At 70.4% G+C, this 57,671-nt stretch carries 43 protein-coding genes, 1 pseudogene and 1 CRISPR repeat array (1 of these 45 running past the window's edge); of the genes and pseudogenes, 22 read left to right on the forward strand and 22 right to left on the reverse strand.

The window, feature by feature from the left end; translation table 11 throughout:
• Together D7X96_RS15135 and D7X96_RS15140 are read left to right on the forward strand one after the other, a co-directional pair.
• Positions 1-671: pseudogene (locus D7X96_RS15135) on the forward strand (serine/threonine protein kinase); the annotation flags it as partial.
• A gap of 10 nt (positions 672-681) precedes the next feature.
• Complete coding sequence (locus tag D7X96_RS15140) at positions 682-1,164, forward strand: hypothetical protein (RefSeq protein ID WP_121770044.1); 483 nt, start codon at positions 682-684, stop codon at positions 1,162-1,164.
• Positions 1,165-1,174: 10 nt separating this feature from the next.
• Here D7X96_RS15140 and D7X96_RS15145 read toward each other — a convergent pair whose 3' ends face one another.
• Positions 1,175-1,960 carry a transglycosylase domain-containing protein gene (locus D7X96_RS15145; protein WP_120548130.1) on the reverse strand — a complete coding sequence of 262 codons (786 nt, stop codon included), beginning with the start codon at positions 1,958-1,960 and terminating at the stop codon, positions 1,175-1,177.
• A 57-nt stretch (positions 1,961-2,017) separates the two neighbouring features.
• Between D7X96_RS15145 and D7X96_RS15150 the strand changes: the two genes are divergently transcribed.
• On the forward strand, positions 2,018-2,710 hold the full coding sequence (locus tag D7X96_RS15150) for a ferredoxin reductase domain-containing protein (RefSeq protein WP_120548129.1): 693 nt from the start codon (positions 2,018-2,020) through the stop codon (positions 2,708-2,710).
• On the opposite strand, the gene D7X96_RS15155 is transcribed toward D7X96_RS15150, so the two are convergent.
• Both D7X96_RS15155 and D7X96_RS15160 read right to left on the reverse strand, forming a co-directional pair.
• Complete coding sequence (locus D7X96_RS15155; protein ID WP_121770045.1) at positions 2,704-4,353, reverse strand: WD40 repeat domain-containing protein; 1,650 nt, start codon at positions 4,351-4,353, stop codon at positions 2,704-2,706. The two genes, D7X96_RS15150 and D7X96_RS15155, sit on opposite strands and share 7 nt — an antisense overlap.
• Positions 4,350-6,494: a penicillin-binding protein activator gene (locus D7X96_RS15160; protein WP_233610083.1), complete on the reverse strand. Its 2,145-nt coding sequence runs from the start codon at positions 6,492-6,494 to the stop codon at positions 4,350-4,352. The genes D7X96_RS15155 and D7X96_RS15160 overlap by 4 nt, the downstream gene beginning before the upstream one ends.
• Before the next feature lie 429 nt (positions 6,495-6,923).
• Between D7X96_RS15160 and D7X96_RS15165 the strand changes: the two genes are divergently transcribed.
• Positions 6,924-7,364, forward strand: coding sequence for a hypothetical protein (locus D7X96_RS15165; protein WP_233610082.1), 441 nt, complete (start codon positions 6,924-6,926; stop codon positions 7,362-7,364).
• A gap of 10 nt (positions 7,365-7,374) precedes the next feature.
• Positions 7,375-7,848 (forward strand): SMI1/KNR4 family protein, encoded by a 474-nt coding sequence (locus tag D7X96_RS15170; protein ID WP_120548125.1) that lies wholly within the window; start codon positions 7,375-7,377, stop codon positions 7,846-7,848.
• A gap of 49 nt (positions 7,849-7,897) precedes the next feature.
• On the opposite strand, the gene dnaJ is transcribed toward D7X96_RS15170, so the two are convergent.
• Complete coding sequence (gene dnaJ, locus D7X96_RS15175) at positions 7,898-9,019, reverse strand: molecular chaperone DnaJ (protein ID WP_121770046.1); 1,122 nt, start codon at positions 9,017-9,019, stop codon at positions 7,898-7,900.
• Between the two features lie 125 nt (positions 9,020-9,144).
• Positions 9,145-9,585 (reverse strand): hypothetical protein, encoded by a 441-nt coding sequence (locus tag D7X96_RS15180; RefSeq protein WP_120548123.1) that lies wholly within the window; start codon positions 9,583-9,585, stop codon positions 9,145-9,147.
• A 158-nt stretch (positions 9,586-9,743) separates the two neighbouring features.
• Between D7X96_RS15180 and D7X96_RS15185 the strand changes: the two genes are divergently transcribed.
• From D7X96_RS15185 to D7X96_RS15195, 3 genes are all read left to right on the forward strand, one after another.
• Positions 9,744-11,507 (forward strand): ABC transporter ATP-binding protein, encoded by a 1,764-nt coding sequence (locus D7X96_RS15185; protein WP_120548137.1) that lies wholly within the window; start codon positions 9,744-9,746, stop codon positions 11,505-11,507.
• A 127-nt stretch (positions 11,508-11,634) separates the two neighbouring features.
• Positions 11,635-12,027: a hypothetical protein gene (locus tag D7X96_RS15190; RefSeq protein WP_120548122.1), complete on the forward strand. Its 393-nt coding sequence runs from the start codon at positions 11,635-11,637 to the stop codon at positions 12,025-12,027.
• A gap of 82 nt (positions 12,028-12,109) precedes the next feature.
• Positions 12,110-13,045 (forward strand): hypothetical protein, encoded by a 936-nt coding sequence (locus tag D7X96_RS15195; protein WP_147442722.1) that lies wholly within the window; start codon positions 12,110-12,112, stop codon positions 13,043-13,045.
• Here the strand turns inward: D7X96_RS15195 and D7X96_RS15200 are convergent.
• Positions 13,014-13,739 carry a hypothetical protein gene (locus D7X96_RS15200; RefSeq protein WP_121770047.1) on the reverse strand — a complete coding sequence of 242 codons (726 nt, stop codon included), beginning with the start codon at positions 13,737-13,739 and terminating at the stop codon, positions 13,014-13,016. The genes D7X96_RS15195 and D7X96_RS15200 overlap by 32 nt on opposite strands.
• Before the next feature lie 106 nt (positions 13,740-13,845).
• Between D7X96_RS15200 and D7X96_RS15205 the strand changes: the two genes are divergently transcribed.
• The gene (locus D7X96_RS15205; RefSeq protein WP_120548119.1) at positions 13,846-14,607 is read left to right on the forward strand and encodes a hypothetical protein; all 762 of its coding nucleotides are present in this window, start codon (positions 13,846-13,848) and stop codon (positions 14,605-14,607) included.
• Between the two features lie 2 nt (positions 14,608-14,609).
• The gene (locus D7X96_RS15210; protein WP_171435580.1) at positions 14,610-15,164 is read left to right on the forward strand and encodes a hypothetical protein; all 555 of its coding nucleotides are present in this window, start codon (positions 14,610-14,612) and stop codon (positions 15,162-15,164) included.
• A 7-nt stretch (positions 15,165-15,171) separates the two neighbouring features.
• Here the strand turns inward: D7X96_RS15210 and D7X96_RS15215 are convergent, their stop codons facing one another.
• From D7X96_RS15215 to D7X96_RS15235, 5 genes are all read right to left on the reverse strand, one after another.
• Positions 15,172-15,885, reverse strand: coding sequence for a hypothetical protein (locus tag D7X96_RS15215; RefSeq protein WP_121770048.1), 714 nt, complete (start codon positions 15,883-15,885; stop codon positions 15,172-15,174).
• Positions 15,882-16,862 (reverse strand): TadE/TadG family type IV pilus assembly protein, encoded by a 981-nt coding sequence (locus D7X96_RS15220; RefSeq protein WP_120548117.1) that lies wholly within the window; start codon positions 16,860-16,862, stop codon positions 15,882-15,884. Before D7X96_RS15220 ends, D7X96_RS15215 begins: the two co-directional genes overlap by 4 nt.
• On the reverse strand, positions 16,862-18,403 hold the full coding sequence (locus tag D7X96_RS15225) for a pilus assembly protein (protein WP_120548116.1): 1,542 nt from the start codon (positions 18,401-18,403) through the stop codon (positions 16,862-16,864). The genes D7X96_RS15220 and D7X96_RS15225 overlap by 1 nt, the downstream gene beginning before the upstream one ends.
• Entirely contained in the window at positions 18,382-19,176 is a 795-nt protein-coding gene (locus tag D7X96_RS15230) for a TadE/TadG family type IV pilus assembly protein (RefSeq protein ID WP_120548115.1), read from the reverse strand. The genes D7X96_RS15225 and D7X96_RS15230 overlap by 22 nt, the downstream gene beginning before the upstream one ends.
• A 101-nt stretch (positions 19,177-19,277) precedes the next feature.
• A complete protein-coding gene (locus D7X96_RS15235) occupies positions 19,278-22,331 on the reverse strand; it encodes a helicase-related protein (RefSeq protein WP_121770049.1) in 3,054 nt (1,017 codons plus the stop codon).
• A gap of 341 nt (positions 22,332-22,672) precedes the next feature.
• Here D7X96_RS15235 and D7X96_RS15240 point away from each other — a divergent pair, with 341 nt between their 5' ends.
• From D7X96_RS15240 to D7X96_RS15280, 9 genes are all read left to right on the forward strand, one after another.
• Positions 22,673-24,529: a sensor histidine kinase gene (locus tag D7X96_RS15240; RefSeq protein WP_121770050.1), complete on the forward strand. Its 1,857-nt coding sequence runs from the start codon at positions 22,673-22,675 to the stop codon at positions 24,527-24,529.
• A 268-nt stretch (positions 24,530-24,797) separates the two neighbouring features.
• Positions 24,798-26,660: a cytochrome c3 family protein gene (locus D7X96_RS15245; protein ID WP_120548112.1), complete on the forward strand. Its 1,863-nt coding sequence runs from the start codon at positions 24,798-24,800 to the stop codon at positions 26,658-26,660.
• A gap of 28 nt (positions 26,661-26,688) precedes the next feature.
• A complete protein-coding gene (locus tag D7X96_RS15250) occupies positions 26,689-27,852 on the forward strand; it encodes an FIST signal transduction protein (RefSeq protein ID WP_120548111.1) in 1,164 nt (387 codons plus the stop codon).
• A gap of 12 nt (positions 27,853-27,864) precedes the next feature.
• Entirely contained in the window at positions 27,865-30,831 is a 2,967-nt protein-coding gene (locus D7X96_RS15255; protein WP_121723204.1) for a response regulator, read from the forward strand.
• The gene (locus D7X96_RS15260) at positions 30,824-31,243 is read left to right on the forward strand and encodes a response regulator (protein ID WP_120548109.1); all 420 of its coding nucleotides are present in this window, start codon (positions 30,824-30,826) and stop codon (positions 31,241-31,243) included. Before D7X96_RS15255 ends, D7X96_RS15260 begins: the two co-directional genes overlap by 8 nt.
• A 212-nt stretch (positions 31,244-31,455) precedes the next feature.
• A complete protein-coding gene (locus tag D7X96_RS40435) occupies positions 31,456-32,772 on the forward strand; it encodes a tryptophan 2,3-dioxygenase family protein (protein ID WP_208647319.1) in 1,317 nt (438 codons plus the stop codon).
• Positions 32,769-33,914, forward strand: coding sequence for an aminotransferase class V-fold PLP-dependent enzyme (locus D7X96_RS15270; RefSeq protein ID WP_120548108.1), 1,146 nt, complete (start codon positions 32,769-32,771; stop codon positions 33,912-33,914). Before D7X96_RS40435 ends, D7X96_RS15270 begins: the two co-directional genes overlap by 4 nt.
• Before the next feature lie 8 nt (positions 33,915-33,922).
• A complete protein-coding gene (locus D7X96_RS15275) occupies positions 33,923-34,957 on the forward strand; it encodes a methyltransferase (protein ID WP_121770051.1) in 1,035 nt (344 codons plus the stop codon).
• A 174-nt stretch (positions 34,958-35,131) separates the two neighbouring features.
• The gene (locus D7X96_RS15280; RefSeq protein ID WP_244219590.1) at positions 35,132-35,941 is read left to right on the forward strand and encodes a dienelactone hydrolase family protein; all 810 of its coding nucleotides are present in this window, start codon (positions 35,132-35,134) and stop codon (positions 35,939-35,941) included.
• Between the two features lie 16 nt (positions 35,942-35,957).
• Here the strand turns inward: D7X96_RS15280 and D7X96_RS15285 are convergent, their stop codons facing one another.
• The gene (locus D7X96_RS15285) at positions 35,958-36,647 is read right to left on the reverse strand and encodes a response regulator transcription factor (protein WP_120548106.1); all 690 of its coding nucleotides are present in this window, start codon (positions 36,645-36,647) and stop codon (positions 35,958-35,960) included.
• Positions 36,648-36,882: 235 nt separating this feature from the next.
• On the opposite strand from D7X96_RS15285, the gene D7X96_RS15290 reads away from it, so the two are divergent.
• Both D7X96_RS15290 and D7X96_RS15295 read left to right on the forward strand, forming a co-directional pair.
• Positions 36,883-38,817 (forward strand): CheR family methyltransferase, encoded by a 1,935-nt coding sequence (locus tag D7X96_RS15290; RefSeq protein WP_120548105.1) that lies wholly within the window; start codon positions 36,883-36,885, stop codon positions 38,815-38,817.
• A complete protein-coding gene (locus tag D7X96_RS15295; protein WP_120548104.1) occupies positions 38,814-40,070 on the forward strand; it encodes a sensor histidine kinase in 1,257 nt (418 codons plus the stop codon). Before D7X96_RS15290 ends, D7X96_RS15295 begins: the two co-directional genes overlap by 4 nt.
• Before the next feature lie 16 nt (positions 40,071-40,086).
• Here the strand turns inward: D7X96_RS15295 and D7X96_RS15300 are convergent, their stop codons facing one another.
• Positions 40,087-41,151, reverse strand: coding sequence for a chemotaxis protein CheB (locus tag D7X96_RS15300; protein WP_244219591.1), 1,065 nt, complete (start codon positions 41,149-41,151; stop codon positions 40,087-40,089).
• A gap of 388 nt (positions 41,152-41,539) precedes the next feature.
• Here D7X96_RS15300 and D7X96_RS15305 point away from each other — a divergent pair, with 388 nt between their 5' ends.
• Positions 41,540-41,935, forward strand: a complete 396-nt coding sequence (locus tag D7X96_RS15305; RefSeq protein ID WP_120548103.1) for a response regulator — start codon at positions 41,540-41,542, stop codon at positions 41,933-41,935.
• 20 nt (positions 41,936-41,955) lie between these two features.
• On the opposite strand, the gene D7X96_RS15310 is transcribed toward D7X96_RS15305, so the two are convergent.
• The 9 genes from D7X96_RS15310 to D7X96_RS15350 form a co-directional block, all read right to left on the reverse strand.
• A complete protein-coding gene (locus D7X96_RS15310) occupies positions 41,956-43,266 on the reverse strand; it encodes an ABC1 kinase family protein (RefSeq protein WP_120548102.1) in 1,311 nt (436 codons plus the stop codon).
• A 75-nt stretch (positions 43,267-43,341) separates the two neighbouring features.
• Positions 43,342-45,192, reverse strand: coding sequence for a serine/threonine-protein kinase (locus D7X96_RS15315; protein ID WP_233610197.1), 1,851 nt, complete (start codon positions 45,190-45,192; stop codon positions 43,342-43,344).
• Positions 45,193-45,852: 660 nt separating this feature from the next.
• Positions 45,853-46,332: an SMI1/KNR4 family protein gene (locus D7X96_RS15320; RefSeq protein WP_121770052.1), complete on the reverse strand. Its 480-nt coding sequence runs from the start codon at positions 46,330-46,332 to the stop codon at positions 45,853-45,855.
• Positions 46,333-48,991: 2,659 nt separating this feature from the next.
• Positions 48,992-51,532: direct repeats of the CRISPR family, unit length 37 nt; unit sequence GTTTCAACCCACGCTCCGCCCCGAAGAGCGGAGCGAC.
• 184 nt (positions 51,533-51,716) lie between these two features.
• Positions 51,717-52,007: a CRISPR-associated endonuclease Cas2 gene (cas2, locus tag D7X96_RS15325; RefSeq protein ID WP_121770053.1), complete on the reverse strand. Its 291-nt coding sequence runs from the start codon at positions 52,005-52,007 to the stop codon at positions 51,717-51,719.
• A gap of 9 nt (positions 52,008-52,016) precedes the next feature.
• On the reverse strand, positions 52,017-52,295 hold the full coding sequence (locus tag D7X96_RS40440; protein ID WP_208647320.1) for a hypothetical protein: 279 nt from the start codon (positions 52,293-52,295) through the stop codon (positions 52,017-52,019).
• Between the two features lie 28 nt (positions 52,296-52,323).
• Positions 52,324-53,262: a type I-C CRISPR-associated protein Cas7/Csd2 gene (gene cas7c, locus D7X96_RS15335; protein ID WP_121770054.1), complete on the reverse strand. Its 939-nt coding sequence runs from the start codon at positions 53,260-53,262 to the stop codon at positions 52,324-52,326.
• 41 nt (positions 53,263-53,303) lie between these two features.
• Complete coding sequence (gene cas8c / locus D7X96_RS15340) at positions 53,304-55,058, reverse strand: type I-C CRISPR-associated protein Cas8c/Csd1 (protein ID WP_121770055.1); 1,755 nt, start codon at positions 55,056-55,058, stop codon at positions 53,304-53,306.
• Positions 55,055-55,723, reverse strand: coding sequence for a type I-C CRISPR-associated protein Cas5c (gene cas5c / locus D7X96_RS15345; RefSeq protein WP_121770056.1), 669 nt, complete (start codon positions 55,721-55,723; stop codon positions 55,055-55,057). The genes cas8c and cas5c overlap by 4 nt, the downstream gene beginning before the upstream one ends.
• Before the next feature lie 28 nt (positions 55,724-55,751).
• Positions 55,752-57,671 carry the 3' portion of a CRISPR-associated endonuclease Cas3'' gene (locus tag D7X96_RS15350; RefSeq protein ID WP_244219592.1) on the reverse strand. The gene runs 297 nt beyond the window's last position, so 1,920 of the gene's 2,217 nt are visible here — the last part of the coding sequence; the start codon falls outside the window, past its right edge; the stop codon is at positions 55,752-55,754.

Genomic DNA, 57,671 nt, shown 5'->3' on the forward strand with positions numbered 1-57,671 from the left:
CCCCCGTCGACCCCGCGCCGCCCAAGGCCGCCGCGCCCGCCGCCGTCGTCAGCGACGCGGACGCGCGCCGCCCCACCACCCAGGTGCCGCCGCCCGTCCCGCAGGACGACCTGATGGTGCCCCAGGAGGAGACCTCCTCCCTGCGCCGCCTGGTGCCCGTCGCCGTGGGCGCGGCCGTGCTGCTCGCCGCCGTGGGCGTGGTCGTCGCCACGCGCGGCAACCCCCAGACGCCTCCGCCCGTCGTCGCCGCCGCGCCGACGCCGCCTCCCGCGCCGAAGGTCGAACCCACGCCCACGCCCGCGCCGGAGGTCGTCGCCGCGCCCGTGCAGGAGCCGGCGCCCGCGCCCGTCGCCGAACCGCCTCCGCCGGTGAAGCAGGAGCCGGTCGTCGCCAGGGCCGCCGTCGCGAAGCCCGTCCGTGAAGGCCCGCCGCCCACGCCCAGGCCGTCCTCCAGCGAAGCCGCCGTGAGGGATCAGATCATCGCCACCGTGAAGCAGGTGGAGAGCAGCCCCCTGTACGCCGACAACAAGGTCCACAAGGGGCTCACCCAGCAGGCCGCCCTCAACTACCTGGACAAGCAGATCAAGCGCCTGGAGAACGCGGACGACTCGGCGGGCCGCGCGGAGATCCTCGAGGACCTTCGCGGCTGGAAGCAGCGCTACCTCAAGTAGCCTTCGTGCCATGACCGCGCCCCCAGGCCCTGCGCTGCTCGCGGTGGACCTGGGCCTGCGCTGCGGCCTGGCGCGCTTCGGCGCGGACGGGCGGCTGCAGTGGTACCGCTCGCGGAACTTCGGCACGCACGCGCGGCTCAAGCGCGCGGTGCCCGCCGTGCTCCAGGACGCAGCCCCGCTCACGTGGCTGGTGCTGGAGGGCGGCGGCCCCATCGCGGACGTCTGGGAGCGCGAGGCCCTGCGCCGCGCCCTGCCGGTGCTGCGCGTGGCCGCCGAGGACTGGCGCCACCGGCTGCTCTACGCGCGCGAGCAGCGCAGCGGCTCACAGGCGAAGGACGCCGCGGACGGGCTCGCGCGGCGGGTCATCGACTGGTCGCTGGCGCCCCGCCCCACCTCGCTGCGCCACGACGCCGCGGAGGCCATCCTGCTGGGCCTGTGGGGCGCGCTGGAGGTGGGCTGGCTGTCGCAGGTGCCCGCGGAGGTGCGGCGCTGAAAACGGCCCGCTACTTCACCGACAGGCACGCCACCGGCTGGGCAATGGCGTTGCGCGCGCGCTCCTCGCTCACCAGCGCGTAGCCCGCCAGGTCCTGCAACAGCATGTCGCGGTTCTGCCGGATGAGGCTCGCGTTCTTGCACGCCTTGATGTCGCTGTAGAACCCGTACGGCGGCAGCGCCAGCTGCAGCTCCGCCAGCTCCGACAGCTGGAGCTCGCCCAGCTCCCGGCCGAAGAGCTTGCGGGCCGCGTCCTCCACGCCGATGACGCCGCGCTCGAAGCGGATGGTGGACAGGTCGTAGGCGACCAGCTGGTCCTTCTGGAAGAAGGCATGCAGCCGGTGCGCGGCCACGGACAGCGGCAGGTCCCCCTCAATGCCCATCTCCCGCGCGATGCGCATCGCCAGCCACCGCTCGCAGGAGCCATCCCCCGGCGGCGAGGCGCCCAGCGTCACGCCCGCGAACAGGCGCCACGCCCACGCGCGGCCGTCCTCGCGAGGCGTCTGGAAGTAGGTGGGGCACTCCATCTGCCGGATGTAGAGCGCCACCAGGTCCTTGGGCATCCGCGAGAAGTCCGGCCGCGTGAAGGTCACCGCCGCGCGCTCCCGGCCGCCCTGGTCCATCCGGCTGGCCAGCACGCTCATCCGGTCGCCTTCGATGCGATGGCGCAGCTGGCTTTCGACGTCGAATTCGCTCTCCAGCCGCGGCAGCTTGCTGGCCGTGTACAGGTAGGTGAGCGGAATCACGACGCCGGCCAGGCCGACGAGGAACATGAACAGCCAGAACACGGTCTTCACGGGGCCGACTCTAGCAGGGGCAGGCACGCGTCAGGAGGACGGGTTAGAAAGTCACCCATGAGCGACTGGCACACCGCCACCGTCACCGCCCGCACACCCTCGGCGAATGGCCTCACCGACTGGGTGCTCGACATCGGCGGGACGCCGCTCGTGGGCTCGCACGTCCACCCGGGACAGTACGTCCAGCTGCGCCTGCCGGGTGGGGAGGCGGGCATGTTCGCCATCGCCTCGCCGCCCGCTCCCAGCGGGACGACGTGGGAGTTCCTCCTCAAGGACGAGGGCTCGCTGCCGTCCGCGCTGCTGCACCTGCCCGTGGGCGCGCGTGTGGAGGTGACGCGGCCGGTGGGGCGCGGCTTCCCCATGGAGAAGGCGCGCGGCCGGGACCTGCTGCTGTTCGCCAGCGGCTCCGGCATCTCCGCCATCCGCCCCGTCATCGCCGCTGTGCGGCAGGAGCGCGGCGCGTACGGCCAGGTGACGCTGTACTTCGGCGCGCGCACGCCGGACAGCTTCGCGTACCAGGGCGAGCTGAAGCAGTGGCAGCAGGACGGGGTGAGGGTGCTGTGCACCGTGAGCCGCCCCGGCGCCAGCGGCTGGCAGGGCCTCACCGGCTACGTGCAGGCCCACCTGGGCGAGGAGCGGCTGGAGCACGCCATCGCGTTCCTGTGCGGCCCCCACGACATGGTGCAGGACGTGATGGCCCAGCTGGGCCAGCGCGGTGTCCCGCGCAGCGCCGTGTTCCTCAACTACTGAGCTGGCACCGGAGCCGCGCGAGTCTCCACCGTGGGGGACGACGCGTAGCGCACGCCCACCAGCACCGCGGCCGGGTCACTCTCCTGGCTGCCGGTGGCCTTCTGCGGCGTCCACGCCGCCACGCCCACCTGACGCCCGTCCGGGCCAAAGCGCACGCGCCGCACGGACCAGCCGAACTCCAGCTCGCCCTTGGGTTCCGCCGCGCCCTCGGTGAAGAGGTACACGCGCCGGTCCCAGCCTCCCGACACCAGCGAGCGCCCATCCGGCGCGATGGCCGCGGTGGACACCACGCCGTGGTGCAGCTCCCACTTGCGCAGGACCTGACCGGAGGCCGCGTCCACCAGCGCGCCCGCGTTCCACGGGCCCTGGGGCTCCTGCAGGCCCTTGCGCTCGCGCTCGTACACAGTGCGGTTGCGCTCCGCCTTCTCCTGACTGAAGGCCACGCCCAGGCGCTTGCCGCGCGCGTCCACGGTGACGTCGTTGACGTGCGCCGGGAAGGTGAAGTCCAGGCGCGGCGTGAGCGCCCGCGCCGTCAGCGTGGGCGTCCCTTCCGGCACACCGGCCTTGAGCGTGAGCACCGCCTCCGCCGTCGTCTCGTCGAAGGCCGTGTCCACGCGCTCGCTGAAGGGCGCCCCCAGCACCCCCTGGCTGCCCTGCGGCACGCACGCGTCACACACCGCCACGTCCACGCCCGGCAGCGTCATCGCCTTGAAGCGCAGCGTGCGTCCGCGCGCCAGCCGCGCCACGCTGTTGCCCAGCGCGCCCGGCACGGTGACGGTGTCCTTCAGGAACGCCACGTCGATGCCAGACGCCGTGGCCGCCGCCGTGGTGAGCACCACCGCCGGCGTGCGCGAGTCCAGCGCCAGCACCACCGGCGGCCCGCTGTCCACGCGGCCCTGCACCGCCGCGAACCCGCCGCGCCGCTCGAAGTGCGTGCGCGCCACGTCCGGCTTCAGCGACTGCTCCGGCGTGTCCGACGCGCGCACGTGCCCGTCCCAGCCGCCCGAGTACAGCGTCCCGTCCGCCGCGAACGCCAGCGCGCTCACCGGCCCCGAGTGCAGCCGCGCCTCCGCGCCGAACCCCAGCTGGGGCACGGACAAGAGGGACACCAGCCCCGCCGCGCTGCCCACCGCCAGCCACTGGCCATCCGGATGGAAGGCCACCGACACCAGCGGCTCCTCCGTGGCCAGCACCGCCACCTGCGCACCCGTCGCCGCGTCGAAGAGCTGCACCGCGCCGCTGCGGCTCACCGTGGCCACGCGCGCGCCGTCCGGAGACAAGGCCACGCCCTCCAGGTCGTACTGCTGCGCGTTGACGGATGGATCCGCGCGCATCACCGGCGCGCCTGCGCCAGATGCCGAGGCGTCCGCCAGGTCCCAGATGGAGACGTGGTACGCCTTGTCCCCCAGGCGCGTGTACGCCACCCGGCGGCCCGTGGGCGCGAAGTCCAGCGCCCAGATGAAGTCCTTGCGGTTGAGCACGGTGGGCTCGCCGTCGAAGCCCTCCACCGCGCCGGAGAGGAAGCCTCCGGGCGTGGACGCCAACCGGCCCGCCGTGTCCGGCGACAGGCCCGCGGCCGTGTGCGCGCAGCCCGTGAGCGCGAGCGCGCCCACGAGGACGAAGCCCCCGACGCGCAGGCTCATGAACCCGAGCCGCGGACGGCGGCCTTCTCCTTCTCCACGTTGATCTCGTTCACGCCCTTGTTGTCCACGGACAGGAGGAACAGCTGCTTGTCCGCTTCACGCTTGTCGTTGAACGAGGTCTTGCCGGTGGCGCCGTCGAAGTCCTTCAGCCCCGCCAGCGCCTCACGCATGGCCGCGCGCGTGTTGGGGCGCTGCTTGTCCAGCACCTGCCGCACCATGCGCGCCGAGTCGTAGCCGATGGCCTCCAGCAGGCCCGGGTCGCGGCCCGTCTCACGGTACGCGTCGCGGTAGCTCTTCACGAACTTCTGCGTCGCCGGCCGCTGCGAGTCCACGAAGAAGCCGTCCACGTACACCGAGCAGGTGACGAACTTGCCGCCGCGCTCCAGCAGCTCCGGCAGGCCCGAGCGGCCCTTGGGGCTGGACCACTGGTTGGTGCCGAAGAGCGTGACGGTCTTCAGGTCCTTCTTGCCCGTCGTCTTGCGGATGCGCTCCAGGTCGCGCGGGTCGCACGCGTTGGTGACGATGTCCTCCACCGCCAGCGCGGGCGTCACCAGGCTCACCCGGCGCCAGTCGTCCGGGATGAAGAGGCCCTCGAAGTCGATGATGGGCTCCACGCCGCTCTTCGCCTTCTCCATCGCCTTGCGGCGGCGGTAGGCGTCCGTGATGCCTTCGCCCTGCACGTCGCGCACGGCCTCCGCGTAGTCGCCGCGGTCCTCCAGGTAGTAGCGGCCCACCAGGCGCTTGGCCTCGCCGGTGAACGTCGTCTGGTCGTACGAATACGACTCCGCGCCACGCACCGCGCCGCCGCGCGACACCACGTCGTCCCAGAACTCGTTCGCCAGCTCCACGCCGTACGGGATGTTCGGGTAGAGCACCGCGAAGCGCTTGTAGCCCTTCACGTTCATCGCGTAGTCCGCGATGGCGCGCGCCTGCGCGGAGTTCGTCAGCATGTTGCGGAAGACGTACGGACCAATGTCCGTGATGCCCTCCTGACGGCTCAGCGTCAAAAGCGGCACCTGCAGCTCCTCCGCCAGCAGCGCCGCGCGCTTGGTGTCGTCCACCAAGAGGGGCCCCAGGGCCGCGATGGCGCCGTCGTCGAACGCCAGCTGCTCCATCGCGGTGCCCGTCTTGTTGACGTCGCCCTGCGTGTCCTTCACCACCAGCTCGATGTCGCTGCCCTGCAGGGCCAGCTTCACGCCGCGCAGCACCGCTTCACCAATGGGCTGGTAGCGGCCCGTCATGGGCAGCAGCACCGCCACCGTGCGCGGGCGCACCTCCACGCGGCGGGTGGCGCGCGCGAGCAGCTCCTTCGCCTGCGGCGCGAAGGTGCTGTTGGGCGCCTCGCGCAGGTACGTCTGGAGCGTCTCCTCCAGGCGGGTCCAGTCACGCAGGTGGTAGTAGATGCGCGCCAGCTTGAACTGGAGCACCGGCCACGCGGGGTTGGACGGGGACAGCCCCTCCTGCACGCGCGCGATGTCGAGGAAGCTGGCGCGGCCCTCCACCAGCTGCTCCACCTTCGTCACGGCGGCGGACTTCTCCTCGGAAGTCTGGGCGTCACCCGCCTCTTTCACGGCGGACGACAGCGCCTGCGAGTACAGGCCCGCGCCTTCGGCCGCGCGCGCGGCCTCCTTCAGCAGCTGTTCCTTCTCCGCCCCTTCCGCGCGCTCCGCCAGGCTGATGAGCGTCTGGTACGCGTCGCGGTAGGCGCCCACCTCCATGGCGGAGACGGCCAGCTTGTGCTTGGCGTCCTCGGCCTGGGCGTAGAGGGGGTTTTCGAAGAGCAGCTCGTTGAAGGTCTTGCGCGCGTTCGCGTAGTCCTTCGCTTCAAAGTAGAGGACGCCCGCGTTGTAGAGCGCGTCCTGGCCGGCGGTGGTGGCGGGGTACGCCTTGCGCACGGACAGGTAGGCCTCCGCGGCCTGCTTCTTGTCCGGGTTGCCCTGCGCCTGGGTGCGGGCCTGCGCGAGCGCGGCGTTCGCGGTGGCGTCCTGCTTCACCTCCACGCGCGGGCGGTTGTTCTGGGTGGTGTCGTCCCCGGAGGTGCCGTCCCGGCTGTCGGTGCGGGAGGGCGACTTGGGGCAGGCGGTCAACGTCAGGGCCAGCGCGGCGACGAGCGCGCGGCGCGATGCGGAGAGGACTTCCATGGCGAGGTGCATAGCAGCGCGGGTGAGGCTCCGTCGACACTTGAGCGGGGGGAAGATTCCCCTGGAACGTCCGCTTCAGTGCACCGCGCGTGCCCGCGTGCGTCACCGAGGGGAGCCCCTGCCCCGTGGCCACGGGACCGCACCCCGCGTGGGTGGGAACGCACGCCTGGCCGGCGACCATGGACACATCGCGGCGCAGGCGGCGGACGCTCTAACATCGTGACCGTGGAAACCCACCCTTCCCGCTCCCCGTGATGGAGCATCTCCGCCATTGTGGCCCTGGCGCTTGCCTCCACGGCTTGCGGCTCGGTGACTCCCGCATTGGCAGGCCCTGGCCGAAAATGGGTGGGGCCCCAGGTCGCCGTCCCCGGAGGAGGTCATTTCCGCACGGTCATCCACTATGGCCCATGGCAATGCAGACCCGCGTTCATGCGCTCCTGCGAGAGCAAGTGCGCGGCGACGGGCAACACGCTCATGGGCTGCATCTGGCTGGCGGACATCAAGATGGACTTCGAAGGGCCTGTCGTCCACGCGGGCAGCCGGTACGGCGTGACGCACTGCTGCTGCAACTACCCACCCGTTGCGCCAGCCGCGACGCGAGCGAGCCGCAGTCGCTGGAACAACATCCGCGACACGTTCCGTCGCGAGTGGGCGAAGCGCATGGGGGCCTGGCCGAGCGACGCGGGCGGCACACCCTGGCAAGGGCACCACGTCTTCGACCTGGGTCACGGCGGCAACCCTGTCGACTGGGACAATGTGATTCCGCTGCCCCAAGACCTTCATCAGTACGTCACGGACTCCTATGGCCAGTGCTATGCCGGAACACCGCCATGGAACAGCGTGGGAGTCGACTATCCCTATGGCGAATGAACCGGATCCGATGAGCGCGATGCTGCTGGAGATTTCCCAGCGGCACTTTCCGAATCCGCCCGCCACAGCCGAGCAGATCGAAGCCTTCGAGCAGCGGGCAGGTTGGAAGTTGGATCCGGACCTGCGTGCGTTCTATCTGCACTGCGATGGGGCAGATCTCTTCGACCGGATCGATCCCCCGTTCCGCTTCCATCCGCTCGCACAAATCGTCCGCGCGCGCGTCGCGATCCGCGGGAAGGACACCGACGACAGAGGACCCGCTGACTGGTGGTCCATCTGCGCGGTCAAGGACGGCAACTGCATCATCCTGGATGTCGGTTCCGCGCGAGCTGGCCGATATCCCCTTCGCGATGGCTATCGCGAGATGTTTCCCGATCCCGAATATTGCCCGGAGATCGCCAGCACCTTCTCGAACTTCATGGGAGGAGCGCTTCGAAGCAATGGCGACTGGTTCTGGCTGACAAGCCAGCCCTCGTCGCCATGAACAACGTTTCCCTTCCCCTCCACGGGAGAAGGGAAACGTCGCAGGCGAATCAGCCGAAGAGCTCCTTCACCTTGTCGAAGAAGGACTTCGACTGGGGATGGGTCTCCTCGCCGGACACCTCCGCGAAGCGCTCCAAGAGCTCACGCTGCTTGGAGGACAGCTCCGTGGGCGTTTCGATGATGACCCGCACGTGCTGATCCCCGCGCTGCTGGCTGTGCAGGTGCGGGATGCCCTTGCCGCGCAGGCGGAACACCTTGCCGGACTGGGTCCCCTGCGGAATGGTCATCTTCACCTTGCCGTCCAGCGTGGGCACGTCGATCTTCGCGCCCAGCGCCGCCTGCGTGAAGGACACCGGCACCTCGCAGAAGACCTCGTACTCCTCGCGCTGGAACAGCGGGTGCTCGCGCACGATGACCGTCACGTACAGGTCGCCCGCGGGCGCGCCCCGGTCTCCCGGCTCGCCCATGCCGCCCAGCCGCACGCGCGTGCCGTTGTCCACGCCGCCCGGGATGGCGACCTCGATGACCTCCTCCGACGGCGTCTTCCCGGAGCCCCGGCACTTGACGCACGGATCCGGGATGGTGGCGCCCGAACCGCCGCAGTCACCGCACGGCCGGGACACCGCGAAGAAGCCCTGCGAGTAGCGCAGCTCTCCGCTGCCGCCGCACGCCGCGCACTGCCGGGGCGCCGCGCCGCTCTTGCTGCCGGAGCCGGAGCAGGTCTCGCACTTCTTCGGACGGGGAATGGTCACCTTCGGGCGGCAGCCGAACGCCGCCTCCTCGAAGCTGATCTCCAGGTTGTAGCGCAGGTCCGCGCCCCGGCTGTTGCGCTGCCGGCCACGCCCGCCGCCACCCCCGAAGATGTCGCCGAAGATCTCCCCGAAGATGTCGTTGATGTTGACGCCCTGGAAGCCGCCGCCCGCGTCCCCGAAGGGGTTGCCCGCGTGTCCGAAGCGGTCGTACTTCGTGCGCCGGTCGGGATCGCTCAGGACCTCATAGGCCTCCGAGGCCTCCTTGAACTTCTCCTCGGCCTCGTGGTTCCCGGGGTTGCGGTCCGGGTGGTACTGCAACGCGACCTTCCGGAACGCGCTCTTCAGGTCCTGCGCCGTAACGTTCTTCTGGACGCCCAGGACCTCGTAGTAGTCGCGCTTCTGCCCTGCGGCCCCTGCCATTGAATCGAACCCCTGGAAATTGCTGGCGTTTTCAAGCTGCGTAGAGAATCGGAGTCACTATAACGCAGCGAAACACGCCAGCAATCCAGGCCCGGTCCAACCCCGTGTGAAGCAGGGGTTCAGCGTTACACGGTCCAGACGCGGTTGACCGTCAGCTCCATGCGGGCAAGCCGGCGCTTGAGGGCCGGGTCCACGGGGCCACTGGTGGACCACTTGGGGACCACGAAGTGCAGCTCGGCGTTGTAGAGCTTCGCGGCGCTCGCCAGCAGGCTCCAGCGGTTCTCCGCGGTCGGATCATCCACCATGCCCGGGGTGACGATCTCCAGGATGATGGGCGTGCGGGCGGAGTCGGACTGGCGGCAGGTGAAGTCCGGCCGGTGGTCTTCAATGGTGCCGGAGAGCACGGGCGGCGGCATGAAGCCAGGGAGCCGGGCCTTGATGTCCGAGTAACCGATGGTGCGGAAGTACTCGGCCATCAGCCAGAGCAGACGGCGGCGCTCTTCATCATCGACGACCGACTCGCAGCCGGGATTGAACAGGACTTCTTTCTCGGAGTTGGTTTCCATGGCGCATCTCAAGCTGTCCGCACGTGTGGGATGCGGCAACGCAGGCGGGCGCGAGCGCTCCCTGACCGGCCGTGGGGCGGGCGGCCATGCACGCGCGCTTCCCACACCCCTTTGGCTTGGACGGCACCGTCGCCTCGGTGACAGAGTGCCCCCCCTCCGTGGCCCCCCGTCCCTCCGCGCACGTCTATCGCCGGCTCCTGGGCTACCTCAGCCCTTACCGCCGGTTGCTCCTCGCGGGCACGCTGGCCTCGCTCACCGCCGCTGCCGCCACCTCCGCCTACGCCTGGATCGTCGGCCCCCTGCTGCGCGCCGTCCTCACCGGCGCCCCCGTCACCGTCGCGGGGATGACCCTGGCGCCGGAGGTCCTGCTGTCCCGGCTGCCCCTGCTGGTGGTGGCGGTGGCCCTGGTGAAGGCCACCGCCCAGTTCCTGCAGGGCGGCCTGATGCAGCGCTTGGGCCAGCGGGTGATGGCCGACCTGAGAGGCTTTCTCTACGGGCGCCTGCTCGCCCAGCCGCCGGCTTTCTTCGAGCAGCGCCACTCGGGGGAAATCGTCTCCCGGTTCACCTCGGACGTACCCCTGGTGGAGTTTTCGGTCACCCAGGCGTTGTCATCGTACGTAAGGGATGGGCTGCAGATTGTCGCACTGCTGGCGACCTGCTTCCTCATCGACGCGAAACTCTTTCTCTTCACGTTCGTCGTCGTGCCCGTGACGGTGGTGCCGGTGAGCCGCTTCGCGCGCTCGCTCAAGAAGGTGGCCACCCGCTCGCAGGCCAATCTGGGTGCGCTCAGCGCCATCACCGCCGAGCAGCTGCAGAACCTCCCCGTGGTCCAGGCCTACGGCACGGTGCCCCGCGCGCTGGAGTCGTTCGACGCGGAGGCGGAGGCCTACCTGTCGGAGATGCGCCGCTCGCTCTTCATCCGCGGCGCCTTCAGCCCCACGGTGGAGCTGTTGGGCATCGTCGGCGTGGCGGTGGCGGTGGCGTGGGGGGCTCGCGCGGTGTCCATGGACCCGACGCTCGCCGGGCGGCTCTTGTCCTTCATGGCGGCGGCGCTGCTGCTCTACCAGCCGGTGAAGTCGCTGAGCGGCACGCTGTCGCAGGTGCTGACGGGGCTGGCGGCGGCGGAGCGGCTGTTCTCGCTCGCGGACGCGCCGGTGCCGCCGGACGAGGGGCAAGAGGCCCCTCCCCTGTCGCGCGCCCTGGAGCTGTCCGGCGTGCGCGCCACCTATTCGGACGGACGCGAGGCGCTCAAGGGCGTGGACCTGACGATTCCCGCCGGCGCGCGCGTGGCGCTGGTGGGCCCGTCCGGCGCGGGCAAGACGACGCTGTTCTCCGTGCTGCTGGGCTTCCTGCCGCCCTCCGGCGGCGAGGTGAAGTGGGACGGCGTGCCGCTGTCCTCCCTCAAGGCCTCCAGCGTGCGCGCGCAGCTGGCGTGGGTGCCGCAGGAGCCGGTGCTCTTCTCCGGCACCGTGCGCCACAACCTGCGCCTGGGCCAGCCGGACGCGCCGGACGACGCGCTGTGGGAGGCGCTGCGGCTGGCGCACGCGGAGGACTTCGTGCGCGCGCTGCCCGGCGGCCTGGATGAGCCCGTGGGCGAGCGGGGCAGCCGCCTGTCCGGCGGGCAACGCCAGCGCCTGGCCCTGGCGCGCGCGTTCCTGCGCCGCCCGTCGCTGCTGCTGTTGGATGAGCCCACGAGCGCCCTGGACGCCACCAGCGAGGCGGCGGTGGGCGCGGGGCTCCAGGCGCTGATGAAGGGCCGCACGGTGCTGGTCATCGCGCACCGGCTGAGCACCGTGCGCGACGCGGACCTCATCGCCGTGGTGGAGGGCGGACAGGTGGTGGAGGCCGGCACGCACGAACAGCTGCTCGCGCTGCGGGGCCGCTACGCGCGCCTGTTGGGCGAAGGCGCCGTCGCCGCCTGAACGCCGCCCCGCGGGGCCATGGCGTCCGCTGGCGAAGTGCGTGTTCCTTCCGCCCGTGCCCCACTGCTCCACTCCATTCCTGGCCTTGCGCGACCGGGCACGCCCTGCGACCCTTCCGCCCTGGCCCATGCCTCCGACGCCGCCCCGCGAACGAGAGCCGCTGTCGCTCAACGCGCTCCTGCTGGTGCCCGCCCTGCTGATGGCCGCGGGCGCGTGCGTCGCGGTGGCCGCCCGTCACGTCGCGCTGGCCGCCGCCTTCACCGGCACGCTGGTGCTCGTGCCGCTCGTCTTCCGGCTGTGGACGCGGCCCTGGTACCGGGGGCTGGTGCTGCGCGGCTTGGGCCTGTTCATCGCGGGCATGCACCTGCCCATGCTCACGGGCGGCGTGCTCGCGTACGGGCGCATCGGCTGCGAGGGCGCGGACTGCGGCCAGACACTGCTCTGGGGCATCGTGCTGGCGCCCGTGGCCGGCGCCGTCTGCTCTGTCGTGTACTGGCTCGTGGGCCGTCCCCCCGTCTGAATTACAAGGAATCACCGGAGCCCTATCCTCACTGGAAATGCTTGTTCCAGTCAGACCTCACGTCGCGCCCGGGTTGTTCGCCGTGGCGTTCGCGGTCCCCGCCACGGTGTGCGTGCTGGGGAGCACGCTCCCGGTGCTGCTCGGCACTCCCTCTGGCCTGTTGAGCGTGGTGGCCTCGGCGGGGCCGTTCTCCCTGCTGCTGGGGCTGGCGCTGGTGGTGGAGGTGCCGCTGCTGACCATCGCGGCGGGCTCCACGCTTCAGGGCCGCGCGGCGGTGCCGCTGGCGGTGATGGTGGGCATGGCGACGGTGCCCTGGACGCTGGGCCTGTTGGGCACGGAGGTGCTGCTGGAGCGGATGCAGGCGGCGCTGCCCGGGGTGTCCGCGTCCGACGCGGGCATCGCGCTGACGGCGGGGCTGGGCAAGGCGATGGCCCCCCGGCTGCTGGGCGCATGGATCAGCGCGGTGCTGCTGGGCTCGCTGTCGGTGGCGCTGGCCATGGCGCGCTTCAACAGCCCGGGCGCGGGGTACAGCGCGCGGCGGAGCCTGCTGCTGGGCAGCCTGGTGTCGGCGGCGCTGGCGGGCATGGCGGTGGTGGGCACGCTGGAGGCGCACCAGCTCTTCACGCTCCTGTCGCGGCTGTCGCGTGCGCCCGGCGAGCTGCGCCCGGACCTGATGGCGGAGGGCATGGCGCGGGTGGCCCAGCTGCGCGTGGTGCGCTGGAGCTGCTTCTCCTGCCTGCTGGTGCTGGGCTGCGCCTGGCTGATGACGTACCGCGCGGCGGAGGCCCGGCGCACGCGCGCGCTGGAGTGGGTGGGCGGCCTGGTGCTCACCGCCGCGGTCGCCGTCCTGCTGTTGCTGGACGCGCACCCGCTGCACACCACGCTGGGCCCGGAGCGCGTCACCACCGGAGGCCGCAGGACGTCCGGCCCCATCCCCACCGAAGCGGACGTGACGCACCTGATGGGCGGGCGCTCGCCCGTGCGGCTCAGCCTCCTCGCGACAGCAGGTACAGCATGACGAGCCCCACCACGACGGCGAAGGCGAAGACGGCCACCATCACCAGGCCCTCCGACTTGCGCACCACCGGAGGCAGGACCTCGTTGGGCAGCGGCTGACCGTAGCGCAGCACCACGGGCTCCGGTTCGGGCTCGGGCTGGGGCTCCGGCGCGGCGGCGGGAGTGACGGCCTCGCGCGGCGGCGGCGCCACCGGCGTGAAGGTGACGGTCCGCGTGGGGACGGTTTCGCGCGAGCCGGGAATGCGGCCCGGTGGCGCCTCCAGACGGTCGGGCGACGTGACGCTGGACATCTCCAGCCCCTCGCGCGCCAGCGCCAGCACGCGCTGCATGTGCAGGATGTACCGGTCCTGGCCCTCGTAGGTGGCGAGCGCCTGCGCGGCGCGCACCAGCCGCTGCGGCACCAGCTCCGGGTCCGCGCGCACCTCCGTGGACACGGGCCGCGCCTCGCCTGCCTCCACCCGGCCGGTGCGCACGCCCTGGCCGCTGGCCCAGATGCAGTGTTCATCCAGGAGCGTGAGCTCCTGACGGCGCACCCGGCCGTCCTCGTCCACCAGCGACATCAGCTCCGCGCCCTGGGGAGACAGGTGCCAGACGGTGCGCAGGCCGTTCTCCCCCAGCGGGCCTTCCACCGCGCGCGCGCGGTAGAGCTCCTGCATCGCGGACTTCAAGGGGTCGGACGAAGTTTCCACGGCCATGACTGCCGCACAGTAGGGGCGCCGCGTCCGAAACGGAAGCCACGCGCGCTTGAGCATGTTTGCCCCGTGCGCGGATGCCCGCCTTGTGCCTACCGTCCATCCCACGATGAGCCGCTCCAAGAACCGAGCCCCCGACTTCGTCCGCCAGTTCGAGGGTGCACAGACGCTCGACGGACTGCTGGAGCTGGCCGGCAGTCCCTGCGACACCGCCGACGTGCTCGAGCGCATGCGCGAGGCGCGCGCGGAAGGCGCCGATGCCAGCCAGGTGATTCCCACCCTCTTCGAGGGCGAGCCCCGCTTCCGGGACCCGGACCTGGCGCGCCGCCTGTACCAGAACCTCCTGGGCCTCTGGGACCTGGTGCTGGAGGGAAAGGCGGTGAGGCCGGAGGACGGCCCCCGCCCGCCGCGCCCGAAGAAGGAGCGCGTGCTGCCGCCCACGCCCTTCCATCCGGACGAGCCCACGGGCGAATTCGTGGAGGCCGCCTGGCGTTATCTGGAGGACGACGACAAGGCGCGCACGCGGCTGATGCACGCCTTCGAGAACCGCCAGGATGGCCTGCTGGGTGCGCTTGACGCCGCTGGCCTCACGGATGAAGGTTACGGAGTCGCCCGCCACCTGCTCTTCGAGCTGCACGCCATGCTGGAGCTGGGCTGGCCGCCGGGGCTCGGGGCCGTGGATGTCAGGGCCCTGGACAGGGAGCCGGATGCGCCGCCCGCGCCGGACGCCCTCCAGGAATACGTGACGGAGAGCTTGTTCGAGGCGGAGCAGGACGAGGAGCACCCCCTCGCCCCCGAGGAGCTGGCGCAGGTGCGCACCCTCGTCCGGCGGGGACTGGCGGCGCTGTGGCGCGCGCGCAAGGGGAGATGACGATGGCCCGAGACGACAACGACGGTGGTGGCTTCACCGGCAAGCGCAACAAGTCCTACCGCGAGCTGGACGCGCAGCGCGGCAAGAGCAAGTACCACTCGCGCCAGGACGACCCGGCGCAGCAGAAGCTGGAGCGCAGCGCCAGCTACCAGAAATACAAGACGGCCGCGGACGCGCTCTTCACCGGCGGCGAGCTGCCGGAGGGGCTGGCGAAGACGTTCGACCCCGAGGGCAAGCGCAAGGCCCAGAAGGACGCGCTGCGCAAGGTGCAGGAGTCGGAGACGCGCGCGGACTGGGTGAAGGGCGTGGTGGACTACCTGGAGAAGTATCCGGACATGCCGGAGGACGCGTACTTCCTCGACAGCCTGCTGGACCACCCGCGCGAGCGCATCGTGGACAAGGCGCTGGCGAAGCTGGAGGCGCTCCAGGAGGCGGGCACGCTGCAGAAGAAGCTGCCCAAGAGCCTGGACCAGCGGCTGAAGTCCATCGAGCTCACCGGCCTGGACCCCGACATGCAGGGCCGCGCCAAGGCGCTGCGCGAGAAGCTGCGCGCCTGACTCAAAGTCAGCGCTGCTGGTGGATGATCACCACGCCGCGCTGGCCGTCCTTGCCGGGCTGGTGCGTGAGCCGCAGCTCCGCTCCGGGCCGCGAGTACAGCCCGGGCTCGTCGCCCTTCTTCCACCCGGCCTTCGCCAGGGCGTCGTCGTAGAAGGCGTCCACCTGCGGACCCGTGAGCGGCACCTCGAAGGTGAGCGTGCGCGACCCTTCCGTGTTCACGCGCAGCACGCCGTGGGCCTTCGGCGGCAGCGGCGCGAAGTCCCCGGCCGCTGATTCCGGCGGACGCGCCAGCGCGTGGTTGGCCTCGCCCAGGTACAGCATGGTGGTGCCATCCGCCTGCGGCATCATCACCACGGTGTAGGTGATGCGGCGCTTCGGATCCAACGCGGTGAGCATGGCCGCGTTGTTCGCGTACTGAGGCTGCTCCTTGCCGGGCGGCACGTAGAGGCCACCGTCGCGGTACGCGTCCGCGAAGCGCTGCACCAGGTCGCGGAGGTTCTCCTTCACGTGCACCGCGCGCAGCGCCACCGGGATGCCACCCGCCTCCACGATGTCGCTGGACTCCACGTGCGCGATGACCTGGAGCCTGGGCCACGCGAAGCGCGGCGCATCCGGAACACCCGCGTCCGGCACGCCCGCGTCAGGGGCCGCGAGGGCACCGACGGGCAGGCCCAGCACCAGCGCGAGCACCGCGCCCGCCGCGCGCCCTGCCCGCTTCAATGCGGCACGCCTCCCAGCCACTTGCCCTCGCGGTGGACGTTGTACTTGTGGCTGATGTTGGGCGCCACGAAGGGCGTCGTCTCCCAGACAGACTGATTGCCCGCGTGCGAGCCACCGATGTTCTGCTCGTAGCGGCTCTCCTGGCCACGGAAGCTCATGAAGAACTGGTCCTCGTTCACGCCGCCCTCCGCGCCCACGCCCGCCATCAGCGCGCTGCCCGCGTTCCCGGCGCCGCCGTTCTTCTGGTACACGCTCTGGGCCCAGTTGTAGTAGTCCAGGTTCCCGCAGGCGCCGCCGCTGTCGATCTGGAGCGGGCACTCCTGGCCCCCCGCCAGGGTGGACAGACCCCAGTCATCCAGCAGCATGAAGAAGCGCCGGTTGCAGCGGCCGCCGGACGCGCGTCCCGCCGCGCACACCGTGAACGGATCCGTGGCGCGCCGGTGCGACACCTTGAAGAACTCCGGCTCCATGAACCTGCCCAGGCGCTCCGCCCGCAGCCGGGTGGAGGCGGTGCACGAGATGCCGTCCGACTGCACGTCCATGGCCTGCCGCAGGGCCGTGGAGCCCAGGTCCGCGTCCTGCGGCCGGATGCCCAGGATGCCAACGTCGCTGCCCGCGGGCCGCGTCGGCTCGCAGTCCACCTGGATGCGGGTGGCCCGCGCCAGGGCCAGCTGGAACGTCATGGCCCCGCTGGTGCGGCCCGCGCGCCCGTCGAAGTCCTCGTAGCGCCCGGCGGCCTCCGCGGACGCCAGCGCCTCCGCGTTGCGGCGCTGGAAGACGCCGTTCTGCGGGTTGTGCATCACGTGCCCGGTGGCCTCCCACAGCGCGAAGTTGGCGGCCTCCTGCACCTTGAGGCTCAGCGCGCCCACCTCCGCGAAGTAGATGCCGAACATCAGCACGGTCACGAACACCAGTGACCCCAGCGCCGTCTCGACGAGCGCCTGCCCGCGGCGCGACCTGGAAGCGCGCGTGCGCATCAGTACCTCCCGCCCGTCTTGCTGCCACCGCGGTAGCCCGCGGAGTCCAGCTTGCGCAGCGCCTCCGCGTGCTCGGTGAAGCCCGCCTGCTGCAGGCTGCGTGCGGGCTTGTCGTCACGGGCCCCCTCCGTGCTCACCAGCGTGGCGCGCCAGAAGGGGTTGAGGAAGTTGGGGGGTTCTTCCCATCCCCCGCCCGCCGCCGCCGGACGGGGCCGGTGGTAGTAGGCCAGGCCCGCGGACAGCGCCACCTGGTTGCGCTGCACGTCCTCCAGGCCGGTGGGCTGGATGCGCCCGAGCGGCGCGGCGTTGTCGAACTCCGTCTCCTGGTTCGCGAACTTGAAGGTGAACAGCAGGTTCCACGGGTCGGGCCTCGCCCGCCGGTCCGCGCTGGCGTAGTCGCGGCGGAGCATGGCGTACAGCTTGGGCTGGCCGAAGTCGTTCTCGTCCGGGCGGGGACCGTTCAAGAGGCTCGCGTTGAAGCCCACCGCGTTCGGCCAGATGCCGGGGCACACGTTGCATGCGCCCAGCGTGTGGCGCTCGTCCACCGGCTTGCTGTTCTCCGAGCCTTGTCCCGGGGGCGGCTGGCCTGCGCCGTAGACGTGCTGGTCCTCGTCGGACTGCTTCTCGTCGGACATCACCCACGCGTCGGTAGCGCCACCGGGAACGACGGTGCCGTCCGGGCAGGTGACCATCACCGCTCGCCCGTGGTCGTGCGCCCACGAGTTGCGGCCGGAGATGGTCTGGTAGGTGGAGGAGTCCATCGCGGAGGCGCTGCCGTAGTGCTTGAAGCCGGGGTTGTGCGCGGCGGCGCCCGAGCCGAAGCCCGCGCTGCCGGTCCCCCGGTTGTGCACCCACGTCCAGCCCATGCTGCCCATGGTGGCGTTCAGGTTGGCGGTGCTCTGCCCCCCGGCCAGCGCCACCGCGCCAGAGGTGTCCGGCACGCCCCCCGCGCGCTGCAGCTCCTCAAACGTTTCGAAGGACATGCCGGAGGACGCGCCGCCGGACACCTCCGCCAGCGACTTGCCGTCGCCCGCGGGCGGGGCCTCCAGCTCACGGTTGACCGACTCGGCGATGTGCTTCGACAGCCCCTGGCCCGCCAGGTGCGTGCCCACCAGCACGCTGTACATGGCCAGCTCCGAGCGGAACATGTCACCGGCGCGCCCCTGCAACTCCTTCACCTGCTCGGCCGCCGCCTGGTCCAGGCCGGACCAGACCGGGTCCGCGATGGCGCACGGGGACAGCTTCCGTGCGGCGTAGTGCTGGCTGCCGTAGCTGATCATCGACTGCGTGCCCGCCATGGCCACCATGTGGGCAATCTGGGCGCGGTTGAGCACCGCGATGGCGTTGAACGTGCGCGCCGTGGACACCGCCTGGCTGTACGCCGCCGCGTCCGCGGCCATCTGGATTTCGACGCGCTCCTTGGCGCGCATGCCAAAGCCCAGCGTCCCCAGCACCATCAACGTCAGCAGCAGCAGCGTGAGCGAGAACAGCACCAGCGCCTGGCCGCGCGCGCGGGACTTCAGAAGCCGTGCAGGCTGCATCCGGCACCTCCCTGGAAGTTCGCCGCCTTCACCGGGGTCATCATCTTCATGGCCGCGTGGACCTGGATGGGGAACAGGTAGTGGCCCTGCGCGTTCCAGCGCACCATCCGGTCCCCCAGGTCGCCGCCGGGCCAGTCATCCGGCCCCAGCTCCACGTCGGTGTCCGCCCACCAGTCCGACTTCTTCTGCGCCGGGTTGAGGGGGTTCGCGTCCGTGTAGTTCTTCAGGTGGAACTGGGCCAGGAACATGCGGCTCATCACCCAGTCCGCGAATGGGATGCGCATGTAGTACCAGGCCACCATGCGGATCTCGAGCGTGCGCTGGCGCATCAGCGCCGGGTCGTCCGTGGGCACGTCGAAGAGCAGGTCCTCCTCGCCGTGGCCGCGCACCCAGCCGACGCCCGGGGACTCACGGACGATCTCCACCATGGGCCCTTCGGTGAAGAGCGCCCCCTGCGTGCCTCGCACGCGCAGGTAGTTGCGCCTGCGCTTCTCGAAGGCGTCGGCCAGCTGCGCGGGCGTGCGCGTGTGCTCCACGGTGGGCAGCATCGTCACCAGCGCCGCGTGCGTCATCGCCTCGCAGCTGCCGTGGTTGAGGCTGCCCGCGCGCACCGCGCGGTACACCGCCACCTGCGCCAGGATGCGGCCCTGCAACAGCATGAAGAGCTGCAGCGTGCCCAGCACCATGAACACCACGAGCGGCATGCACAACGCCGCTTCCACGGCGGCCTGACCGGACTCGCGCTTCCGACGCTGGGGGTGGGGGAAGGCCATAGGGGGAGGCTGCCTTCCTCCTAGATTCTCGATGATTGGGGAATCGGTCAAATGGACGGAGACCCGCCAAGACCGATTCCATACTATCAGGATGGTTTGGCTCAGCGGTTGAGGGTGAACCCGCAGGCCGCGTCCAGCGCCACCTTCGCGCCCGTGAGCGCCTGGAGCAGGCGCTCATAGTGATGGCGCTCCGCGTCAACCTGGGCCTCCACCTCCTCCGGGGGGAGCCCCTGGTGGGACAGGGAGAGGCGCAGGCGGGCGGCGGCCGCGTCGCGCTCGGCCTCGATGCCGGCCCGGGCCTTCTTCGCGGCGCGGGCGAGCTCCGCCTCGGCGGCGTCCTGGGCCACCGGCAGCGCGGCGTCCACGAAGACGCCGAAGCCGGGGAAGGCCTGGTGGACCTCGTCCCCCTTCAGGGCCTTGCCCTCGGATTCCAATGCGGCCAGTACGGAAGCGTCCGCCATGGGGCCCTGGGGGCCGTCCACCACGGCCACGGGCAGCAGGGTGCGAGGCAGGAAGCGCGCCAGCTGGCGGCTGGGCACGCGGGCGCCGGGCGACGTGTCCGCGGGCTCCGGCAGCTGGACGTGGAAGAGCAGCTCCAGGCCGCGCGCGGGCTTCTTCACGGAGCGCTTCTCGATGTGGCGGAAGCCGCTGCGGCCGTAGGGGCCGTCCTTGAGGAAGCCGAACAGCGCCTCCACCAGCGGGTGGCCGGTGGCGAAGTACTCCAGCTCCTCCGCCTCCACCGCGGTGTCGCGCCAGAAGGTGCCCAGCACGGTGCGGTCCTGCATCACGTCGATGCCGGGCAGACCCTCCACGTTGAGCGCGTGGCCGAACTGGAAGGCCACCTGGAAGGCCTCCACCTGCTCGTCGGTGTCCACGCCAATGCCCACGCGCCGCGCCAGCTCCGTGACGGTCTCCTCCAGGCGCTCGTCCAGGTCGCGCGCCACGCTCCACAGCCCGTCCTCCAGGGGCGGAGCTTCTTCCTCGGAGTCGTCGCCGGGCTCCGGCGCCTCCTCGCCCATGCGCTCCTGCGCGCGCGCCACCAGCCGGGCCACGGCGGGCTTGTCGAAGCTGCGGACATCCAGCAGCGGGTCGTACGCGCGCTTCACCTGCTCGCGCGCCGCCTCCACGCGGGCCTTCAGTTCGGCGGCGTACTCCACGCGCGCCTCGCGGGGCAGCAGGGCCAGGTCCGCGATGCGGTCCTCCACCTCCTCCAATACGGCATCCAGGCCGCCCACCGTCTCACCGAAGACGCCCACTGCATCCGCCAGCAGCATCAGCACGTCCGCCGCGAGCGTGCCCGCGGGGTCGAAGACGTGGATCTCCACCGGGTGCGTCTGGCCGATGCGGTCCAGGCGGCCGATGCGCTGCTCCACCGTGGACGGGCTCCACGGCAAATCGTAGTGGACCAGGTGGTGCGCGAACTGGAAGTTGCGGCCCTCGCCGCCCACCTCCGTGCACAGGAGCACCTGGGGCCCTTCCGGGTCGCGGAAGCGCGCCACCTGCCGGTCGCGTTCCACGAGCGGCAGGTCGCCGTGGTAGCCCAGCGCCTCCACGCCCTCGCGAGACAGCTCCGACTGGAGCGATTCCAGCGTGTCGCGGCTCTCCGTGAACACCAGCACCTTCGCGCGCGGCTCCGCCTTCCAGATGCCGCGCAGCACGCCCACGAACGCGATGAGCTTCGCGTCCCGGCCGGTCAGCTTGAGGTCCGCGCCCTTCAGCGCCGGGTTGGACTTCACCGCGCCCGTGAACGCCGCGGGGCTCGACTCCAGGCGGCGCAGCACGTTGGCCAGCGGCGCGCCGCGAAGCGTGCCCTTCGCCAGCGTGGCCAGGGCCGTGTCGCGCGCCTTCAGCTCCTCCGGTGACAGCTGCACCGGGTGCCGGTGGAGCCTGCGCGTGGAGAAGCCGCCCACCACCGCGCGCCGGTTGCGCACCAGCCGGTCGGACAGGCTGTACGTCTCGGCCAGGTGAGCGAGCAGCGCCTCCTTCTCCTTCAGCGTCTGCAGCCGCGCGTCCTCCGGGAAGCGCTTCGCCAGCGCGGCCACGGCGGCCTTCGCGTCCTTGCCCTCCAGCAACGCGCGCACCGCGGCGGACAGCTCCTCCTGACGCTGGAGCCGCGCCTCGAAGCCCTTCACGGACGGCGCGGTGCCTGCGTCAATGAGCGTGAGCAGGCCGTGGTACTCCGCCGGATCCAACTGCATGGGCGTGGCGGTGAGCAGCAAGAGGCCCCACGAGTTCGCGGCCAGCCCCTTCGCGGCGGCGAAGGCCTTCTCGCCCTTGAGGTGGTGCGCCTCGTCGATGATGACCAGGTCCCAGAACGCGTCCTCGGCGGCCACCTCTTCGCGGTGCTCGCGGGTGCGGCTGAGCAGCTCCAGGCTCGTCACCACCAGCGGGAAGCGCGCCCACGGGGAGACGTCCGGCGCTTCCTTCAGCGACTGCTCGTAGCGGTCCGAGTCCATCAGCGTGAAGAGCTGGTTGAACTTGTGGAACAGCTCCACCAGCCACTGCACCGTGAGGTGGCTGGGCGCCACGACGATGCACCGGCGCGCCAGACCCACCAGGCGCAGCGCGCTGAACACCATGCCCGCTTCAATCGTCTTGCCCAGGCCCACTTCGTCCGCCAGCACGAAGCGCGGACGGCGCGCGGACAGCACGCGCTGCACCACGCCCACCTGGTGCGGCTTCACCATCACCCGGCTGGCCAGCAGCGCGCCCAGCGCGTCGCCCCGGCGCTCGTCGTCCAGCACCAGCGCCTGCTTGCGCAGCATGAACGCCTTCGCGTCCCCCACCCGCCCGTCGCGCAGCGTGGACAACAGGTCGGAGCGCGGCGCCAGCGCGCGCACCTCCGACTCCGGCAGCTCGTCCTCCTCGCCCGTGTCCTCGAAGCGCACCACATAGCGGCGCAGGCCGCGCGCGCCCGGCTCCTCGCCCAGGATGGTGGCCTTGCGTCCCTTCGGCGTCTGGATGGGCTCGCCCTTGGGCAGCTGGTACGGCACCAGCGCGCCGCCGCGCGTGGACACCAGCACGGGTGCATCCTCGCGGGACGGGAAGGCGATGAGGGCCTTGGCCCCCTGCTCCTGCAGCGACAGCAGATGCCCCACACCCCACTCGGGCTGCGGGAGGTAGCGGACCTTCAGACCTTCGACGAGAGACGCCATATGCCGTGCAACACCTGGGTGACGAGGAGGGGGCGCTCCATAACGTCCCGGCGCCCGGAAGGCCATTTCACAGGCGCTCCCACTCCTTCCAACCCCTTGATTCCAGGCCCGAGTTCCCGCGGCGCGCCCCTCACCGTCCACCATCCGACAGCCTCGCCGCGTCCTGCCCGCCAGAAACTTCCCATCCCTGGGGGTAGGGTCCATGATTCCATGACAAACATGTAAAAACAGGGTTATAGGATACCCTGCCCGACAGTGCGATGTCGCTCACCCCACCTTTTCGGTGATGTTGAGCGTCCTTCTGCACAGAAGCGCTCGGTGCCGTCGGGGGGGAGTGCCTCATGCTGCGACGTTGGACCTTCGCTCAGCGGGTGGGGGCGGGTCTGTCCGCGTGCCTTCTGGCCGGACTCATCCTGCTTGCCACCCTGGTGTCCGCGGCCCACACGCTGACAGTGGACGACGGGGCCCTGGGCCATCACGCCTCCGACATCCTCGCTGGCGTCCTGGGCCTGGGGGCCCTGGTCGCGCTGGTGCTGGTGCTGCGAAACGCGCTGGGCCCCATGCACGCGGAGGCCGTGCAGAGCGAACAGCGGTTGCACCTGTTCATGGATGGCGTGAGCGACTACGCGCTGTGCTTCCTGGAGCCGGACGGCACCGTGTCCTGCTGGAGCACGGGCGCGGAGCGGCTCACCGGGTGGACGTCCTCCGACATCGTGGGCCAGCGCGTGGAGGTGCTGCACGTGCCGGACGCGGTGACGCACGGACTGCCCGCCTCCCACCGCGAGCGGGCCGCGCGCGAGTGCCGCCTGCAGTCGGAGGGCTGGCGGATGCGCAAGGACGGCTCGCGCTTCTGGGCGGAGACGCTGCTCACCGCGCTGTACGCGGAGGGCGGCACACTGCAGGGCTTCGCGGAGGTGACGCGCGACATCACCGAGCGCAAGCGCACCGAGCGCATGCAGGCGCTGCTCGCGGAGGCGGGCCGCGTGCTGCAGCCCCAGGCCGGCGCCAAGGAGCTGGGCAACGCGCTCACGCGTTTGTGCGTGCCGGAGATCGCGGACGCGTGCGTGCTGTACCTGCCGGACGGCAAAGGCGACGTGCGGCCCGGCGCGGTGGCGTGCGCGGACGCGGCCACCCAGCAGCGGCTGTGGGAGCCGCTGATGCGCCAGCCCTCCGCGGACGAGCCCGGCCCCGCGCGCGTCGTCCACACCGGCCGCGCCGAGCGCTTCGCGGAGGTGGACCCCGGCCGGCTGCCCTCCTCCGTCAGCGACAGCCCCTACGCGGAGCTGTGGCGCGCGCTGGGCGTACGCTCCGCGCTGAGCGTGCCGCTCGTGGTGGACAACCGCGTGCTGGGCGCGCTGTGCCTGCTGTCCACCCGGCCCCACCGCCACTACGGCGCGGTGGACCAGGCCTTCCTGGAGGAGCTGTCCGCCCGCGCCGCGCTGGCCCTGGACAACGCCCGCCTGATGGCGGCGACGCAGAACGCGCTGGAGCTCATTGGCGTGGCGGCGCACGACCTGGGCACCCCGCTGAGCTCGCTGCAGCTGCGCCTGCGCCGCGTGCGCCTGCAGTGCGCGCCCACGCAGGGGGACGACCCGCGCCTGCGCGAGGGGCTGCTGCTGGCCGAGGACGAGACGAAGCGCCTGGGCCAGCTGGTGCACAACCTGCTGGACCTGTCCCGGCTGTCCGGCGGCCGGCTGGTGCTCCAGGCGCAGGCCATGGACCTGGCGGAGCTGGCGCACGAGGTGGCCACCCGCCACGAGGACCAGGCCGCCGCCGCAGGCTGCGCCCTCACCGTCCACGCCCACGACGCGGCTCCGGGCCACTGGGACCGCCAGCGCCTGGACCGCGTCCTCACCAACCTGGTCAGCAACGCCCTCAAGTTCGGCCGAGGCCAACCGGTGGAGGTGCATGTGAACGTGGACGAGGACTCACACCGGGTCCGCATGTCGGTGCGAGACCACGGCGCCGGCATCCCCGTGGACGCACAGCAGCGCCTGTTCACCCGCTTCGAGCGGGTCACGACGGACAGCCGCGCGCCGGGCTTCGGCCTGGGCCTCTACATCGTCCGGCAGCTCGTGGAGGCCCACGGCGGCACCATCCACGTCCACTCCCGCCCCGGTGAGGGCTCGGAGTTCACGGTCGAACTCCCGTTCACCCCGGAAGCACAGCAGGAGGAGGGAAACCTGATTCGAGCCTGACCCGCCCGGGTGGGTTGCGCCCCATGACGCCCTCCCATCCAGTCACGAACAGTCCGAGTTCGCCTCTGAGTAGAATTATTCTCAGAAGTTGAACCCGTCTGTTGATTGTGGATATTCTCCGTACGGCTAGAACTGCTCGTTTTCGGCAAAAGCCGGATTTGAGTTCGACCCTCCGCCAGCGTCCCCCCGACGTCAGGGCATGTGGGTCCCAAGGCCGCGACGCTGCTCCGGCAGCAGTCCGCACATACGCGTTCGGAGGAGTCCCCTCATGGGTGGAGCTGACACGATTCGGGAGCGGTGTTCTCGCACTTCCCCCCGCCTGTTCACGGCGGGCCGCGCGAGCCTGCTAGCCACCCTGGCCAGCCTGACGGTGGCGTGCGGCGGTGCGGAAGGCGAGGACCTGGCGTCCTCCCCCGCCGCCGTGGAGCCCCAGCTCGCGACGCAGGGCGAGGCGCTGTCCGTGGGCGACCTCCTGGGCGTCGGCAACCGCGAGGCTCCCGTGGGCCTGGCCCTGGAGGTGGACAACGGGGAGGGCGTGCCCCTGAAGGTGAAGGCCGGGCAGACCTTCTGGGTGAACCAGATTGACCTGCGCGCCTCCATCAACGCCACGAAGGACGAGGGCGTGGACGGGCTGCGTCAGAACAGCGACTTCCTGGCCATTGGCTGGAACGGCGTGCGCCTGGCGGACCAGGAGTTCGTGGGCCTGTCCAACCCGGACGGCACCTTCACCCGCCGCCGCTTCTACCGTGACGCCGCGTGGATGAAGGCGCCCAGCCTCTTCACGGTGGAGCCGGTGGATTCCCGCGGCCTGCTGACGGGCGCGCCGGTGCTGTTGAACATCGGCACGGACGACACCCGCCGCACGGAGCGTGACGACTTCTTCATCCGCCGCATGCGCGCCATCCAGTGGACGCGCGACTGCCGCTCGCTCACGGACTGCACCGGCGCCAAGGCCTATGAGGAAGAGGCCCTGGTGGAGCTGCGCAACGCGTACGACCACGCGAAGAAGCAGACGCTCACCTTCACCTCCCGCACGGTGGGTCTGCGCCTGCGCTGGAGCCTGCGCCCGTTCGCCCCCTACTACATCCCCGTCACGCAGGTGTCCCAGCCGGCCTACAGCTACGGCTTCGGCATCGACATCAAGCCCCTGACGGCGCCCCGCAAGGACGGCACGTATGCCCCCGGGTCGGACGTCACCTTCCAGATGACCCTGAAGGACGGCAAGGGCAAGGCCCTGCACAAGCCCGGGAGCCTCCCAACCTACAATGAGGTCGCACCCCCGGGCGCTCCCGGCAATCCCGCGGGGATCCAGTACTATCAGGCCTTCTTCAACCCCACGACGACCTACTACCGCCGCAAGCACCAGGAACGGATGATGATGACGCAGCTCATCGGGCCGGCGCAGGACATCCAGCCCATCCGGACCATCGTCGACCTGGAGGCCTTCCTGGACGACTCGCAGGACGTGCAGACCATCGCCACCCCGGCGCGCGACGGCGTCTATGCGCAGTTCATGACCTTCCCGCCGTCCAACAAGCTCTTCGGCGGCGCCTTCTTCCCCAATGACGGCCGCTGGGACGCGCCCGTGAGCGACACCTGGACCTACCACCTGCCCGCGGACGCGAAGCCCGGCACCTACCTGGTGACCGCCAAGGCGCGCCGCGTGTTCATGGGCGAGGACCGGCCGGCGTCCCGCACCATTGAAATCCAGGTGGGGACGAAGACGCACACGGAGGCCGTCCTGACCACGGGTCCGTGCAACACCTGCCACAGCAAGGGCGGCGAGCTGAGCGAGGTCCTCCATGCGAACGACAACCGCGCCGCCTGCGCGTCGTGCCATGCTCCGCTGGGCTTCGAACTGGAAGGTCCCATCTTCGTGCGCACGCACTTCCTCCACTCGCGCTCCAACCGCTTCGACGCGCCCCTGGAGAAGTGCACCTCCTGCCACCTGAAGCAGGAGACCACGCAGCGCACCAGCAAGGCCGCGTGCCTGTCGTGCCACAAGAGCTACCCGGACAGCCACGTGGAGAAGTTCGGTCCCATCGAGAGCATGTACGTCGGCGGGGGCCGCGAGTCGTTCCAGCAGTGCACCGGCAGTTGTCACAAGACACACCCCGGCAGCGGCTTCTAGCCGCCGCCGGTTCGCACGGAGGTCCTCCATGGCGCATGTGAAGATGCAGACGGCTCGCTCCACCCTCACGGATCCAGTCGCCGTCGCTGAGGACCTCCTGCGCCAGTTACACGGTCCCGCCCCCAAGCTGGTGACGCTGTTCGCGTCCCGGCAGCGCGACCAGCGCGCGCTCAACCGCGCGGTGCGCGAGCGGCTGCCCAAGGACACCCGGCTGGTGGGCGCCACCACCGCCGGCGAGCTGGACAACAACGGCATCCACGAGAACAGCGTGGTGCTGGGCGCGCTCTCCGGCGACTTCGAGGTGGGTCTGGGCCTGGGCAGCGGCCTGACCGGGGACGCCATCGCCGCGGGAGCGCAGGCCATCAAGCGCGCGTGCGAGGAGCTGGGCGTGCGCCAGCAGGACCTGGACGCGCGCCGGTACGTGGGCCTCGTGATTGACGACGGCTTCCGCTACAAGAAGGAAGAGCTGCTGCTGGGCATCCTGGAGAAGAACCAGACCCTGGTGCTCGTGGGCGGCGGCGCCAGCGACTCAGAGACGGACCCCGCGCGCCAGTCCGCCCTCATCCACGTGGATGGTGAGGTGGCCGGCGACGGCGTGCTGGTGGCCCTGTTCAAGACGAACGCGCCCTGGGCCGCGCTGCGCTCGCACTGGTACGTGCCCACCGGCGAGCGGCTGACCATCACCAAGGTGGACGAGACGCACACGCGCGCCCTGGAGATTGACGGCAAGCCCGCCGCCCGCCGCTACGCGGACATCCTGGGCGTGGAGAACATCGCGGACCTGGAGTTCGGCCGGCCGGGCGGCTTCGCGCTGCGCCCCACCGCGCTCAAGGTGGGCCGCGAGTACTTCATCCGCGCCGCGTGGCGCCCCCTGGAGGATGGCTCCATCCTCTTCGCCAACCTCCTGGAGGAGGGCAGCGAGCTGGACCTGATGAAGGCCGGCGACCTGGCGGGCATGACGCGCAACTTCTTCGAGGAGGAGCTGCCCAGGCGGGTACAGAACCCCCAGGCCGCCCTCCTGTTCCACTGCAGCGGACGCCTGTGGTACGCGCAGGCCCAGGGTCAGCTGCCGAAGCTCTCGGAATCCTTGAAGCTTGCACCCTCCGCTGCTGGGATGAACGTGCAATTCGAGATTTACTCGGGGTTCCACATCAACACCACGCTGACCGTGCTCGCGTTCGGCTCCAACTAAGTCCCCCAGACCATGGCCCAGCACCCGTTCGACGCGGCCCACGCCGAGGCGCCTCTTGGTTACACCCTGTCGCTGCTGCTGGTTGGCAGCGAGCGTGAGACGCGCGCCATGCGCGACGCGCTGGAGAAGGAGGACATCCTCTCCATGCTCACGCTGGAGCCCGTCAGTACCCGGGAGGCCCTGGAGCAGGCGCTGGAGCGCCCCTGGGCCCTGGTGCTGGTGGGGTCCGAGATGCCGGGCATGACCTGGGAGGACGTCCAGGCCGCCTGGGTGAAGCGCGGCCGGGAGACGGCCTTCGTGGTGAGCGCACCCTCGTGGAGCGCGGACACGCTGGCCACCGCCATGCGCGCGGGCGCTCGCGACTACGTCACCGAGGACCGCTACGGCCACCTGCCCTTCGTGGTGGCGCGCGAGCTGCGCCTTCACGCCGAGCGCGCCCAGCACCAGATGACGGGGGTGGAGCTCAAGCGCACCAACTACCTGCTCAGCAACATCATCGACGCGCTGCCCTTCGTGCTGTTCGTGAAGGACGCGGAGACGCGCCGGCTGGTGGTGGTGAACAAGACGTTCGCGGACGCCTTCAAGGTCACCAAGGAGTGGCTGCTGGGGAAGCTGGACCACGACTACTTCCCCAAGGAGCAGGCGGAGTCGTTCATCGCCATCGACACGGAGATCCTCGAGACGCGCAAGATGAAGACGTTCGAGGAGGTGGCCCGCGCGGACGGCGTGGACCGCATCTTCGCCACGCGCAAGATTCCGCTGCTGGACGACCAGGGCGTGGCGCGCTTCGTGATGGGCGTCACGGAGGACATCTCCGACCGCAAGCAGAACGAGGAGGCCCTGCGCGCCTCCCGTGACGAGCTGGAGGCCGCCAACAAGCAGCTGGCCGCCAGCCTGGAGGAGATCAAGAAGACGCGCGCGGTGTCCGCCCGTTCGCTGGCCAGCTACCAGCAGCGCGCGCTCCAGATGGAGATCATCCGCCAGCAGAACGAGGACCTGGACCGGCTGGCCCAGGAGCTCTCCGTCGCCAAGCGCAACGAAGAGGAGCGCGCCCGCGAGGCGGAAGGCGCCGTGCGCCTCAAGAGCGAGTTCCTGGCGAACTTCAGCCACGAAATCCGCACGCCGCTCAACGGCATCATCGGCTACTGCGACCTCTTGATGCGCGAGGAGGGCAACCGCCTGACGCCGCACGGCCGGCGCGACCTCAACGTGGTGAAGACGAACGCCAAGACGCTGCTGGCGCTCATCAACGACATCCTGGACCTGTCCAAGATTGAAGCGGGCCGCGTGGAGGTCGTCACCGAGCCGGTGGACGTGCAGGAGCTGGCCGACGAGTGCATGGCCACCGTGAAGGAGTACTTGAAGGGCAAGGACGTGGCCCTCACGGTGAACGTGGACAACGAGGCGAAGGAGATCCGCACCGACGCGCTGAAGCTGCGGCAGATCATGCTCAACCTGTTGAGCAACGCGGCCAAGTTCACCGACACGGGCGAGGTGGCGCTCACGGTGGTGCCCGCGGGCGGCGGCGAGCTGCTGATGACGGTGGAGGACACCGGCGTGGGCATCCCGTCGGATCAGCTCCCCTTCATCTTCGAGAAGTTCCGCCAGGTGGACGGCACCACCACGCGCAAGGTGGGCGGCACGGGCCTGGGTCTGGCCATCGTGCGCGAGCTGACGCGCGTGCTGGGCGGCACGGTGGACGTGAAGAGCACGCTGGGGCGCGGCTCCACCTTCACCGTCCGGCTGCCGGACGTGCTGGCGAAGACGGTGGGCGCGGACAGCCCGCACGCCACGGAGCGCCTGGTGCCCTTCCAGGACGTGGCCCAGAAGCTGGCGCCCATGGCGCGGCCGGGCAGCACGGTGCTGGTGGTGGACGACGACGTGCTCATCCAGCAGCTCGTCACGGGCCAATTGGAGCCCGCGGGCTTCAAGGTCGTGACGGCCAATGACGGCATCGCCGCGATGAAGCTCGCGCGCGACGTGAAGCCGCAGGCCATCCTGCTGGACATCCACCTGCCGCGCATGGACGGCTGGTCCGTCTTGAGCCAGCTGAAGAGCGACCCGGCGCTGGCCTCCATCCCGGTCATCCTCGTATCGGTGGAGGAGCAGCGCGCGCGCGGCTTCAGCCTGGGTGCGTGCGAGTACCTGGTGAAGCCGGTGGAGCCGGATCGCCTGGTGGAGGTGGTGCAGAAGAGCCTGGCCTCCGCGGGCACCACGGCCGCCGCGGGCGACGTGCTGGTGGTGGACGACGACGCGGCCACGCGCGAGCTGGTCAGCCGCAACCTGCGCCGCGCGGGCTTCTCCACCAACGAGGCGCGCAACGGCGAGGACGCGCTGCTCAAGGCGCGCGTGTCGCCGCCGTCGCTGGTGGTGCTGGACCTGATGATGCCGAACCTGGATGGCTTCGAGGTCCTGCGCCGGCTGCGCGCGGAGAAGCTGTCCGTGCCGGTGGTGGTGCTCACCGGCAAGACGCTGTCCAAGGAAGAGGAGACGCTCCTGCGCGACGGCTTCGCCGGCTTCGTGCGCAAGGGCGGCACCGCGCTGGAGGACGTCATCTCCCAGGCCAAGGGACTGCTGATGTCCCAGCGGGCGGCCAGCGCGGGGAAGCTGCCTCGCGTGCTGTACGTGGAGGACAGCGAGCAGAACCGCGACATCGTCCGCAGGTACCTGGGCGGACTGTATGACCTCATCGAGGCGGAGGACGGCGAGCAGGGGCTGGAGCGGGCCCGCAACGACGCGCCGGACCTCATCCTCATGGACCTGTCCCTGCCGCGGCTCGACGGCTGGGAAGTCACCCGCAGGCTCCGCGCGTTGCCGGATGGGCAGAATGTGCCCGTCATCGCCGTTACGGCGCACGCGGGTCGCGAGTACCAGGACAAGGCGCACGCGGCCGGTTGCACGGCCTACATGACCAAGCCCCTGGACCGCGATCAGCTCATCGAGACGATTCGTCAGTACCTAGGGAGAAGCCATGGCTGAAGCAAAACCGCGCGTCCTTGTCGTGGACGACGATCCGGACCTGCTCGACCTCGTGCAGCGCTCGCTGAGCGCGTACGGGTTCGAAGTGCAGACCCACACGTCCGCGCTGGGCGTGTCCAACATCGTGCGCGCGTCCGAGCCGGACTTCGTGCTCATCGACGTGAACTTCCCCGCCCTCAAGGGGGACAAGGTCGTGGGCCTGGCGCGCCAGTACGCCCCCCCGGGCACCCGCTTCATCCTCTACTCCGCCTCGGATGAGGCCAAGCTGCGCTCGCTGGCCATCGCCTCCGGCGCGGACGGCTACATCTCCAAGAGTGTCCAGGGCGCGGACCTGGCGCAGAAGCTCAACGCCATGCGCCTCAAGCCTCGCCCGGCGTCACCCAACCGGAATCCCTCACCGGTTGAGAGCTGACCCACCCCATGGGTGAGCCCGACCCCTCGGGCCACCCCGTACTCCGGTTGGATGGGAATCTCAAAAATCGATAACCCGCAAGCCCGGTATGACTTGAAGTTCACCAAAAGGGCTGTAAGGTAGTCGCTTCTAGAGATTTACGCGCTCACTGTTGCCTGCGACTGGGGCGCGCTCTACCCACCACGAACTGCCTGCGTCCCCCCGGAGGCACCTTGCACACGTCTACCGATTACAGCCACGCGGAAAAGCTGAAGCTGGAGCTGACTCAACCCATGTTCAACGTCATGTTGAAGAAGTGGGTGGGCAAGGGCGAGCTGGACTACGAGCGCTACCTGCACACGGACACCCTGCTGGCGCTGCAGTCGCCGGAGGGCGAGCTGGTGTCCCACGACGAGCTGATGTTCCAGATCGTCCACCAGTCGCAGGAGCTGTACCTGAAGCTGGCGTCGCGGGAGATGGTGGAGGTGGTCGCGGAGATGGACCGCGACTCGCTTTGGGCGGTGTCGGCGCGGCTGGTGCGGGTGCAGAAGATCCTCGCGGGCATCAGCGCGGAGATGGCCATCCTGGAGACGATGACCCCGGCCGAGTACCAGGTCATCCGCCGCAGCCTGGGCAACGGCAGCGGGCAGGAGTCGCCGGGCTACAACACGCTTCGCCACGCGGCGGACGGGCTGGAGTCCGCGATGGAGCGCATGCTGGCGCGTCGCGGGCTGACGCTGTTCCAGGTCTATTCGGCTGGGGGGCCGAAGGACCTGCAGCACGTCTGCGAGCAGCTGGTGACGGTGGATGAGAGCTTCCAGGGATGGCTGTACGCGCACTACCAGCTGGTGCGCCGGACGATTGGCATCGACCGCACGGTGAAGGCGCTGGACGGGCTGCCGTCGCAGGTGCTGCAGGCGCGCATGACGCTGCCGCTGTTCCGCGCGCTGTGGGACGTGCGCGTGGAGCTGACGGCGGGCTGGAAGCGCGAGGGTGGTTTCACGCCGGGCGAGTCGCGCTCCGGCGGCGGCTGCCCGATGGCCGCGATGAGGGACATGGAGATGCCCGTGGCCCAGGCGCACGCGGCCCACGCGCCCACGGCGTACGCCGCCGCGGCGCACGCGGCCCCCGCGCACGAGGCGCGCACCACCGGTGGCGGCTGCCCGATGGCCGCGATGCACGGGCAGCACGCTCCGGTGGCCCACGCGGGCGCGGTGCACGCTCCGATGGCCCACGCTCACGCCGCCACGGCCCACGCGGTGCCCTACGCTCCGCACGCGCCGGTGGCCCACGCGCAGCCGGCTCCGGCGGTCCATGCTCCGCACGCGGTGCCCCACGCTCCGCACGCGCCGGTGGCCCACGCGCAGCCGGCTCCGGCGGTCCATGCTCCGCACGCGGCGCCGCATGCTCCGGCCCCTCATGCGGCGGCGGCTCCCGCGCCCCATGCGCCGGTGCCCCACGCTCCGACGCCTCACGGGCCTCACACGCACTCGCACACCGCGCAGGTGTCGGCGTACGTCCACGCCCAGGAGCTGCGGAGCCAGTCGTGACCGTGGCGGCGCTCCCGGGAGCCCTGCGCGCGGAATACCCGCTGCTCCAGACCTGCACGTACCTCAACAGCAACTCCACCGGGGCGCTGCCCCGGGCCGTGGAGGGCGTGCTCGCGCAGTACTGGAACACCATGCGCGCGTGGCGCGATGACACCTGGGACACGTGGCTGTCCCAGATGCAGGCGTACGCGGACGGCGTCGCGGACCTCATCGGCGCTCCGGCCGGCTCCGTGGCGCTGGACACCAACCTGAGCGCGCACCTGTCGCGCCTGGCCTCGTGCCTGGACTTCTCCGGAGAGCGCCGCCGCGTCGTCATCACCGACCTGGAGTTCCCCACCGTGCCCTTCATCTGGAAGGGCTTCGCGCGCTACGGGGCGGAGCTGGTCGTCGTCCCGTCGAAGGACGGCCGCGTGGACGAAGCCGCGCTGGAAGCGGCCATCGACAAGCGCACGCTCCTCGTCTGCGTCGCCCACGGCGCCTTCGCCACCGGCGCAGTGCTGGACCTCGCGCGCATCGCGAAGGCGGCGCACGCGGCCGGGGCCCTCATCGCCACGGACGCGTACCAGACCGTGGGCACCGTCCCCATCGACGTGCGCGCGCTGGACGTGGACTTCCTCATGGGCGGCGCGCACAAGTGGCTGGGCGGCTCCGAGGCCGCGTTCCTGTACATGCGCCCGGGCCTGCTGCCCACCCTCCGCCCCGCCGTCACCGGGTGGCTGGCCGGCGCGTCCCCGCTGGGCTTCCAGCAGACGACGGACTACGCCCCGGACGCGCGCCGGATGATGGGCGGCACGCCCGCGCCCCTCATGGTGCTGCTGTCGCGGCCCGGCCTGGACCTGATCAAGGGCGTGGGCATCCACGCCGTGCGTGAGCACTCGCTGAAGCTCACGGACCGGCTGATGGCCCGCGCGGACGCAGCGGGACTGCGCGTGGTGACGCCGCGCGAGCCGCACCAGCGAGGCGGCGTGGTGGCGATGAGCTTCCCCGGCGATGTACAGGTGACGCAGCGGCTGGTGGCGCGCGGCTTCATCTGCAGCCACCGGGGCTTCCTGCGCGCCGCGCCACACTTCTACAACACGCCCGAGGAAGTGGACGCCTTCATGGACGCGCTCATCGAAGAGCAGCACAATCCAAGCGCATGAGCAGTCAGATGCCTCCCTTCACGCGCGAGGCGCCATCGCCTCGCGCCCTCCTGCACCTGCTGTTCAACGGCGCCCGCGCGATGGACGTCGTGGAGACGGCGCTGAAGCTGGGCCTGCTGGACGCGCTGGAGCCCGGCCCGGTGACGCTGGGTGAGCTGGCCACGAAGCACGGCCTCGTCCCCAAGCGGCTCTACAAGTTCCTCGACTGCCTGGAGAGCCTGGGCCTGGTGCAGCGCGAGCAGACCAGCGACGCGCTGGAGGCAGCGCGCTACCGGAGCGTGCCCGGCCTGCGCGACGCGGCGCGCATCGTGCTTGGCGAGGGCTCGCTGGAGCGCGACCGCGAGAAGTACGACTGGAAGGCCCTGCACGGCCGGCTGCCGGAGACGCTGCACGGCGAGCACTCCATGTCCGCCACGTCGTTCGACTGGCCTCCGCGCACGCCCGAGCAGGTGGAGGGCTTCGAGGCCAGCATGGCCGCGGGCCTGGGCCCCATCCTGGAGACGTTCCGCGCGCACGCGGGCACCCTGTGGCCCTCCGAGTCCCGGCTGCTCGACGTGGGCGGCGGGGACGGCACGCTCGCGGAAGCCCTGCTGCGTCAGCACCCGACGCTCGCCGTGGACGTCTACAACCTGCCCGCCACGGAGGCCCTGGTCACGCGCACGCGCGAGCGCGCGGGCCTGTCCCCCAAGCGGCTGGGCTTCGTGGGCGGAGACTTCCTGAAGGAGCCGCTGCCCCGGGGCTACGACGCGCTGTCGTTCGTGCGCGTGCTGCATGACTGGCCCGCGGAGGTGGCGCGGTCGCTGATGCAGGCCGCCTTCGCCGCCCTGCCCTCCGGCGGCCGCGTGCTCATCTGCGAGGAGTTCCGCACCCCGGAGCGGCTGGCGGCCCAGTTCTTCTGGTCCTACTTCCTCATCGGCGTGGACACGTGCGTGAGCCGGCTGCGCGAGGTGGAGTTCTACCTGGAGGGCCTCACCGGCGCGGGCTTCACCGACGCGCACGTGCTGCCCGGTCCCTTCGAGCTGGTGGTGGCCCAAAAGCCCTGAGGAGCCCTGAGAAGCCCTGAGGTCCCCCACCCGGGGCGTCCTCCCCTTCCCCGCGGCCCCTGTCCTACGCTGGACACCCTGGACCCTCCGGCAGGTCACAAAGGGAGGGGCAGTGCTCAGACTGTGTCTCAGCCAGACGCGGTAACCAGCCAAACGCAGACGGGAGGAGCCTGTATGCCAGGTCCCCGGTCACGAACGGGGTTGAAGGCGGTAGGGCAGGACCACGGGTGGGAGGACGCGCGGGAGTCGCAAGCGCGGCGTGGTGGCGGTGGCTCGACGACGGCGCGCACGCACCTGGAGCGCGAGGTGATGGTGCCCGTCGATGATTCCGTCCTCGTCCGGGGGCGGCTGGCGGTTCCCTCGGGGGCCCGGGGCATGGTGGTGCTGGCGCGCGGCAGCGACAGCAGCCTGGAGAGTCCCCGGCTCGCGCAGACCTCGCGCCTGTTCCAGGCCATGGGGCTGGGCACCCTGCTGATGGACCTGCTCACCCGCGAGGAGATGGAGGAGCGCAGGACGCGGCAGCTGCGCTTCAACGTGGGCCTGTTGGGCATGCGCATGGCGGGCGCGGCCCGGTGGCTCCATCGCGAGTCCCCCACCTCGGGGCTGCGCGTGGGCTACTTCGGCGCGCACACCGGCGCGGGCGCGGCGCTGTCCGCCGCGGCCTTCCGGCCTGATCAGGTGGACGCCGTGGTGTCTCGCGGCGGCCGTCCGGACCTGGCGGGCGCGGTGCTGCCCAAGGTGCAGGCCCCCACGCTGCTCTTGGTGGGCGGCGCGGACACGCTGGGCCTGGACATCAACCGCCGGGCCTACGAAGCGCTCCGCGCCGCCAAGCGCATGGACATCATCCCGGGCGCCACCCACCACTTCCAGGAGGACTCGGAATTGGAACAGGTGGCCGAGCTCGCCGGGGAGTGGTTCCTCCAGCACCTGGGCGGCCCCCAGGAAGCGCTGGAGGAAGGCGCGGAGGAGGCCTCCGCGCCCTGAAGCACCCCGGGCCGTCTCAGGCCAGCACGGGACGGGTCACGCCCAGCTCGCACGCCAGCACCGCGAGCTGGGCGCGGTTCTCCGGCCCCAGCTTGCGGTAGATGCTGGTCAGGTGCGCCTTCACCGTGCGCTCGGTGATGCCCAGGTGCGCGGCGATCTTCAGGTTGTCCGCGCCAGCGGCCACGTAGCCCAGCACCTCGCGCTCGCGCAGCGTCAGCCGCGACAGCGCGGAGGCCGGCACCTGGAAGTCCTCCAGGTGCATCGAGTGGGCCTGGAGCATCTCCACGGGCAGCAGCCGCTCACCGCGCGCCACGCGGCTCACCGCGCGCACCACGTCGTCCACGCCCACGTTCAGCTTGCACAGGTAGCCCGCCGCTCCCGCCTGGAAGCAGCGCTCCACCACGTCCGGCTCGCGGTGTCCGGACAGCACCAGTGCGCGCACCTGCGGATGGAAGTCGTGCAGGTACTTCAGCGCGTTCAGGCCATCCTCCGCGCCCTCGCGGCCCACGTGCTCCAGCCGCAGGTCCACCACGGCCACGTCCGGCGCGGCCGCGCGCACGTTGGACAGGAACGTGCCCGTCTCCGCGCACCGGGCCACCACCTTCATCCCCGCGCTTTCCAGTAGGGCCACCAGGCTCTCGCGGAACACCTGCTGATCTTCCAGCAGTGCCACGCGGATCTCCCGCCCCGTTGAGTTCAGCTCCATGGATGGCACCCTTGCCCTCCCATCTTTCAGACATCACCCCCTGGGAAGGGACGCCCAAGGTATGCCATCCCGCCGCCCCCTGTGAAACGACTCCCGGCGTAGCCGTCACACGGAAGGAGGCCAGCGAACGTTTCACGGTTCCTGACCCGGACGAGGAGTATGGCCAGCAATGCTCCTCCGGGAGGGGGAATGCAGGTCTTGCCCGGTTAGCACCCGCTGGGCTACGTCCCTCTGTATGGCTCCCAAGCCTCCACGTGACAGCGAGCTCGAAGCCATCCTGGAGAAGGTCCGCCAGGTGCGGAACTTCGACTTCCGCAATTACAAGCGGGCCACGCTGCAGCGGCGCATTGAACGGCGGATGCAGGCCACGCGCTGCCGCAGCCGGGCGGCCTACCTGGCGCTGCTGGAGCGCGACCCCACGGAGGTGAGCACGCTGGTCTCCTCCATGCTCATCAAGCTGACGACCTTCTTCCGGGACCGGGAGGTCTGGCAGGCGCTGGAGCAGAGCGTGGCGGAGCTGGTGCGCCAGCGGCCGGACGCGGAGCTGCGCATCTGGAGCGCGGGCTGCGCCACCGGTGAAGAGGCGTACTCGCTGGCCATCATCGCCGCGGAGGCGCTGGGGCCGGGCTATCCCGGCGCGGAGCTGAAGGTCTTCGGCACGGACGTGGACGAGGACGCCATCGCCACCGCGCGCCGGGGCATCTACACGCCGGAGCAGTTGGAGAACGTCTCCCCGGAGCGGCTGTCGCGCTTCTTCGTGCGCACCGGCAACAGCTACACGGTGCGCAAGGAGATCCGCCGGGCGGTGGTGTTCGGCGTGAACAACCTGGTGTCGGACGCGCCGGTGTCGCGCATCGACATCATCCTGTGCCGCAACGTCTTCATCTACCTGGACTCGGAGCTGCAGAAGCGGGTGCTGGCGCGCTTCCAGTTCGCGCTGCGCCGCAACGGCCTGATGGTGCTGGGGCGCTCGGAGCTCATCCCCTTCGCGGCCCGGCTCTTCCGGCCCAGCGACCTGGCCCGGCGCATCTACCGCAAGGACGGCCAGGCGGAACTCACCAGCACGACGCAGGACCGCCTGCCCCCGGAGCCCACGCCCCTGCCCCGCACCCTCATCCCCGCGCCGGACCTGGAGCGCTCGTTCCTGCGCAACCTCCTGGACTCGCACCCCTGTCCGCACATCGCGACGGACAGCGAAGGCACGGTGACGCTGTGGAGCCGCGCGGCGGCCCGCATGTGGAACCGCACCGAGGGGGAGGTCCTGGGCAAGCGGCTGGCCTCGCTGGGACTGCCGGGCTTGAGCGGCGACCTGCTCGTCGAGCAGAGCCAGCGCGTGCGCTCCAGCGCCTCCGACAGGGAGGTGTCCGACGGGATGATGGAGGTCTCCAGCGGAGAGCCCATCGCCCTGCGCATCCAGGTGGTGCCGCTGCGCGAGTCGGCGGGCGGACGGCAGGGCCTGCTGTACATCATCCACGACGTCACCCACCTGCGCGGCGTGGAGCAGAACCTGCGCGCGGCGCAGGAGGAGCTGCAGGCCATGCAGCTGCGGATGCAGTCCTCCACGGAGGAGCTGCGCGCGTCCAACGAGGAGCTGGAGACGACCAACGAGGAGCTCCAGTCCGCCAACGAGGAGCTGCAGACGACCAACGAGGAGCTCCAGTCCACCAACGAGGAGCTGGAGACGACCAACGAGGAGCTGCAGTCCGCCAACTCGGAGCTGGACGCCACCAACCGGGAGCTGGCGCACCGCACGCTGGAGATGGACGCGCTCACCTTCTGCCAGCGCACCATCATCCGCACCCTCTCCGCCGCGGTGCTGGTGCTGGATGGCGACGGCCGCATCACCACCTGGAACCTGGCCGCCGAAAGGCTCCTGGGCCTCACCGAGCGTGAGACGGTGGGCCAGCTGTTGTGGTCCCTGCACGTGCCCGCGCTGAAGCGCGCGCTGCTGCTCAAGCTGCGCCGCCACCTGCAGGAGAAGCGCTCGCTGCGCCTGGAGAGCGTCCCCTACCAGCTGCCGCACGGGGGCAAGGGGAGCGCCACGCTGGTGGCCACGCCGCTCATCACCGACACGCACGTGCTGGGCTCCATCATCCTCTTCGAGGACACCACCCGCACCACCGCGCTCCTCGAGGAGAACCGGCAGCTGCAGGAGAAGCTCAAGGGATGAGCCCCCACCGCGCGCCCCCGCCCGCGTCCTCCACCGCTCCGGGCACCAGCGCCCAGGAACCGCAGGGGCTCCTGCACAAGTACCGCGAGCTCTTGAAGAAGCACGCCGCGCTGGTGCGCAAGCTGGGGGAGCACGCCCGGAGGCAGGGCATCACCTTCAAGCTGTCGCGCTGGGCGCTGGAGACCAGCGACAGCGCGCTCGCGGTGCTGAACGCCAGCAGCGTGGTGCTGGCCAACAACCGCTGGCATGCGCTGGGGCGGCTGCGCGGCCCGTGGCGGCGCGAGGAGGACGGCGAGGAGCGGATGGCCCTGCGCGACGTGGGCCAGGCGGAGGCCGCGGCGGTGCTCGGGCGCCCCGAAGGCGTCGCGAGCGTTGCGCGCTACCGCCAGGCGCGCGAGCCCCACCCCCGGGTGCTGGAGGTGCGCGCCGAGCGCGTCACCGGCCACATGCAGGGGCAGGTGCTGGTGCTGGTGCGCGACATCACCGAACAGGCGCGCGCCGAGGCGGAGCTGGTGAACGCGCGCGCCACCCTGCTGGAGCGCGAGAAGGTGCGCGCCCTGGGCGAGCTGGCGGCGGGCATCGCGCACGACCTGCACTCCACGCTCGACGCCATGCGCCTGCGGCTGCAGCTGCTCCAGCGCGAGGTGCCCCCCACGCCCAGGAGCCAGCAGCACCTGGACGCGCTCATGCGCGTCGTGGCGGACGCGGAGGCGCGCGTGGAACGGCTCCAGGACTTCTCCCGCCGCAAGCCCGGCTCCGTCCTGGAGCCCGTGCAGCTGGCGGACGTGGTCCGCGACGCGGTGGACATCGTCCGGGGCGGCATCGAGCACCAGTCGCGCCAGGGCGGCCATTCCCTGCGGCTGGACGTGGCGCTGCCCGAGGGGCTTCCCCACGTGACCGGCTCCGCCATGGAGCTGCGCTACGTGGTCATCAACCTCATCATCAACGCGCGCGACGCCATGCTCCAGGGCGGCGTCATCCGCGTGCGGGCCTTCAAGGCCGGCAAGCTCGTGCGGCTCACGGTGGAGGACGAGGGCACCGGCATTCCGCAGGAGCACCTGGAGAACATCTTCAAGCCCTTCTTCACCACCAAGGGCGACAAGGGCACCGGCCTGGGGCTGTCCATGGCCCACGGCGTGGTGACGCAGGCGGGGGGCACGCTCACCGCGGCCAACCGCCCGGAAGGGGGCGCGGTGTTCACGCTCACCTTCCCCGCGCTGAAGGCCGCGTCCGCGCGGGGCGGGACGCGCTGACGCAAGGGAAGGTCCTTCAGCCCGTCTGCTCCGGTTCCTCGGGGACACCGAGCACCCTCGGCTCTCCGGCCAGCGCATTCGAGCGGGGCGCCGCGAGCACCACCTCGCGCAGGAGCGCGACCTGGGCCTCGGCCGTGCGGGCGCGCTCCTCGAAGCGCAGCGCGGAGCGGTCATGGCTGCGCTCCCGGGCCTGCGCGGCCAGCCGGCGGGACAGGGACGCGCTCTCCTCCAGCGCCCGCAGCGCGGCCCACAGCGCGCCGTCCAGCTGGTTCTGCTGCGAGCCGGACAGCGCCTCCGCCGTGTACGCGTGGCCCGTGCGGCAGCGGAAGCGCAAGAAGCCGTCCTCCTCCAGTTCGAAGAGCACGCCGCCGCAGTCCGGACAGCCGTAATAGGACGGCTTCGCGTACTCCAGCGGCGAGGGCGGGTCATCCATGGAAGGGATGTCCACCTTCATCGCCTTCACCTCCGTTTCCACCTGCCGCGACCGCTTGCGCGAGCGCGGCGCGACGGGCGTGTCCACCAGCCGCGTCAGGAGCGGCCCCAGTTCCTCCAGGCCCACGCAGTGGTCCACCGCCACGAACTCCAGCGCGCTCCTGGGCATGTCCGGACAGAACGCGTCGCGCGGGTCCTGCACCACCGCCAGCCCGCCCTCCTTCTTCACCGCCATGAGGCCGCTGGTGCCGCAGTCCAGCGCGCCCGTCAGCACCACGCCCACCACGCGCGGGCCGTAGCTGCTCGCGGCCGAGCGGAACAGCGGATCCACCGCCGGACGGTGGCCGTTCTCCTTGGGACCCTTCATCACCCGCACGCGGCCCTGCTCCACCAGCAGGTGTCTGTCATTGGGCGCCACGTAGATGCGGCCCGGCTCCAGCGCGTCTCCGTCCTGGGGATGGTGGGCCTTCAGGGCACCGGAGCGGGTGAGGATCTCCGGCAGGTAGCTGCGGCGCTGGGCGGGAACGTGGAGCACCAGCAGCACGCAGGCGGCCAGGTCCCCGGGCAGCTGTTTCACCAGCTGGGTCAGGGCCTCCACGCCCCCCATGGATGCGCCGATGACGACGATGTCGTGGCGTTGCACGTTCACGTTCCCATCCCCCGGCGCGAAGCGGACTCACCGCGTCTCTCTCAAGCTAGGCAGGGCGCCGTGGCCGTGCGGCCCGGTCAGCCCCCTTCCTCGACGGACGGGCAGGCGGCGGATGTGTTGTACGGCGTCATGGGTTTCCTCCAGGTCGGGAGGCCACCCACCTGCCCTGGGGCGCTCGTACCCCGCGAAACCCGGGATGGTCCCCGGGAGTGCCCACCCGGCAGGGTGAAACATGTGGTTTCAATTGGAAGGTTTCAGAAAATTCCAGGGACGCTGGCCAGACGGGAGAGGGGTGGGTGATACTCGGGAAGTGCCCGGGCCACTGTTTTCCCTGGGGCGGCATCTTGCCGGCCGGGGCACCCAACTGTCGGTTCCAGGGGGAGCCACCATGTCGGAGACCAAGATTCGCGTCCTCATCGTGGACGATGACCCGGACCAGCTCGCGCTGACGGAGCGCTCGTTGTCCTCGTACAACTTCGAGGTGCGCACGCATCGCTCGTCCCTGGGGGTGTCCAACCTGGTGCGCACCACGGCGCCGGACCTGGTGCTCCTGGACGTGAACATCCCGGCGCTGAGCGGCGACAAGGTGCTGGCCCTGGCGCGGCAGCAGGCCCCGGAGAACACCCGCTTCGTCCTCTACTCGGCGTCGGACGAGTCGAAGCTGCGCGCGCTGGCGCTGGCCGCGGGCGCGGACGGCTACCTGTCCAAGAGCACGCAGGGCGCGGACCTGGCGCGCAAGCTGGAGCGGCTGCACAAGCGCCCCCGCGTCGCCGCGGGCACCTGACCGGCACCTGAGCCGATGGGCTACTCGCCCACGAGCGCGCCGACCTCCAGGAACACCTGCCGGAAGTCACCGGCGGCGCCCACGAGGCGCAGGTTCTGCGCCAGGCCGCCGGTGGCGCGGAAGAACATCATCGCCTCCGGGGGCGGCCGGATGCGCATCATGCGCGCGGCGTTCTTGGTGAAGTGGTTGCGCATGTCGCGGTTGATGTCGCAGGTGCCGTAGTCATACGGCGAGCTGCGCATGGGCCGCCCGGCGATGTGCAGCACCTCGCGCAGGAGCACCTCGGCTTCCGCCTCCGCCAGCTCCACGGAGAAGCCCACCTCACGGCACAGGCCCAGCACGTCCAGCGTCTCCAGCCGCAGCGCCTGCTGGAACATGCGGCGGTTGGCCGTGACGAAGGTGGGGCTGAAGCGCTTGATGGAGCCGAAGTCCAGCAGCCCCATGCGCCCGTCCGGCATCACCATGAAGTTGCCGGGGTGCGGATCCGCGTGGATTTCCCCCGCGTCCAGGAACGGCCCGTAGGTGGCGCGGATGAGCTGGCGCGCGACGCGGAAGCGCGTTTCCGGATCCGGCGACGTCGTCACCCAGTCCTTGAGCGTCTGGCCTTCCAGCAGCTCCAGCGTGAGCACGCGGTGGGCGCTGCGCTCCTCGATGACCTGGGGCACGTACAGGTCCGGCAGCCGCGACACGCTCTTCGCGAAGCTCTTGGCCAGCTGCGCCTCGCGGCGGTAGTCCAGCTCCAGCATGAGTTCGTCGCGGAACTCCTGGAAGTAGGCGGTGCCGTCCATCATCCGCGACGTCTTGGACACCGTCTTCACGACGAGCCCCAGGTTGTCCATGTCGTGGCCCATGGACACGTCGATGCCGGGGTACTGCACCTTCACGGCGACGGGGCGGCCGTCGTGCAGCACGGCGCGGTGCACCTGGCCCAGCGACGCGGCGGCGAGCGCGTCCGGGGAGAACTCCTTGAACAGGGCCTCCGGCGGCGCGCCCAGCTCCTCCTGCACCACGCGCGACACCTGCGCGTAGGACATGGCGGGGGCCTGGTTCTGCAGCCGGGCCATCATCTGCCGCACTTCCGGCGTGAGCAGGTCCGGGTCCATGGAGAGGGCCTGGCCCAGCTTCATGGCCGCGCCCTTCATCTCCCCCAGCGTGGCCACCAGCTTCTCCGCGGTGCCCAGGCTGAGCAGCTCCGTGGGGCTCGTCCCGGACAGCTGTTTGGCGCCCGCCTTGAGCACCTCCGAGCCCACGTGCATGGAGAGACCGGCCAGCTTGCGCAGGCGGTTGAAGCGCCCCTGGGGCGGCAGCTTGTCGTCGGGTTCGGAAGCCATGGGAGAGGAGAGGATTAACGAAGACTCCTCTCCCATACGCAAGACGCCCCCGGGATGGATGTGAGCCCGGCTCCCCTACCTGGGAGCGGCCGAGCCGCGCACCCGGGCCCGGAGAAAGCGCCAGCGCTTGAGCCCCTCCAGGTCCAAGGGGTCCGCGCGGACCGCCAGCTCGTAGGCGGCGAGCGCCTCCTCCAGCCGGCCCACGGACGCGAGCGCGTCACCGGACAGCCGGTGGACGGCGGCGCGGCCCTCGCGGCCGGTGTTGCCGGCGAGGAAGCGGCGGCGGCACTGCTCCAGCATGGTGGCGGTGAGGCCCGCGGCGAGGCACCGCTCGATGCCCTCCACGTTGCCCAGCGTGGCGTCGTACTCCACGCGCCGCTCCACGTTGCCCAGCGTGTGGAGCGCCCCGGCCACGCGATCCAGCGCGCGGTCCACCTGGGCGCGCTGGCTGTCCGACAGCGGGCGGGCCTTGAGCAGCTCCAGGGCCCCGCGGGCGCGCTGGGCCGCGGTGCGCACGGACTCCAGCGTGGCGTCGCGCGGTAGCTCCAGCACGGCGTACGGGTCCCCGGCAAGCCGCCGGCGGAAGCCCTGCAGCACGGCCTCCGCCTGCGCGTCCTCGGGCGTGGGGATGGCGGCGGTCTGCGCGGACGTGGCGCGCGTGCTGTTCTTGAGCTGGGCCAGCTGGGCCTGGAAGGCGGGGCTCGCGTCGCGCAGCTGGACTCCAAAGCCCGGGGACATGTTCCACGCCTGGGCCTGCTCGGCGGTGACGTGGCGCACCACCTGCGCGGTGCAGGGCAGCTCGCCGCCGGGCAGCCGCAGCACCAGCGACACCTCCGACAGGAGCGCCGGGGGCGTGGAGGTGGACTGGAAGAAGAGGCCGGAGCGGCCCACCCACTCGCCCTTGAGCTCCACCGGGGCCTGCGTGCCCTGGCCGCGCAGCAGCGCGGTGAGCGGCGGCGCGGAGGGCGCGGGCGGCGGCGCGAGCGACGCCTCCAGGGCCGTTTTCAGCTCCGCGGCGGAGGCGAAGCGGTGGTCGGGCCGCTTGGCCAGCGCGCGCAGCAGCACTCGCGACAGGGCCTCCGGCACGGCGGGGTTCAGCTCGTGCGGCGGGACGGGCTCCTTCTGCAGGTGGCCCACCAGGATTTCGGCGGCGGTGCGGCCGTAGAAGGGCACCTGGCCGGTGAGCAGCAGGTACGCGAGCACGCCGGCGGCGTAGAGGTCGCTGCGCGCGTCCACGATGCCGTCGCCGCACTGCTCGGGGGCCATGAACTCCGGCGTGCCCAGGAGGACGCCGACCTCGGTGGTCATCTCACCGGCGGGGCGGGACAGGAGCTTGGCGATGCCGAAGTCGAGCAGCTTCACGCGCTGCTTGCCGTTGGCGTTGGGGACGAGGAAGACGTTGGCGGGCTTCAGGTCGCGGTGGACGATGCCGTGCGCGTGCGCGGCGCCCAGGGCGTCACACACCTGCGTCATCAGCTCCACGACGAGCGCCGGGGCCATGGGGCCTCGGGCGAAGTTGGCCAGGCTGTCGCCTTCCAGGTACTCCATGACGAGGTACGGGCGCCCGTCGCGCGAGTCCAGGTCGTAGAGGGTGACGACGTTCTCATGCTGCACCAGCGTGAGCGTGCGGGCTTCGGACAGGAAGCGCGCGACCAGCTCCGGGGCCTGGGCCAGGTGCGCGTGGAGCACCTTGATGGCCACGCGCTTCTGGATGAGCGTGTGCTCCGCGAGGAACACGGTGCCCATGCCGCCGCGGCCCAGCTCGCGCACGACGCGGAAGCGGCCGAACTCCTGGCCCACGAGGGAAGGCACCACGGGCGTGAGAGACGACATGGGAGTGGGCGGTGCGGGCAGCGAGGCCGCGGGTCCCGGCGGCGGCGTGCCGGCGTAGAGCATCGTGCCGCCATTGAGGTCCAGCCCGCGCATCAGCGTGGGACACGCCTCCGCTTCGGAGTGGGGCTGACCGCAAGAACAGATGAGAGGCGACGGGGCGAGCACGTAGGGACCGGAACCTGCGAAGGCGATGCGGGGGTGAGGACAGCGTCAGCGGCCGATGCGAGCGGTGTGCCAGCAACCGGGGTTTTCCGGTTCACGCGGTCGGCCACGCCAACCGGTTGATCCGCTTCGCTTTTCCGACATTCGGATGCGGCGTGGGTCCCAGTTCATCGGCAGACACCCCTCGGTTACGGGGAGTTTTTACAGCCCCGGGACGGAACAGTTTTCCGTCCAGCACATCCCAATACGTTTGGTCCGCAAGACCTTGGGCGACTTCCGCTCCGCCTTCCCTTCAACCGTCCTGCCGTGCAGCGAAAGTCCCTTCAAGATGACAGCACGCCGTGCGGGTTTCCAGTGCGCAGCGACATGAACATCTCCGCTGGAAAACATCTCGTCCGCTCTCGAAGAAAGCCGTGATTGCGCATCTGGCTGCGGGAGCCGGGAAGACACTGCGGCCCTAGAGGAACGTTCGGTTCGAACTGTGTCGGGAGGCCGACAAATCGGCCCCGGATGAAGTGGCCTGCACGGATGACGGGGCTTTCAAGGCTTCTGTCAGGACGCGGCTGCGTGCGGCGGGGACGCGGGGTTTCGTCACCCCTCCTGCGCCACCTTCTTGAGCCAGAACCAGCGTCCGTTGGAGCGGAGGGCGCCCTCCAGGAACTCGGAGAAGGCGCTGGCGATTTGGGGGCACTGGGATGGATCCGGGAAGCCTTCGCGGAAGCCGTCACGCAGGGGATAGCGGCCGTCGTGCTGCTGGCTCACGTCGAGCAGGACGTAGTTCCCGTCGCGGACCTCGCAGATGGCGTACCAGGCTGCGGGGCCTGACCGGTCCGTGTCGTCCTGGCTCATGACGATCCGCGCGCGGCGGAGCTCGGACAGTGGCGGGAAGGAGAACGCGGGGTCGACTCGGTCGAAGAGGTCCGCGCCATCGCAGTGCAGGTAGAAGGCGCGGAGGTCCGGGTCCAACCGCCATCCGGCGCGTTGTTCGAAGGCGTCGATCTGCTCGGGCGTGGCGGGAGGGCGTGCGTGGTGGAGGCGCGAGACCTCTTCGAGCAGGGCGTTCATCGACACGGAGCCACCTCAGGAAACCACAGTTGATCGCGTGCGTTCACTCTGCCGCCACGCCGCTCCGGCGGAGCAGCATGGCCCGGCATTGACGGCGTGATGCTCGCTGCACTCCGCCCCGAAGCGCGGCGCAACCCAGGCCGTAGCCCTTCGTCGTTAGCAAGTCGTAGTTTCAACCCACGCTCCGCCCCGACCCGGGACACCGTCAACCCGGAGCCGCACTTCCTCAAGTTTCAACCCACGCTCCGCCCCGAAGAGCGGAGCGACGGATGGCCTCCACCGCGCCCGTGTTGCCCCCGGGTTTCAACCCACGCTCCGCCCCGAAGAGCGGAGCGACCATGGACCTGATGCAGTACCGGCGCGGAGAGTCGTTTCAATCCACGCTCCGCCCCGAAGAGCGGAGCGCCCCCCCGGGGAGATGGTGCTTATCGCTCTGGAAGAGCTTCAACCCACGCTCCACCCCGAAGCGCGGAGCGACCAGGACACTACGGCGGCCCTCCTGTGCGACCCCAAGTTTCAACCCACGTTCCGCCCCGAAGAGCGGAGCGACCTGGCGACATCAACAACAACTACACCGGAAACCTGTTTCAACCCACGCTCCGCCCCGAAGAGCGGAGCGACGAGGCCCAGGACGCCGCCGCCACCACCACCGCGAGTTTTCAACCCACGCTCCGCCCCGAAGAGCGGAGCGACACTTGACGACGGCCCGGTCGGCCCGCTGCTGGTTGTAGTTTCAACCCACGCTCCGCACCGAAGAGCGGAGCGACATAGCACCGCAGCACATCGGCATCGCCGAGCAGGTGTTTCAACCCACGTTCAGCCCCGAAGAGCGGAGCGACTGGCGAAGAATACCGGCGGAAACATGGCGATGCAGTTTCAACCCATGCTCCGCCCCGAAGAGCGGAGCGACCCGCCACCTGCAGCGCGCACAGGGCGGTGTTGGGGTTTCAACCCACGCTCCGCCCCGAAGAGCGGAGCGACACTTGGAGAACTCCGTCTCCTGTTCCGCCCACTGCTGGTTTCAACCCGCGCTCCGCCCCGAAGAGCGGAGCGACGGCAGCGTACGCATCGACGGTAACAGGGCCGGTGTTTCAACCCACGCTCCGCCCCGAAGAGCGGAGCGACTCGGTGACGGACATCTTCTTCGCCAGCGGTCCCTCGTTTCCAACCCACGTTCCGCCCCGAAGAACGGAGAGACGTCGATCAACCATGGCCGCGGGCCGTTGCCGGAGTTTCAACCCACGCTCTGCCCCGAAGAGCGAAGCGACAGCCGCAGTTCCAGCGTCCGCAGGTCGCGGTGGTTTCAACCCACACTCCGCCCCGAAGAGCGGAGCGACCGCGCGCACTACCGCAGCAACTCGCCACATGGCGATGTTTCAATCCACGCTCCGCCCCGAAGAGCGGAGCGACATTCTCCCCGCGACGCACCCCTTCTGGCAGCGGCGTTTCAACCCACGTTCAGCCCCGAAGAGCGGAGCGACCGACGCGGACGGCAAGGCGCGCACCGTCTCCCCGAAGTTTCAACCCACGCTCCGCCCCGACGAGCGGCGCGACCCGTCCGCATTGGCTGTCTCACGTCCTCCAAGGTTTCAACCCACGCTCCGCCCCGAAGAGCGGAGCGACCTCTGCGGTGCGCCGCTCCACCGGGGAGATGCGCAGGTTTCAACCCACGCTCCGCCCCGAAGAGCGGAGCGACCTGACAGTGATGCTACGCATGGTGTTGATCCTGTGGTTTCAACCCACGCTACGCCCCGAAGAACGGAGCGACTCGGAGTGGACGGCGAGGGAGGTGGCGGGTGGCGGAGGTTTCAACCCACGCTCCGCCCCGAAGAGCGGAGCGACTTGTCGCCGTCGGTGTGGACCATTAGCGCGTCCTTGTAGTTTCAACCCACGCTCTGCCCAGAAGAGCGGAGCGACCGTGCGAGTCCCGCGGATGCTCCAGCACGCCTCCGTTTCAATCCACATTCCGCCCCGAAGAGCGGAGCGACTCTCGAGTGCCGCAGGTGCGCGGGGGCTGGATGCTGCTTCAACCCACGCTCCGCCCCGAAGAGCGGAGCGACTGGCGCCGTCTTGGAGAATGCTGCCGTCGTCCGTGTTTCAACCCACGCTCCACCCACAAGAGCGGAGCGACGGCGCCACCAGCCACACCGACTACTTCAACCGGTACCTGTTTCAACCCACGCTCCACCCCGAAGCGCGGAGCGACCATCGGAACTTCCTCGCGCTCCAGGAACGCGCCGTTTCAACCCACGCTCCGCCCCGAAGAGCGGAGCGACGTGGCCAACCAGAACCCGGAGATCTACCTTCCGGAGTTTCAACCCACGCTCCGCCCCGAAGAGCGGAGCGACCCCGCTCGCGCAGGGCCTCCGGGCACGGAGCGTGGTTTCACCCCACGCTCCGCCCCGAAGAGCGGAGCGACCCCGCTCGCGCTCCAACTCCGCCACCCGGGCCTGTTTCAACCCACGCTTCGCTCCGAAGAGCGGAGCGACCTTCCTCCAGCACCTGGCCGGGTCGGCGATGGTGTTTCAACCCACGCTCCGCCCCGAAGAGCGGAGCGACCGGAGCACCGGCGTCATGGCCTTCCAGCCGTTGGTGTTTCAACCCACGCTCCGCCCGAAGAGCGGAGCGACCAAGCGCGCTCCCAGCTGCTGCTGCGCTACCCCAAGTTTCAACCCACGCTCCGCCCCGAGGAGCGGAGCGACCCATCGGACGCGTGCCCTGCAAGTTCCAGCTGTCGTTGTTTCAACCCACGCTCCGCCCCGAAGAGCGGAGCGACACTCACCCAGCCCCTTCGCCTTGTCGTTGTAGAGGTTTCAACCCACGCTCCGCCCCGAAGAGCGGAGCGACAGGAGCGCGCCTATTACGCGCGCCTCATGGCCGTGGTGTTTCAACCCACGCTCCGCCCCGAAGAGCGGAGCGACCTTCGTGTCCGCAGCACCGCCGTGCTCAAGCGGTTTCAACCCACGCTCCGCCCCGAAGAACGGAGCGACCCAAGCCCATTCTCCGGGTGCCCGTCATCCTGACGAGTTTCAACCCACGCTCCACCCCGAAGAACGGAGCGACTGCGCCGCCCCACCCTTTGCCTCACCTCGGAGCTGTTTCAACCCACGCTCCGCCCCGAAGAGCGGAGCGACCTTTTTTGTTCGTCAGGTCGCGCTGGTAGTAGGGGTTTCAACCCACGCTCCGCCCCGAAGAGCGGAGCGACCGACAACCAAGTGGCCCAGCGCCTGGGCACGAAGTTTCAACCCACGCTCCGCCCTGAAGAGCGGAGCGACTTCCAGGTCATCGGCGTGGGCGTCAAGTACGGGTTTCAACCCACGCTCCGCCCCGAAGAGCGGAGCGACCGCGTTGGGCGCGTAGCTGTACGCCGCCCAGACGTGGTTTCAACCCACGCTCCGCCCCGAAGAGCGGAGCGACCGCGTTGGGCGCGTAGCTGTACGCCGCCCAGACGTGGTTTCAACCCACGCTCCGCCCCGAAGAGCGGAGCGACCAGCAGCGGTGCTGCAAGCACAGCGGCCCCGAGGAGTTTCAACCCACGCTCCGCCCCGAAGAGCGGAGCGACAGACGCTGCCGGCGACGCTGCCCACGCCCCTCCCCTGTTTCACCCCACGCTCCACCCCGAAGAGCGGAGCGACATCCCGCCCAGTGCGAACCGCTACTGGCGGATCGTGTTTCAACCCACGCTCCGCCCCGAAGAGCGGAGCGACCGGCGCTGTCCGTCAGCGGATCCCTGCCCTGGGTGTTTCCCCCCACGCTCCGCCCCGAAGAGCGGAGCGACCCACCGCCGCGCTTCGCTGCTGCCCGCCGATGATGTTTCAACCCACGCTCCGCCCCGAAGAGCGGAGCGACCTCGAATTGGCCCGGGATCATGTCCTCGATGTCGTTTCAACCCACGCTCCGCCCCGAAGAGCGGAGCGACTGACGCAGGAGTTGTCGAGGTCGGCGAGCACCAGGATGTTTCAACCTACGCTCCGCCCCGAAGAGCGGAGCGACAGTCCCCGCAGTGTCCAGAGAAGCAAGCCGGACAATGTTTCAACCCACGCCCCGCCCCGAAGAGCGGAGCGACCAACGGATGGGCTGCCCGTCACAGCGGGCCACTAGGTTTCAAACCACGCTCCCCTCCGAAGAGCGGAGCGACCGCCACTGCGATGGGCGTGGTGACGCAGCAGTTGTTTCAACCCACGCTCCGCCCCGAAGAGCGGAGCGACTCACCAAGAACAACGCGCTCCTCACCTGGCTCAAGTTTCAACCCACGGTCCGCCCCGAAGAGCGGAGCGACGGCAGAACATTGGCCCGTGGGTCCGGCTCTACATGTTTCAATCCACGCTCCGCCCCGAAGAGCGGAGCGACCGAACACCCACGGGGACTTCAAGCGGTGTGACGAGTTTCAACCCACGCTCCGCCTCGAAGAGCGGAGCGACACACCTGGGCAAGAGCAAGGGCGGCTGACGAGCCATGTTTCAACCCACGCTCCGTCCCGAAGAGCGGAGCGCCGAAGCCAGCAGACCGGCCGCTCCCACCAGGAGGAGGTTTCAACCCACGCTCCGCCCCGAAGAGCGGAGCGACACCTCGTCGTAGTAGAGGAGGAAGCTGCCGCCCGTTTCAACCCACGCTCCGCCCCGAAGAGCGGAGCGACCGCCAGCACCAGCAGCGCGACGGCCGGGTTTTCCTTGTTTCAACCCACGCTCCGCCCCGAAGAGCGGAGCGACTGGAGCGGCGCCGGCGCGTCCACGGTGAGCAGCGCGAGGTTTCAACCCACGCTCCGCCCCGAAGAGCGGAGCGACCTCTCACGCACCGGGGCAGGGCGGCTACTCCCAGATTTCAACCCACGCTCCGCCCCGAAGAGCGGAGCGACCGGAGTTGCTGGCCGCTTGCGCTTGAGGTTTCAACCCACGCTCCACCCCAAAGAGTGGAGCGACGAAGTCGTTGCGGATGCCCTTCCCCTTGCGCGGGTTTCAACCCACGCTCCGCCCCGAAGAGCGGAGCGACCTTCGCGGCGTCGCCTGCGGTGATGTACTGGGGTTTCAACCCACGCTCCGCCCCGAAGAGCGGAGCGACCGCGCGAAGGTTTCGCCCCGGACGCTGCGCCGCTGGGCGTTTCAACCCACGCTCCGCCCCGAAGAGCGGAGCGACCGCGCTGGAGGGCGCGAAGGTGCCGGGGCTGGTGGCGTTTCAAACCACGCTCCGCTCCGAAGAGCGGAGCGACCCTACCGGTCACAACCTATGAAATTTCCAAAGAATATCCGCCCTTTTCCGCGAACCTCCCGCTCCGGAGGTCTCCACTCGACAAAAAAGGACAGCTCCCTCCGTGCAACCTCGCGGCCTCACTCGGGATTCTCCGAGCACGAACCTCTGGCGGGCCCTCCATCGGGAGGGGTTCGCGCCGCACCTCACACGATGAGCGGTCCCGTCGGGTCGAGCGGCAGTCTCGCTCCGTAGTGCTCGCATCGGGCCTCCTCGTCGGCGTGCAGGAAATAGAAGCGCAGGCTGTCCTTCGCCAGCTCCACCTCGTCCAACAACCGCTGGCGCAGGGCCACCCATTCGCGCTTCCCCACGCGGCACTCGAAGAGCGAGTACTGCACCCGCACCCCGTGGTCCTTGCACGCCTCCGCGATTCGCCGCAGCCGCCGCGCCCCCGCCGTGTCGTCGTTCGCCACGTCGTAGCAGACCAGCACAAGCATCCCGTCACCTCACCCGGAAGGGCGAATACGTCTCCAGGTCGCCCCGGATGACCCGCGCCAGCAATAGCGCCTGGAGGTGCGGCACCCGCCCCAGGACACCTGCTGCCCCGGGAACTCGTGCTGGACCTCCACCTGCTTCGCCTCCTGGTACGCCACCAGGAAGGTCCGCCTCGCCGCGTCGCTCATCCGCCACCTGCCCGCCGCGTCCTCCTCCCAGACGCGCTCGACGTGGATGAGCGCGGCCTGCCGCTCGCAGTACACCAGGTGCTGCAGGCCGAAGATGGGCACGAGGGCGTCGGACTCGCTGGGCCCGCGCTCATCCTCCCAGTTCCATCACCTCCACGCCGGAGGGCACGCTCCCCACGCTCAGCGCGTAGTCCGAGAAGTCACGCGGGGGCTTCGAGTCGTCCTTGCGCCGCGCCGACACGGCGTCGAACAGCTTGTGCGCGGGCGCGTTGCCCAGGGCGCTCGCGTGCCGGAACACCAGCAGGCGCCGCGTCGCCATCAGCCCGCGCGCCGCGCTCCGGTCGTGGTCGAACATCTCCACCAGCGCCTTCCACAGCAGGTCCAGGTCTCCCTCGCCGAAGCCCGTCTGCTTCGCGAGCGATGGAGACACGAAGCCGTGCGCCCGGTACAGGCCATAGGGCACCGTCGTCTTGCGGCCCATGGTGCGGTTGTCGCCGCCCTGGTTGTCCGCCTCCTTCTGCGTCGCCACCGCCATCCGGGTGATGGTGTGCTCCGCCGACACCACCGGATCCAACGACCTGCCGAACGTGAGCTGCACCGGGCCCCGCACCTGTCCCGCATTGGCCTCCTTCAGCGACATCACCGCGCCGAAGGTCCGCACGTCGAAGTAGCGCCGGCACATCTCATCACGCACCTTGCGCACCACCTCGACCTCCGAGGACTTGCGCGGCTTCTTCTCCGCCTTGCCCTTGCCCTCCCCCTTCGGCGAATCCGGCGCGGCCTCCGCGCCGGGCTCCTGGGCCTTCAGCCCCAGCCGGGAGTACGCCTCCGCGTGGAGCGAGGAGAGCACCCCGCGCTCCTTCACGTAGATGTCGTGTCCATCCGCGCCATCGTGGATGAGCTGCACGTAGTTGCGCACCTTGCGCTTGAGGCACACGTCGGTGACGAGCCCGTGGCCCGTCTCCGGGTCGATGCGCGGCAGGTTGCCTGCGTCGGGGTCACCGTTCGGGTTGCCATCCTTCACATCGAACAACAGGACGAAGTCGTAGCGGTTCTTGAGTTCGGACATGGGTCATTCACTCCAAAAGACAGACAGGGAAGGAAGGGGGCTCAGGCCTCGGGACGCTCAGCTTCCGCGGGCGCCGCCTTGCGGAAGAAGTCCTCGCGTTGCTGGTAGTAGCCCACGGCGAACAGCCCCTGGGCCTCCAGCGTCAGCGCGTGGGGCCAGGACTTCGAGGGGAACCGGTCCATGATCTGCCCCATCAGCTTGTCCAGCCAGCGGCCCGCGCGATCCGCCTTCGCCGCATGGGCCGTGGACAAGCGGATCAACCTGGGCATCACGAGGCCTGGGTTCGCCATCGCCGCGCCGAAGTAGCGGTCCTTGATGCTGGCGTTCACCTCCCCCAACGCCGCGTACTGGAGCCGCTCCAGCACGGCGAACAGCCGGCCCAACTGATAGGACACCTCGGGACTGTCTGGGTTCAGCGCCACGGATACCTCCGGGAGTTGAGGGGAAAGCCGCCGCAGCCGCAGCAGCGTGGCCTTGATGAGCGCGCAGCGCGCGTACAGCAGGAAGCCTGGGGCCTCGCCCTTGTCCGGAACGCGCAGGCGGCGCAGGGCCGCCGCCAGCAGCTCCCGGGGCAGGGGACGGCGCATCATCGCCGCGGCCAGCAGCCTGCCGGCCAGGTCCGGCGGGTTGCCATCGCGTCCCGGCGGCTCCACGGCCCGCAGCAACTGCCAGAGGGACAGGGGTCGGCCCCGGCCTCCCTCCAGCCGCAGGTCATCGAACCACTCGCGCAGGCTCTGCTTGAGGTCCTGGACCGAGGACTCGAACCACTCGCGCACCACAACGCGCGCCGCGTTCCCTCCCAGCACCAACGCATAGAAGGGCTTGTCGTCGAACGCCGCCGGCTCCAGGCCCCGCAGCGGCGCCTCCGCGAAGTGGAGCGCCTGGCGGGCACCGGGCGGAGTCGAGTCCTCCTGCCGCGCGGCTGGCGCGTCGAGCAGGGCCAGCAGCGCGTCCACCGCCTGCTCGGCCTCGCGCGTCCAGAAGACCGCCACCGCGTCCTTTCCGAGCGCCACGCCCCGCCGGTAACGCCGCTCGCCGTCGCCGGACAGCATGTGGTTGAGCGCCGTGACGTATCCCTCTGCCACGGGCCGGGAGATTGGGGCGTTGTAGCCCTGGTCCAGACCATGGGAGCAGAACGCCTCCTCGTTGAAGGACACCAGGGACGCTCCCGAGGGTTGGGCGCCCGGCACCCGCTTGACGGATGGATGCAGCCGGGCCACGGGCCCCCAACGCCCCGTCACCAGGCAGCGCATGGGGCGTCCTCCGTCGTCCTCCTCCGCGCTCCGCTTCCGGCGCCAGGCCTCGCGCAGCGCGGGCCGCTCGTGCACCAGTTGCGCGTCATCCCCGGACCACCGGAAGGCCAACCGCTCTTCGCCTGTCCACTCGGCGCGCTGCTTCAGGATGCGCGGCCGCTCTGAATCGAGCCGCCCCAGGAACGCGGACACGGCGCGCGCCGCCGGGTCTTGCGTCTCCTTCGCCGCCGCGTCCACCAACTCCCGGAACGCTTTATTGCGCGCGGGATTGAGGCGAGCCTTGGCCGCATCTCCGCCATGAGCCAACACGTACTTTGCGTTGTCCACGAAGAAGCTGGCCACGACGGAAGTGCCGGACCGCTTGGGTACACGCGGCACCACGCGCCGGGGCACCCGACCCGCCTCGTCCGCGGTGGGCACCAGGGCGAGGAAGCGCCCGTCGTCCGCGACCTCCAGGAAGAAATCCACCGCCAGCGGCTCGACGTCGGGGTCCTCCAGCAGCCCCTCCCGCAGTGCGTACTCATACAGTGCGCCGATCATCATGGGCGCGCCTCCCCACCCTGTTCGCGCAGCACGGCTTCCAATGGCGGCACCGTCAGCCGCCCCCCGGCCAGCCTCGCGTCGAAGAACAGCGGCACCATGCCGTCCTTGCGATAGTCGAAGTCGTAGAACATCAGCCCCAGCGGTCGGTCCACCTCGGGCTGGATGAGCCTCACTTCTCCGGGCGCGGGCGCCGGCTCCACCTCCGCCGCGAACTCGCGGCAGCCCAGGTAGGGCGCCTGGAACGTCTGCCCCTTCTCCAACCGGCGCTCGAACATCTCCTCGAACTTGCGCAGGTTGTCCTCGGCGCCGGCCCGGTCCGTCATGCGGAAGGAGGCGGACACCACGTAGTCCACGTTCTTCAGCGCCACCGTGTTGCGCTGCGCCCTGCGGTCCGGGTGGTCCGCGAAGAACACCGTCCCCGGTGACATCCGCTGCTTCACCTCGTTGCGCCGGAAGCTCACCCACTGGATGGGCGCCAGCACCGCCACCTCATGCACCTGCCAGCGGATGGCGGGCTTCCACAACACCGATTCGAGCAGCCCCCGCGCCGCTGAGGGCGTCATCACCTCGTAGCTCACCCGCTCCACCTTCATCTCCGGCCGGCTGAAGCACGCCACCGGTCCCCGGGCCCGGAGACGGAACACCCGGCTCTCCTGTGCTTTCATGTCGTCCTCCCGTGCGTCATCCGCGCGTTCATCCAATGACCAGCGCTGTGGGCGCCCACGTCCCCACCCGCTCGGGAACCAATCCCAGACGCGGGTCGTAGGCCCCCTGCGCGGCCTCGAGGACCACCACCGTCTCCGCCACCCAGCGGGCGCATCGGCTCTTCAACCAGGCCTCCTGCTTCCCCTTCTCCACGTTCACCGTGAAGCGCTGCAGGCGCCGCAAGCGCTCACGCGAGGGCCCCAGCCGCTCGAGCTCCGCGATGGCGTCGCGCGCGTCGCCATACGGGACGACCACCGGCGCGGACCAGTCGTCCTCGATAAACCGGAACAACTCCGCCGTCGTCCTGAAGCACAGCGCCTCCCGGAGCGGGAGGAGGCCCTTCTCATCCAGGGACTTCGCGCCGTAGAGCCGCTGGAAATAGCGCTCGAAGATGGCGGGGTCGAAGAGGTCCAGGTCCGGAGCTTGCGCGAGCAGCCCCTGGGTCACCGCCATCGCGGTCCGCGCCACGCCCTTCGGCGGCTTCGTGGGCGACAGGAACACCCGCAGCTCCCCGCCAGCCGCAAGCTTGCCCTCGCGGTTGCACCGGCCCGCCGCCTGGGCCAGCGCGTCCAGTCCGCCCAGCGCGCGGTAGACCACGGGGAAGTCCAGGTCCACGCCCGCTTCCACGAGCTGCGTGGACACCACCCGCACGGAGCCGCTGCGCGCCACCGCCTCGCGGATCCGCCCGAGGACCTCGCCGCGGTGGGCCGCGCACATGAGGGCGGACAGGTGGAAGGTAGAGGCGTCCCCCAGCCGGCGGTCCACCGCCTCGCACACCTCGCGCGCATCCCCGCGCTTGTGCACGATGGCCAGCACGCTCCGCTCCCGGGCCAATGCCTCCGCCAGGTCCTCGTGAGAAAGCGGCGCGTCCGGCTCCGGCCAGCGCACGCGGACCCGGCGCAGCCGGCCAAAGGCCTCGCGGGGCTCGGGCGCGAGCTCCCGCACCTGCTCGAAGCCCTCCGGCAAGCCGGGCCGCCATCCCAGGGCGGGTTGCGTCGCCGTGCAGATGACCACGGAGGCGCCGTAGTCCGTCACCAGCGTGCGGAGCACGTCCAGGATGGGCGCCAGCAGGCCGGGCGGCAGGGTCTGCGCCTCGTCCAGCACGATGACGCTGCCCGCCAGCCGGTGCAGTTTGCGGCACGGGCCGGGCCGGTTCGCGAAGAGGCTCTCGAAGAGCTGCACCGTCGTCGTCACGATGACCGAGCGGTCCCAGTTCTCCGCCGCCACGCGGTTGCGGTGCGTCTCCCGCAGCGGGTCCCCACCGGAGTGGTGCTCCAGCACCGCGTCCTCGCCCAACGCCTCCGCGTAGACGACCGCGTTCTGTTCGATGATGGAGGTGAACGGGATGGCCACCACCACCCGCTCCAGGCCATGGCGCGCCGCGTGCTCCAGCGCGAACGCCATCGACGCGAGCGTCTTTCCGCCCCCCGTGGGGACCGTCAGGCTGAAGATGCCAGGACGCTCCGCGGCCCTGGCCCTGCACGAGGCAAGCACCTCCGAGCGTACGCGGTTCACCTCGGACAGCGGCCCGCGAGACCGCACACGCGCCTCCAGCCGCTCCAGGTGCGCCCGCAGCCGGTCACGCAATGACTCGATGGAAGGGCCACCGCCGCGCAGCGCGGCCTTCCCGGCGTCGAAGAAGGCCTCTGTGTCGAGGAAGTCGGCGTCACAGAGCGCGGAGAAGCTCATCCGGATCCACATCTCCAGGCGCCGGACCCGCTCACGCTCAGGCTCCCGCCCTCCCGGCTTCGGGGCCAGGAAGGCCGGAGTCACCGGGCGCGCGCCGGGGCGCAGCAGCCCTTCGGGGATGGGCCACTTCAACGCTTGGGCATACAGAGCCTGCCGGTCCAGCGCCTTAAGTCGCTCCGAGACGAGGGGCTCCTTGTCCGACAAGCCACCGTGGTGCCC

Source organism: Corallococcus interemptor, from assembly GCF_003668875.1.
Classification (GTDB): Bacteria; Myxococcota; Myxococcia; order Myxococcales; family Myxococcaceae; genus Corallococcus; species Corallococcus interemptor.

What these genes read in the sequence shown, in the direction of transcription:
- D7X96_RS15220 (WP_120548117.1), bottom strand. Translation starts at nt 16,862, where the DNA reads ATGCGCACGCGCGCTTCCAGGTCGCGCCGCGGGCAGGCGCTCGTCGAG.
- D7X96_RS15150 (WP_120548129.1), top strand. Translation starts at nt 2,018, where the DNA reads ATGAGCGACTGGCACACCGCCACCGTCACCGCCCGCACACCCTCGGCG.
- D7X96_RS15155 (WP_121770045.1), bottom strand. Translation starts at nt 4,353, where the DNA reads ATGAGCCTGCGCGTCGGGGGCTTCGTCCTCGTGGGCGCGCTCGCGCTC.
- D7X96_RS15235 (WP_121770049.1), bottom strand. Translation starts at nt 22,331, where the DNA reads ATGGCGTCTCTCGTCGAAGGTCTGAAGGTCCGCTACCTCCCGCAGCCC.
- D7X96_RS15250 (WP_120548111.1), top strand. Translation starts at nt 26,689, where the DNA reads ATGGCGCATGTGAAGATGCAGACGGCTCGCTCCACCCTCACGGATCCA.
- D7X96_RS15310 (WP_120548102.1), bottom strand. Translation starts at nt 43,266, where the DNA reads ATGGCTTCCGAACCCGACGACAAGCTGCCGCCCCAGGGGCGCTTCAAC.
- D7X96_RS15200 (WP_121770047.1), bottom strand. Translation starts at nt 13,739, where the DNA reads ATGGCCGTGGAAACTTCGTCCGACCCCTTGAAGTCCGCGATGCAGGAG.
- D7X96_RS15275 (WP_121770051.1), top strand. Translation starts at nt 33,923, where the DNA reads ATGCCTCCCTTCACGCGCGAGGCGCCATCGCCTCGCGCCCTCCTGCAC.
- cas8c (WP_121770055.1), bottom strand. Translation starts at nt 55,058, where the DNA reads ATGATGATCGGCGCACTGTATGAGTACGCACTGCGGGAGGGGCTGCTG.
- D7X96_RS15255 (WP_121723204.1), top strand. Translation starts at nt 27,865, where the DNA reads ATGGCCCAGCACCCGTTCGACGCGGCCCACGCCGAGGCGCCTCTTGGT.
- D7X96_RS15205 (WP_120548119.1), top strand. Translation starts at nt 13,846, where the DNA reads ATGAGCCGCTCCAAGAACCGAGCCCCCGACTTCGTCCGCCAGTTCGAG.
- D7X96_RS15140 (WP_121770044.1), top strand. Translation starts at nt 682, where the DNA reads ATGACCGCGCCCCCAGGCCCTGCGCTGCTCGCGGTGGACCTGGGCCTG.
- D7X96_RS15225 (WP_120548116.1), bottom strand. Translation starts at nt 18,403, where the DNA reads ATGCAGCCTGCACGGCTTCTGAAGTCCCGCGCGCGCGGCCAGGCGCTG.
- D7X96_RS15280 (WP_244219590.1), top strand. Translation starts at nt 35,132, where the DNA reads ATGCCAGGTCCCCGGTCACGAACGGGGTTGAAGGCGGTAGGGCAGGAC.
- cas5c (WP_121770056.1), bottom strand. Translation starts at nt 55,723, where the DNA reads ATGAAAGCACAGGAGAGCCGGGTGTTCCGTCTCCGGGCCCGGGGACCG.
- D7X96_RS15295 (WP_120548104.1), top strand. Translation starts at nt 38,814, where the DNA reads ATGAGCCCCCACCGCGCGCCCCCGCCCGCGTCCTCCACCGCTCCGGGC.
- dnaJ (WP_121770046.1), bottom strand. Translation starts at nt 9,019, where the DNA reads ATGGCAGGGGCCGCAGGGCAGAAGCGCGACTACTACGAGGTCCTGGGC.
- D7X96_RS15240 (WP_121770050.1), top strand. Translation starts at nt 22,673, where the DNA reads ATGCTGCGACGTTGGACCTTCGCTCAGCGGGTGGGGGCGGGTCTGTCC.
- D7X96_RS15245 (WP_120548112.1), top strand. Translation starts at nt 24,798, where the DNA reads ATGGGTGGAGCTGACACGATTCGGGAGCGGTGTTCTCGCACTTCCCCC.
- cas2 (WP_121770053.1), bottom strand. Translation starts at nt 52,007, where the DNA reads ATGCTTGTGCTGGTCTGCTACGACGTGGCGAACGACGACACGGCGGGG.
- D7X96_RS15290 (WP_120548105.1), top strand. Translation starts at nt 36,883, where the DNA reads ATGGCTCCCAAGCCTCCACGTGACAGCGAGCTCGAAGCCATCCTGGAG.
- D7X96_RS15210 (WP_171435580.1), top strand. Translation starts at nt 14,610, where the DNA reads ATGGCCCGAGACGACAACGACGGTGGTGGCTTCACCGGCAAGCGCAAC.
- D7X96_RS15180 (WP_120548123.1), bottom strand. Translation starts at nt 9,585, where the DNA reads ATGGAAACCAACTCCGAGAAAGAAGTCCTGTTCAATCCCGGCTGCGAG.
- D7X96_RS15165 (WP_233610082.1), top strand. Translation starts at nt 6,924, where the DNA reads ATGCGCTCCTGCGAGAGCAAGTGCGCGGCGACGGGCAACACGCTCATG.
- D7X96_RS15190 (WP_120548122.1), top strand. Translation starts at nt 11,635, where the DNA reads ATGCCTCCGACGCCGCCCCGCGAACGAGAGCCGCTGTCGCTCAACGCG.
- D7X96_RS15315 (WP_233610197.1), bottom strand. Translation starts at nt 45,192, where the DNA reads ATGCGCGGGCTGGACCTCAATGGCGGCACGATGCTCTACGCCGGCACG.
- D7X96_RS15160 (WP_233610083.1), bottom strand. Translation starts at nt 6,494, where the DNA reads ATGGAAGTCCTCTCCGCATCGCGCCGCGCGCTCGTCGCCGCGCTGGCC.
- D7X96_RS15285 (WP_120548106.1), bottom strand. Translation starts at nt 36,647, where the DNA reads ATGGAGCTGAACTCAACGGGGCGGGAGATCCGCGTGGCACTGCTGGAA.
- D7X96_RS15305 (WP_120548103.1), top strand. Translation starts at nt 41,540, where the DNA reads ATGTCGGAGACCAAGATTCGCGTCCTCATCGTGGACGATGACCCGGAC.
- D7X96_RS15260 (WP_120548109.1), top strand. Translation starts at nt 30,824, where the DNA reads ATGGCTGAAGCAAAACCGCGCGTCCTTGTCGTGGACGACGATCCGGAC.
- cas7c (WP_121770054.1), bottom strand. Translation starts at nt 53,262, where the DNA reads ATGTCCGAACTCAAGAACCGCTACGACTTCGTCCTGTTGTTCGATGTG.
- D7X96_RS15170 (WP_120548125.1), top strand. Translation starts at nt 7,375, where the DNA reads ATGAGCGCGATGCTGCTGGAGATTTCCCAGCGGCACTTTCCGAATCCG.
- D7X96_RS15230 (WP_120548115.1), bottom strand. Translation starts at nt 19,176, where the DNA reads ATGGCCTTCCCCCACCCCCAGCGTCGGAAGCGCGAGTCCGGTCAGGCC.